Genomic DNA, 57671 nt, shown 5'->3' with positions numbered 1-57671 from the left:
AAATAATTACAAAATGGATATAAAATATACCTTCTCTGACATTAACTCAACAACAGTTCCTACGCCTGAAGGTATAAAATAATAAATGATATTATCTTTCAACAATGGGACTCTCCTTTTAGGAAAGCCCCATTGTTTCTTTTTTTGGTTGTATAATAAATACGGGGCATGAAAAAAAATCCATACCCCATATTGTTTTTTAATATACAAAAAGACAAATATCCAATATAATTAAAGTGCAAAAAAATAAACTATGAAAGGATATCTGTCATGAATAATTTTAACACAAAAACAAAAGAAATAAAAGAGGGAGAATTCATTAAAAACCTACTACAAATAAAAGATAAAAATATAACTATTGAGAAAACACATAACGAAACTATAAAAAATAATCAAAAGTACTTTGTATTCAAAGGTACCTTAACATATAAACCCAAGAAGTGTGAATGCTGTGGTTGTCTTAATAAAGGTTATACTGTAGTTAAAAACGGCTTTAATGAACTTACTAGAATTAATCTATTAAAAATATCAGGTATCCCTGCTTATTTGGAACTAAGAAAGCAACGTTTCAAGTGTAAAACTTGTAATAAAAAATTTGTAGCTACTACTTCTTTTGTAGATAAATACTGTAGTATTTCTAAAAATGTTAAGTTTTCTATAATGAGTGATTTAGCTGATACTTTATCTTTTAAACAAATAGCCAAAATGAATAATGTATCGGTTAATACTGTTATAAGAACTCTTTATAAATGTAAATCCCATGTAGACATTCTTAACTATAATACCTTACCTGAGTATTTATGCTTTGATGAGTTAAAGTTTACTAAAGATAGTAAAAATGGTATGAGTTTTATTTTTTTAGATGCTTTAACTCATGAGATTATTGATATAGTTGATGGTAGAACTGAGTATATTTTAAATAATTATTTTTCCAGATTTTCTAAAGAGGCTAGAAGTAATGTTAAGGCTATTTGTATTGATATTTATACTCCTTATATGAAGTTGATTAGAAATAAGTTTCCTAATGCTGAAATTGTTATAGATAGGTTTCATATTATTCAAAATGTTAATAGAGAACTTTATTCAAAATGTTAATAGAGAACTTAATAGAACTAGAGTTAAGCTAATGAATATTTACAAAAAACAAAAAGGTATTAATTATACTCTTTTAAAAAATAATTGGAAGTTAATATTAGAAGATGAAAGTAATGTTACTCATGGTAGGTTTTTCTTTAATAGGAGTTTTAGGAGTTTAGTTACTAGACGTGATATTTTAGATTATTTATTAGGATTAGATTGTATATTTAAGGCTAGCTATGAGAGAGTTCAGGATATTAGATATGCAATAAGGTATAGAAATGAGTTGGAGTTTAAAGAATTAATTGAAAAATCTACTATCGATTTATCTGATGGTGTTAGTAAGGCTATTAATACTATGAGAAAACATAAAGGGTATATGCTTAATAGTGTTAGGTATTCTATTTCTAATGGTTCTTTGGAGGGTATTAATAATAAGATAAAGGTTTTAAAGAGAGTTTCTTATGGTTATAATAGCTTTTATAACTTTAGATTACGCATTTTAGTTGTTTCTAGGTTATTTGTTTCTGAGTATAAAAATAATATTTCTTTTAAGGGCGTTTTGAAAAATGCCAAGCAACACTGCATTGCTTAGCATTTTATCCTTATTTTTTCTCATGCCCCGTATTTGACACAGAGCCAGTTTTTTTAGTTTATCTTTTTTCTTCTTGTCATAAAGTGGATAAATGCTATTATCCCTCCTGCTATTATTAAATAAATAATATCTTTTGTAAGAAGTGGCGTAAAATAATTTTTCAATATAAAAATATTAACAAACACACCAACTAGGGCAGTTAAACTAAGAAGTGTCAATAAACCAATTTTATACTTATTAAATGGTGTGCTTACCTTTGCTACCATACAAAGCCCATTAATCAGCGCTAGGATAAAACAGATAAATTTCACCTGACTTGAATCAGTTAAAATAAAATTTGTAAGTAGAACGGTTAAAACCAATGTTCCCCCACCAATTACCGCACTGGTTAAAACATCTTTCATAAAATTGTTACTAACTTTTTCCTTATTTGCTTCAAATGTTAAAAAGAATGAAGGCACCCCTATAGTAATAGCGGAAATAATCGTAAATTGTATAGGGATAAAAGTAAATTCTAAAGCAAAAACAACACTCAGCACTGAAAATACGATTGAAAAGAATGTTTTAGTTAAAAATAGTGATGCTACTTTTTGGATATTATTAATAACACGTCTTCCCTCCATTAATATGTCATAAAAAACACCAAAATCATCCGTTAAAAATACTATATTTGAAACACTTTTCGCCGCACTTGTCGCACCGTTCATCGCAAAGCTGATATCTGATTTTTTAAGTGCCAAAACATCATTAACACCGTCACCACTCATAGCAACAGTTTTTTTATTTCTCTGGAGAACTTCAACCATTTTTTTCTTCTGTTCAGGTGTTACTCTGCCAAAAATATCATTAGCTAATACCACACCTTCAAAATCTTCTTCGGTTACTGTTGTCATATCAATAGCTTTTGCCTCTCGTTTAAAACCTGCTTTTAGTGCTACTCCTAAAACAGCTTTGTAATTATCACCACTTATGATTTTTACTTCAACGCCTTGACTTTCAAAATACTTAAATGTTTCTTTAGTATTTTCTTTTATTTCATCGGAAAGCACCACATGCCCGACTAACTTCATATTAATCGGAACTTTCGTTTTATCAGCAGTATAACCTAGTGATAAAATTCTAAATCCTTGTTTTTTAAACTTTTCATAGTAAGGTGTCATTTTATCTTCAAAACCTAAAAATTCATATGCCCCAAAAAAATATGTACCTCCGGTTTTTAGCTGGATGTAAGAGTATTTATTTTTACTGGAAAATGCTCCTATACTTTCTACTTCCCACTCTTTTTTACAGTTCAAATATTTTTTTAAAGCCCTTGATGTTGCATTCTCATCATCAAAATAAGCTAAATAGCTTGATAGTTTCTCCTTTACTTCTTTATCAATTTCTACCACATTCATATTACCGGTAGTTATTGTCCCTGTTTTATCAAAACAAAGGACATCAACACGTGCTAAAGTTTCAACGCAATATAATTCTTGAACAAGGACTTTTTTCTTGGCAAGTTTCATAGCAGCAACGGCAAGCGATACACTAACCAATAATATTAATCCCTCCGGCACCATTCCGACTAAAGCACCGGCACTTTTTAAAACTATATCAACATAAGAACGCCCTAAATAATAACCACGAGTATATAAAAGTATAGCTGTCGGTATTAAAAGTACAGAAATAACCTTTAATATCGCATCCATATAATCACGCAATTTTGACGGATATTTTTTAAATTCTTTTGTTCTTTTAGCGAGTTTATTAATATAGCTATCTTCACCTACTGCCGTTACTTTTACCAAACAACTCCCACTAACAACATTACTTCCGCTCATTAACTCATCATTAATTGTTTTATAAATGTTATCACTTTCTCCGGTTAAAAGTGATTCATCTACTTCTATACTGCCGGTTATTATTTTTCCATCGCATGGAACTTGATCACCTAAATTCAGGTGAAGATATTCCCCTAAAACTATTTCTTCAACAGTGATTTCAATAACCTTATTATCTCTATTTACTCTGTACTTACTTCTACCTAACAAACTCAACTCTTCTAAAGCATTTTTCGACTTCACTTCTTGGTAAATTCCTATTGCTGTATTAATCGCAATAACTCCGACAAAAAGCAAATTTTCAAACCTCAGCGTTGTAGCTACAAAAATAGCAAGCACTAAGATCATTCCATTAAAGAAAGTAAAAATATTAGAAAAAATAATTTCTTTAGTTGTTTTATAAGGCTTTATGTTACTAATATTTTTTTTTGAGTTTTGTACTTGTTCACCGGTTAAATACTTCATACTTCCTCCATATATATTATTATTGGAAACTATACCATACTTTTTATTCTAAGTAATATCATTATAATTCCTGTAACTTATATTTACGTTAAATAATAGTTTTTCTCTTAAAAAAATAATTAGCACGGATTTTCTACCCATACTAATTATTATATACTCAAGGCTACTTCGGTATTTTCTTTTTAAATCGATGTTTTAATTATCTATCTTTGAATATATTTTTCTACGGGATAATCGCTAAGCTCCAGTGTTAACTTGCCATTTAAAATAAGTTGTGCAACATTATAACCTATTATAGGTCCTGTTGTTAAACCTGAAGAGCCTAAACCGCTAATTGCATAAACATTTTTTAGTGCCGGTACTTCCCCGAAAAATGGAGAAAAATCTGAAGTATATGCTCTTATCCCTACACGTTCATTAATAATTTCAGCTTCTTTTAAATCATTTAAAAATTGCTCCGCTTCTTTTCCAAAACTATCAAGTTGAATTTTATCAACGTTAAGATCAAAACCTTTATCATTTTCGTGTGTTGCTCCTACACTAACTATACCGTCTTCAAACGGAATAATATCCAGCTCCCCTTCAGGCATAATTACCGGATACTCTCCCGTGTTTAAATCTTTTATTTTATAATCTCTAAGTTGCCCTTTTTGAGGTCTTATATCAACATTAAAACCTAAAGGTACCAAAATATCATTAAGCCATGCACCCACTGCAAGAACAACAATATCAAATTCACTGTCGTCAATTATATACTTATCTTCTTCTATTTTTAAACTTACCTTTTTGTTAATAATCTCTGCCTTTGAAGCATTAAGTAATATTTTTACGAATCGTTCTCCCTCTACCCTTGCTCCGCCACCTGCATATAATACATCACCATTATTATCAAAGCTAGGTATTCTTTCTTTTACTTTTTCTTTAGAAATTATTTCTAATTCCCCTATCATTGGAGAAAGTTTTTTTCTACTTTCTGCCAATTGTTTTAACTCCGGAAGTTTTTCTTCAGATTTTTTTAATAAATAAACCCCGCACTGTGAGTAAAAATTAGTTTCAAAATTATTTTTTTGCAAATCTTTCACTAATTCAGGGTAAAAATCCGCACCAAGTCTTGCCATAGTATACCATGGTTTATTACGACGCTTTGAAAACCATGGGCTTATTATACCGGCTGATGCTTTTGTCGCCTGCCCCTTTCCATAATCAAATACGGTCAATTCTATATCGTTATTTTTTGATAAATAATAGGCACAAGTCGCACCTACTATCCCACCACCTACTATTGCTACTTTCATAATATACCTCCTTTTACAACAAAAAATACCATCACTGTTTTCGTTACTATTCAAAATCTAATTATTAATCTATGGGTATCAAAAATATAAACTGATGTCCAAATATTACTTTGAGAAAAAATTTTATAGCAAATCAATAACCTGCTGCATCCGGTTATTAATAAATTTAACTAAAATTTTAACTTTTGAGATAGTACACTACCTTTCAAAAATTAATCCTCTACACCCTTACTCTTTATATTTTTCAACTACTTTTTTTATTTTTTTGTTAAATTCTCTACGTGGCATCATTATATTGTTATCACATTTAAGACATTTAATTTTTATGTCCGCCCCCATTCGCGTTATCTTCCAACGATTAGTACCACATGGATGTTTTTTTTTCATCTCAACAATATCATTTAAATCATATTCCATCTCTTACTCCTCCACTTTTCCTCTTGTTGTCAATGCTATTCCAAATTCATTATAAAAATCCCGTCTTAGCATAGTTTCTACTTCTTGCTTCTTCCCAATTTTAGCTTTTCCCGCTATCGAAATTGTAACAATATTATCCGCTATTTTCTCTATACAATCAATATGTAATTTATCATTTTTGTATATTAATTTATGATAACTGCCATTACTGTTCACCTTATTTAAAAGTTTTTCTACTCTATTCTCTGTTTCTTCCATCGTACTCGTTATTTGAATTGAAAACTGAAGTACAACCAAATTATATGTCAATGAATAATTAATAACCTGATTAATAGTGCCGTTCGGTATAAAGTATATTTCTCCATTATTTGAGCGGATTTTGGTTGAACGTAATCCTAATGCCATTACATATCCCCCTGCAATAAATGCACCTTGATTGTAAATTTTTACGTTATCTCCTACATCAAATTGACCTTCAAGTATAATAAAAAAACCCGATATAATATCCTTTACCAAACTTTGTGCCCCGAAACCTATTGCAACACTTGCAATCCCCGCACTTGCCACAATACTTGTCGTATTTATACCAAGTGTCGACAACATTTGAAAAAATGCTATAAAGTAAATTATATAGCGTGCACAACTTTTTACCAGTTTATGTAATGTTTCAGAACGTTTTTCATTAATTTTTATATTAAAACGTTTATTAGCATTTTCCTTTGTCGTCATTATATAATCAATTACTTTATTACAAAGTTTTACGCCAATAGATGCCAACACAATTATTAACATTATGACAATTATCTTTTCAAATATAACAAAAACAAAATCGGTATTACTAAATGTCTGTTGTACTTTATCTATTAACTTAGCCATTATTATTCATCCTTAAAAAGTGCGATAATACGTTCAAATTCATCATTATCTTTAAATTCTATCTCAATTTTCCCTTTTTTATTGCGATTTTGCTTAATTGTAACAACGGTACCCAAACGACGTTTTAAAATATTTTCCTGCTCTTCTATGAAGATATCTTTCGACTTAGTTGAAATTTTTTTAGGATTCGAAAGACGTACTATATACTCCTCTAGTTCTCTTACCGACATCTTGCGTGCAATAACACGTTCGCATATTTCTAACATCCGTTCTTTATTTTTTATTGAAAGAAGTGTTCTAGCATGAGCCGTACTTATAACACCGTTTTCCAGATAATCTTTAATCTTCTGCGGTAATTTCAATAAACGTAAACTATTTGCGATATACGGTCTACTTTTCCCAAGCTGTTTAGCCAGCTCTTCTTGAGTTAGCTTCATTTTATCCATTAAATTACGGTAGCTGTTGGATTCTTCCAATGCGGACAAATCTTCACGTTGTAAATTTTCTAAAACGCTAAAAATCATCATCTCATCATCAGTCATCTCTTTTACTATCGCAGGAATAGTTTCTTTTTCTAATTGTTCAAATGCACGAAAGCGACGTTCTCCGGCAATAATATAATAGCCTTTTACCGCTTTTTTTACAATAATTGGCTGCAATAATCCGTTTTTAGTAATCGATTCTTTTAACTCATCAAGTTTATCCTGATTAAATATTGTACGTGGTTGATACGGATTTTTTTTTATATCTTCTAATTTTAACTCAATGACAGCTGAATTATCTGCTGATATTTCCACTTTTTCTGCTGCAAAGATAGCATCTAAACCTCGTCCTAATCCTTTACCTTGTTTTTTAACCACGTTCAATCACCTCTTTTGCCAATGCGATATATTGTTTTGCACCGTTTGAGTTTTTTGCATATTCAATAATCGGTTCTCCGAAGCTCGGTGCTTCACTTAAACGTACTGTACGTGAAATAACCGTTTCAAATACTTTTCCTTTAAAGTGTTCTCTTACCTGTTCCCCTACTTGATTAGAAATATTTGTTCTACTATCCGTCATTGTAAGTAAGACACCAAAGATATCCAAGTGTGAGTTTAGATGTTTTCGCACAATATTAAAGGTATTCATAAGTTGACTTAACCCTTCCAAAGCATAATATTCCGTTTGAACAGGAATAATCACTCCATCAGCAGCCGTTAGTGAATTTAAGGTAATAAGACCTAATGATGGCGGACAATCTATTATTATATAATCATATTGATCTTTTATATCAGCAATAGCATTTTTCATACGTTGTTCACGACTAATTGCAGATACCAATTCGACTTCTGCACCTGCTAATGCAATACTTGACGGCACAATATCTAAATTTTCATAATCTGTTTTTAATATTACCTCATTAATATCCACCTCATCAACGAGAATATTATAAATAGACGACTTTACATCATTTTTATCAATTCCAATACCGCTTGTTGCGTTGGCTTGCGGGTCTGTATCAATAAGCAATACTTTTTTCTTTAAATATGCTAAAGATGCCGCTGTATTAATTGATGAAGTCGTTTTCCCAACTCCACCTTTTTGATTACAAATTGCTATTATTTTCATTATTTACCTCTTTTCTTATAACGTGGAACTGTTACGGTAATAACCACATTTTCCATAGTTTCGTCTTCTTCTTTGTTTAAATTAATATTGTATTTTTCCTCAAGTTTAGCTATTTCTCTCGATAGCTTAGCTATTATTTTCTGTGCATCATAACCGACACGGGAATTATCAACTGCCTTATTATCATTCTTAATTTTTAGGTAAGTTTCAATTTTTTCTTCTGTTTGTGATACATTTAGATTTTGACTTAGTATTTGCGTTAAAATTTGTTCCTGTGCTTTAGCATCTAACTTAACCATTGCTCTACCATGTCGTTCAGTTATTTTTTTTGAATTAATAGCTTTAATAACTTTATCACTAAGTTTTAACAACCTTATTTTATTTGCTACAGTAGCCTGAGTTTTTCCAAGAGATTTAGCAAGTTCTTCTTGGGTTAGCCTATTTATATTAAGCAATTTCTGATAAGCGTATGCTTCTTCAATAGGTGTAAGTTCCTCACGTTGAATATTTTCAATAAGTGCCAACGTTGCCATTTGATCATCTGTTAGTTCTTTAACAATTGCTTTAGTTGTAGCTAAGTTTAAATATTTAATTGCCCTTAAACGTCTTTCACCTGCGATAAGTTCGTAAAAACCATTTCCCATATCTCTAACGGTAATCGACTGTAGTAAACCGTTTTGTTTTATTGATTCTGCAAGTTCCTTAATTTTTTCTTCCGTAAACTCTCTTCTCGGTTGATATTTATTCGGCACTATATTTTCTACTCTAATCTCTCTTAATACATCATCATCAGAAATTCCAACCTTTTCAGCCCTATGAGTTAAATCATATAACTTACTGAATGGTTTTACACTCTCCATCATATTATACCTCCTAAAAAATCTTTTACACTATAACGATAACATATTTAAGAATTTTTGTCAAAATTATTTCCCAAAAATAATTCATCAAAATCTAGTAAACTAACCTATAAAAGAAAATATTTCCTAACTTCGAGTATATCGTTAAGACAACAAAAAAAGGTGTAACCATTGCTGATTACACCTTCATTATTACAGGGACGGCAGGAATCGAACCCACACCAAAGGTTTTGGAGACCTTTGTTCTACCGTTAAACTACGTCCCTAAATAATGGTGGGAAGAAGTGGATTCGAACCACTGAACCCTAAGGAACGGATTTACAGTCCGTCGCGTTTAGCCTCTTCGCTATCTTCCCTACGTTAAAATGCCGGCCAGAGGACTTGAACCCCCGACCTACTGATTACAAGTCAGTTGCTCTACCAACTGAGCTAGGCCGGCAACATGGTGCCTCGAGACAGAGTCGAACTGCCGACACATGGAGCTTCAATCCATTGCTCTACCAACTGAGCTATCGAGGCAAATATTTATTTTTACATAAAAAAATGGCGGTCCCGACGGGAATCGAACCCGCGATCTCCTGCGTGACAGGCAGGCGTGATAACCGCTACACCACGGGACCTAAATAAAAAATTGCGGGAGATGGATTTGAACCATCGACCTTTGGGTTATGAGCCCAACGAGCTGCCAGACTGCTCCATCCCGCGATAATAAAAATGGAGGAGGAAAGGGGATTCGAACCCCTGCGAGCTTTTACACTCCTGTCGGTTTTCAAGACCGATCCCTTCAGCCGGACTTGGGTATTCCTCCTTAATATGGTGGACTCTGCAGGACTCGAACCTGCGACCGATCGGTTATGAGCCGATAGCTCTAACCAACTGAGCTAAGAGTCCGTGTTCCTTTAGAATTCACTAACATTTTATTGGTGGCGGCAGAGGGGATCGAACCCCCGACCTTACGGGTATGAACCGTACGCTCTAGCCAGCTGAGCTACGCCGCCAATAAAGGCTTTAAATTCAATTCTATAAATGGTGGAGCCTAGCGGGATCGAACCGCTGACCTCCTGCGTGCAAAGCAGGCGCTCTCCCAGCTGAGCTAAGGCCCCTAAATATTTTTTAAATGGTCGGGAAGACAGGATTCGAACCTGCGACCCCTTGGTCCCAAACCAAGTGCTCTACCAAGCTGAGCTACTTCCCGTAGTTATGGCGCGCCCAAGAGGAGTCGAACCCCTAACCTTTTGATCCGTAGTCAAACGCTCTATCCAATTGAGCTATGGGCGCTAATATAATGATGCCGAGGACCGGAATCGAACCGGTACGGTATTTCTACCGCAGGATTTTAAGTCCTGTGCGTCTGCCAGTTCCGCCACCCCGGCATTATATTAACAAATAATTGGAGCGAAAGACGGGATTCGAACCCGCGACCCTCACCTTGGCAAGGTGATGTTCTACCCCTGAACTACTTTCGCGAATTTAAGAATGGTGCGGGTGAAGGGAGTCGAACCCCCACGCCGTGAGGCGCTAGATCCTAAGTCTAGTGCGTCTGCCAGTTCCGCCACACCCGCAAAAGAATGGTGAGCCATGAAGGACTCGAACCTTCGACCCTTTGATTAAAAGTCAAATGCTCTACCAACTGAGCTAATGGCTCTAAATAGTAATTAATGGTGCCGGCCAGAGGACTTGAACCCCCGACCTACTGATTACAAGTCAGTTGCTCTACCAACTGAGCTAGGCCGGCATAAATGGTGGAGGTTAACGGGATCGAACCGCTGACCCCTTGCTTGTAAGGCAAGTGCTCTCCCAGCTGAGCTAAACCTCCGTATTTGCCTGGCAACGATCTAGCCTCGCAGGGCGTAAACCCAACTACTCTCGACGCTAAAGAGCTTAACTTCTGTGTTCGGTATGGGTACAGGTGTGTCCTCTTTGCTATCGCCACCAGACGAAAACTTTATACTCATATTATATCAATTCCTCTCCTTTTGTCAACTTCTTTACTTCTCTGCTTCTACTCTCTGATTAAGTCCTCGACCTATTAGTTTTAGTCAGCTTAATGTGTTACCACACTTACACTCCTAACCTATTCTCCTTGTCGTCTTCAAGGGGTCTTACCTTTGTGGGAAATCTCATCTCGAGGGGGGCTTCATGCTTAGATGCTTTCAGCTCTTATCCCTTCCATATTTAGCTACCCAGCTATGCCACTGGCGTGACAACTGGTACACCATTGTTATGTCCATCCCGGTCCTCTCGTACTAAGGACAGCTCCTCTCAAATTTCCTACGCCCACGACGGATAGGGACCGAACTGTCTCACGACGTTCTGAACCCAGCTCGCGTACCGCTTTAATGGGCGAACAGCCCAACCCTTGGGACCGACTTCAGCCCCAGGATGCGATGAGCCGACATCGAGGTGCCAAACCTCCCCGTCGATGTGGACTCTTGGGGGAGATAAGCCTGTTATCCCCAGGGTAGCTTTTATCCGTTGAGCGATGGCCCTTCCATTCGGTACCACCGGATCACTAAGTCCTGCTTTCGCACCTGCTCGAGTTGTCTCTCTCACAGTCAAGCTCCCTTGTGCCTTTACACTCTCCAAATGATTTCCAACCATTCTGAGGGAACCTTTGAACGCCTCCGTTACTCTTTAGGAGGCGACCGCCCCAGTCAAACTGCCCACCTGACACTGTCTCCCGGTTTTCTATTCCGTGGGTTAGAATTCCAATACACAAAGGGTAGTATCCCAACATCGCCTCCTCATACACTGGCGTGCATGCCTCTTTGGCTCCTACCTATCCTGTACATTCTGCATCAAAATTCAATATCAAGCTACAGTAAAGCTCCATGGGGTCTTTCCGTCCTGTCGCGGGTAACCTGCATCTTCACAGGTACTATGATTTCACCGAGTCCATCGTTGAGACAGTGCCCAAATCGTTACGCCTTTCGTGCGGGTCGGAACTTACCCGACAAGGAATTTCGCTACCTTAGGACCGTTATAGTTACGGCCGCCGTTTACTGGGGCTTCAATTCTTACCTTCGCTTGCGCTAAGCAATCCTCTTAACCTTCCAGCACCGGGCAGGCGTCAGCCCCTATACTTCACCTTTCGGTTTTGCAGAGACCTGTGTTTTTGTTAAACAGTCGCTTGGGCCTATTCACTGCGGCCTACTCTCGTAGGCACCCCTTCTCCCGAGGTTACGGGGTCATTTTGCCGAGTTCCTTAACGATGGTTCTCTCGCTCACCTTAGAATTCTCTTCCCAACTACCTGTGTCGGTTTGCGGTACGGGCACCTCTTATCTCGATAGCGGCTTTTCTTGAGAGTTTGGCTTCATTGACTTCGCTACTTTTTTTCGCTCCCCATCACGCTTCAGTCTTATAAGTAGCGGTTTTGCCTACTACTTAACCTTTGCGCTTAGGCGCCCTATTCCATCAGGGCACTCAATTAGCCTCCTCTGTCCCCACTTCTCTCAATCGATATTCGGTGGTACAGGAATTTCTACCTGTTGTCCATCGGCTTCACCTGTCGGCTTCACCTTAGGTCCCGACTTACCCAGAGCGGACGAGCCTTCCTCTGGAAACCTTAGTCTTTCGGTGGATAGGATTCTCACCTATCTTTCGCTACTTACACCGGCATTCTCACTTCTAACTTCTCCACTTCGCCTCTCGGCTTAACTTCTACGACGTTAGAACGCTCTCCTACCATATAACATCTGTTATATCCGCAGCTTCGGTTGTATGTTTAGCCCCGGTACATTTTCGGCGCGATGTCACTCGACCAGTGAGCTATTACGCACTCTTTAAATGGTGGCTGCTTCTAAGCCAACATCCTGGTTGTCTGTGCATCATCACATCCTTTTCCACTTAACATACAATTTGGGACCTTAGCTGGCGGTCTGGGCTGTTTCCCTTTCGACTACGAACCTTATCACCCGCAGTCTGACTCCCGTTTATATTTATCCGGCATTCGGAGTTTGTCTGAATTCGGTAACCCGGGATGGGCCCCTAGTCCAAACAGTGCTCTACCTCCGGTAAACTCTTTAACGAGGCTAGCCCTAAAGCTATTTCGGAGAGAACCAGCTATTTCCAAGTTCGATTGGAATTTCTCCGCTACCCACACCTCATCCAAACACTTTTCAACGTGTCCTGGTTCGGTCCTCCATTCAGTGTTACCTAAACTTCAACCTGGACATGGGTAGATCACTTGGTTTCGGGTCTACTCCATCATACTATCTCGCCCTATTAAGACTCGCTTTCGCTTCGGCTCCGTGTCTTCCACTTAACCTTGCATGATATAGTAACTCGCCGGTTCATTCTACAAAAGGCACGCCATCACCCCTAAGGGCTCTGACTACTTGTAAGCACACGGTTTCAGGTTCTTTTTCACTCCCCTCCCGGGGTTCTTTTCACCTTTCCCTCACGGTACTGGTTCACTATCGGTCACTAGGTAGTATTTAGCCTTACCAGATGGTCCTGGTCGCTTCCGACGGAATTCCTCGTGTTCCGTCGTACTCAGGTGCTCTCTCTTGCTTACTTAGCATTTCGTATACAGGTCTTTTACCTTCTTCGGCTCACTTTTCCAAGTGCTTCTACTATACTTCGTAATACAATTTCTTGAGAGTCCTTCTACCCCTATATGCATGCATATCGGTTTGGGCTTCTTCCTTTTCGCTCGCCGCTACTTGGGAAATCGATTTTTCTTTCTCTTCCTGCAGGTACTTAGATGTTTCCGTTCCCTGCGTTACCTCGCTTTTGCGTACCGCCTTTTTATTTGCGGTGGGTTCCCCCATTCGGATATCTACGGATCTTTGCTTACTTACTGCTCCCCGTAGCGTTTCGTCGTTTGTCACGTCCTTCTTCGGCTCCTAGTGCCAAGGCATCCTCCGTGCGCTCTTTTCTACTTAATCGTGTGTAGCTTTTTGCTTCGTTTTCTTCCTTGAACTCTTTTTGTGAATAAGTTTTTCTTACTTACCTTATTCTTCTGTTTCTCGGTTTTGTAAATCTGTTTTCTTTTCTAGAAATTTTTTGATCTAATATTTGTATTCAGTTTTCATTGTGCAAAAAATGGTGGAGCCTAGCGGGATCGAACCGCTGACCTCCTGCGTGCAAAGCAGGCGCTCTCCCAGCTGAGCTAAGGCCCCATAGTTTATATAATTAAATTTAAATGGTGGGCCTAAATGGACTTGAACCATCGACCTCACGCTTATCAGGCGTGCGCTCTAACCAGCTGAGCTATAGGCCCCTATTTTTTTGAGAAAAAGTATTCTTTGAACACTCAAAACTAAACGAATTCCCCAACATATCCTTTTTTCCTTAGAAAGGAGGTGATCCAGCCGCACCTTCCGATACGGCTACCTTGTTACGACTTCACCCCAATCATCTGTCCCACCGTGACCGGCTCCTCCCTTTCGGTTAGGTCACCGTCTTCAGGTGTTACAAACTCTCGTGGTGTGACGGGCGGTGTGTACAAGACCCGGGAACGTATTCACCGCGACATTCTGATTCGCGATTACTAGCGATTCCAGCTTCATGTAGTCGAGTTGCAGACTACAATCCGAACTGAGAATAGTTTTATGAGATTGGCTTACTTTTACAAGCTCGCTTCTCTTTGTCCCTATCCATTGTAGCACGTGTGTAGCCCAAGTCATAAGGGGCATGATGATTTGACGTCATCCCCACCTTCCTCCAGTTTGTCACTGGCAGTCTATCTAGAGTCCCCATCTTACTGCTGGCAACTAGATATAAGGGTTGCGCTCGTTGCGGGACTTAACCCAACATCTCACGACACGAGCTGACGACAACCATGCACCACCTGTATCTGTGTTGTCTCAAAGAGACAAACAACGTGATCTCTCACGCCCTCACAGTATGTCAAGACTTGGTAAGGTTCTTCGCGTTGCTTCGAATTAAACCACATGCTCCACCGCTTGTGCGGGTCCCCGTCAATTCCTTTGAGTTTCAACCTTGCGGTCGTACTCCCCAGGCGGAGTGCTTAATGCGTTTGCTGCAGCACTGATCTCTTTTGAGACCAACACTTAGCACTCATCGTTTACGGCGTGGACTACCAGGGTATCTAATCCTGTTTGCTCCCCACGCTTTCGCGCCTCAGTGTCAGTTGCAGGCCAAAAAGCCGCCTTCGCCACTGGTGTTCCTCCTAATCTCTACGCATTTCACCGCTACACTAGGAATTCCACTTTTCTCTCCTGCACTCAAGTTTATCAGTTTCCAATGACCTTCCACGGTTGAGCCGTGAGCTTTCACATCAGACTTTCTAAACCACCTGCGCGCGCTTTACGCCCAATAATTCCGGACAACGCTTGCCACCTACGTATTACCGCGGCTGCTGGCACGTAGTTAGCCGTGGCTTTCTGGTTAGGTACCGTCTGTTTTGTGTATAGTTACTACACAACCTTTCTTCCCTAACAACAGAGCTTTACGAACCGAAATCCTTCTTCACTCACGCGGCGTTGCTCCGTCAGACTTTCGTCCATTGCGGAAGATTCCCTACTGCTGCCTCCCGTAGGAGTTTGGGCCGTGTCTCAGTCCCAATGTGGCCGTTCACCCTCTCAGGTCGGCTATGCATCGTCGCCTTGGTAGGCTTTTATCCCACCAACTAGCTAATGCTCCGCAAAGCCATCTTATAGTGTCAGCATGACCGACTTTTAAATATCTCCCATGCGGAAAATACTGTTATCCGGTATTAGCTACAGTTTCCCATAGTTATCCCGGTCTATAAGGCAGGTTCTTTACGTGTTACTCACCCGTTCGCCGCTAAGAATTATCGGTGCAAGCACCAATAATTCTTCGCTCGACTTGCATGTATTAGGCACGCCGCCAGCGTTCGTCCTGAGCCAGGATCAAACTCTCCAAATATTTTCTTATTTGTTTGCTTGATTTAGCTCTTTTTAAAGTTTTATAGTTCCTTTTTGAACTGTCCTTTTTTGGAATTACGTTGACTTAATTCGTTTAGTTTTCAATGTTCAATTTGTTGCTTTAGCAACTTTTCTATCTTATCATTTTATTTCAGGTTTGTCAAGTTTTTTTCTTTTCCTTAACTTTTCCTACTTTAAAATCTTTTACTGTTCGTCTTCTTTCTTGAAGACCTTATTATTCTATCATTTACTTTTTATTATGTCAAGGTCTTTTTTCTACTTTTCTTAAAAAGTTTATTTGATTTGAATATTTGTTCCGTCTTCGTGCGAAGACGTGTATTAGTTTATCATCTTTGTTTATTATTGTCAATACTTTTTTATAAAAAAATATATTTTTTCACGGTAAATTTGGCAAATAAAATGATTAAATGTCAAAATATAATTAATCAGAATAAAGAAGGGGGATTTTGCCAAGAAAACATTATATATTTTCTTTATCTAACCCCCATCTTTTTTAATGCCTACATATTATAAAAATCAAAAACAGTAACCGGTAAATTTCTCTTATGTTCTGATTTTAAATAATGTTGTTCTATTTTTTCTCTTATTTTATCTTCGAGAATTTTCCCTTCTAAATAATCATCTATATTATCATAAGTAATACCCAATGCAACTTCATCTTCCAATGCAGGACGATTTTCTTCTAAATCCGCTGTAGGTTTTTTTAAATAAAGATGCTCCGGACATCCCAATCTTTTTAACAATGCTTTCCCTTGACGTTTATTTAATCTATATAATGGAACTATATCAACGCCTCCGTCACCATATTTTGTGTAAAATCCCGTTATGGCTTCTGCAGCATGGTCTGTCCCAACCACTAATCCATTATTCATAGTAGCAATAGAATACTGTACTTTCATTCTTTCTCGTGCCTTTTCATTTCCTTTGGCAAAGTCAGTAATTTCTACCCCTGCCAATTTTAACGATTTAACACTTGCATCAACTGCATTTTTTATGTTTACAGTATATACTTTATCCGGCTTTATAAAATCCAAAGCGTCTCTACAATCTTCCTCATCAAATTGTTCTCCATAAGGTAATCTAACAGCAATAAACTGATAATCTTCGTTTGTTTCCTTACGTAATTCCTCCACAGCAAGTTGGCATAATTTTCCGCACAAAGTAGAGTCCTGCCCTCCGGAGATTCCCAACACTAAACTTTTTAAAAAACTATTTTCCTTTAAATAATCTTTCAAAAAATTTATAGTTAACCTTATTTCCTCATCAACATTTATTTCAGATTTACATCTTAATTTTTTTATTACTTCTTCTTGAAAAGTCATAAATTCACCTGTTAATTTTCTTTATTTGTTATTTTTCTCAATATATTGTTTCTATTTTCCCAACATTTTGGACTAAGGTCTACCGGATAAAATTCGGGATTTAACAACCTTTGGTACTCGTTCCATAGCAATTTTTTATTTTCTTTAAAATACTCAGCACTTTCCCAGACTGTCGGTACTTCATATACTTGCAATCCATTTTTAAAAACATCTACGTGCAAATCTCTTGCTTCAAAATTTTTCACTTCTTTTGCTAAATAAGTATGAGTTGGGTGAAATAGTTTTATAGTTTTTTCCGAATTAACATCTTCTTCTTCCAAAGCAATATAATCTCCCGCTGCCATTTCGGTTGCTTTATTAATTATTCTATAAACTCTTTTTATACCGGGTATTGTTAATTTCCCCGGGTTTTCAGAAATTTTCAATCTATCTATCATATTTCCATTTTCATCTTCTAAACATGAGAGTTTATATACTGCCCCAAGTGCCGGATTGTTATAAGCTGTTATCAGTTTTGTGCCGACTCCCCAAGCATCTATTTTGGCCCCTTGTTGTTTAAGGTGGGTTATAGTATCTTCATCTAAATCATTTGAAGCCACTACCTTGGCGTTTGGATAACCGGCATCGTCCAATATTTTTCTAGCTTCTTGTGATAAGTAAGCTATATCCCCTGAATCCAGACGTATCCCTAAAAAGTTTATTTCATCTTTCAGCTCATTTGCCACAGCTATTGCATTAGGTATTCCTGAACGCAATGTATCATAAGTATCTACTAAGAAGTAACAATCCTTATGGGCAGCCGCATATTTTTTAAAAGCAATTTTTTCATCTTGATACGCTTGAACAAATGAATGTGCATGCGTTCCGCTACACGGAATATCAAATAATTTAGCAGCCTTAACATTACTTGTTGAATCAAAACCACCAATTATAGAAGCCCGTGCTCCCCACACCGCAGCTTCAAATTCATGGGCACGTCTTGTACCAAACTCCATACAAACTTCATTAGGGCAAACATGTTTTATCCTAGCGGCTTTTGTAGCGATTAATATTTGATAATTTATTATATTTAATATCGCAGTTTCCATAAGTTGCGCTTGTATAAGTGGAGCTTCTATTCGAATCAACGGTTCATTCCCAAAAATAATCTCTCCTTCTCTTACAGAACGTATACTACCTGTGAATTTAAGATTTTTTAAATAATCTAAAAATTCTTTATCATAATACCCTAACTTATCTAAATACTCAATATCAGCTTCTGTAAATTTAAAAGAATTTACATACTCTATTATTTTGGCTAAGCCTGCAAAAACAGCATATCCTCCACCAAACGGAATTTTTCTAAAATAAGCATCAAAATAAGATTTTCTTTCATGAATTCCGTCTTTAAAATACGCATACCCCATATTAATTTGATATAAGTCTGTATGCAGAGCGTCACCTTCATATTTATTCATAATTTCCTCCAAAATTACCTTATTTCTAAAAATTTAGTTACCTATATATTAACACTTTAACACATATTTAACAAATATTATAATTATTTTCCAACAAGATAATTATTTTTATACATCGCTATAATATTATATTTAAACCCATCGGAAGATACTCCATAGCGTGTATCCGGATATTCTACTCTTTCACACGTCTTAACACATTTTATCTTAAATCCATAACTTAACGCATAATATTACCCCTTTCGCCGGTTTGTCCGATAAAAGGGGTACATATCATTCTTGATCTTCTTTATTTTTAGTATCTTCTGATTGTTTTTTGTCGTTATTTTTGTCTTCTGAGTTAGCTGTATTCTTATTTTTGTCATTAGAATTTTTACTATCAGTTTTCTCGTTATCTTTTTTATTTAATTCAGGAATTTTACTGTCATCTATTCGACCGTTTTTATCTTGTGATTTTTTTAAATCACTCTGCATAATCGAATTAATAGTAGTTTGTAAAAATTTTTCTCTTAATGGTAAATTAAAGATAATTTCTCCGTTATAACTAAGACCATACTCTTGTCTTACCATGTCACTTATAAAATATGGATCTTTTAATTTATCAATAACAATTTCATTAACTTTATTTTGTTTTTCAAGTTTTTCAATAGCTTTATTTTGTTCAGAAAGTTGTGTGTTCAACTCTTTTTTTTCACGAGTATATAAAAATGTTTGTATCAAGGTCACAACGAGCGTAAGGGTCATAATACTTAATATTAAAAACTTACGGCGCTTTCTATATTTTGCTTTTGCTTTCAGTACATCTTTACGAAATTGTTTTTCTGTACTTTGTTCCATCGTTTTATTCTTTTCTCAATGTTTCTGATAAGATTTTAAACATTTTTGTCGCATCTTCTTTTTTTGTGCTGTCTTTTAATTGCAGCACCTCATAAACAATTTCTTTTTTCGCAAAATATATGGTGATTTTATCCCCGATTTTTAAAGGACTGGACGGTTTAGCCTGCTTTCCATTTATAGAAATATGCCCACCTGCTGAAATTTCGTTAGCAACTGTCCTTCTTTTTATTATTCTCGATACTTTTAAAAATTTATCTAAACGCATATTATTACTCCTGAATTTTTTACTTATAATATTATCACATATTTATTTACTTAACGCAAATATTTATCGCTTATTCTTCATAAAAATTCGCGGTGAAATTACATCATAATAACACCGCAAACAATATTTTATTTTTTCTAAGCCCAATTTCCATCTTTAAAGATAGCTACTTCTTTTCCATCCGCAGTAAATCCTATGATATTCGTTGTGCTTTCTCCTATCATAAAATCAACGTGTACTAAGCTGTCATTAGCACCAACTTCTGCCAATTCTTCATCACTCATCTCGCTTCCGCCTTTAACGCAAGTTGGGTACGCCTTACCTAAAGCTATATGACATGCAGCGTTCTCATCAAATAATGTTTCTAAAAATAGTATCCCCGTATTTGAAATCGGTGAATCAAATGGTACTAATGCCATTTCGCCAATTTTTACCGAACCTTCATCGGTTTCTAATATATTTTTAAGAGCTTCATAGCCACGTTTAGCACCATAATCAACTACTTTACCTTTTTCAAATTTTAACCAGAAATCATCTATTAGAACACCACCATGATTTAACGGTTTTGCATTATAAACTATTCCACTGGTTTCTTCTTTATGTGGCATTGTAAATACTTCTTCCGTCGGAATATTTGCAACAAAACGCCCTGCTTTTTTCGCATAACTTCCGGCACTTTGCCAAATATGTCCCTTAGGTAGTCCCACATATAAATCTGTTCCTAAGTCATTAGTTATATGTAACTTAACTAATTCATTCTCATGTAAAAATTTCGCTTTCTCATCTAATACTCTAATGTGTTCTTCCCAATCCGCTACCGGATCTTCACCTTTCGCACGACAAGCACTAAGTATCTCATCCCATAGTTTTAAATATGCTTCTTCATCGCTTAATTCCGGAAACAGACGTTTTGCCCAACCGACTGTTGATGCACTAACAACGCACCAAGGACACTCATCACTCATTATAGCTTTCATATATTCTCTCAATGCTTTTGATCGTCCTACCATAGATGCTTTCATCTTAGCACTATCTACACCTGCTAAACCGTCCGGATCATCTCCTATAACTGATAGAAAAGCCGTCCCTTCATCTAATAATTCTTGGTAATGGTCAACATAGGATTTACTTATATTACTCAAAGTTTCTTCTGTTTGATATTTTAAATTTAACTTCGTCAACTCTTGATCACGCCATTCGACTTCAACTTTTTTTGCACCCTGTTTATAACATGCTTCCACTATTTTAGCTACAAAAGTTCTGCTTTCTGTACTGGCTCTTATCAAAACGGGTTGATCCTTTTGAACGTTAAGTCCGACCTTAACCATTAATTTAGCATAATTTTCCAATCTTTTATTTAAATCCATAGTATCGCTCCTTATTTTTATTTCCAACTTTAACAATTAAAAGTTCTTACACACTATTATACCAATGATTCAAAAGTTCTACAATAAAATTTAGTTAATAAAAAGGTTTCGAGAGAACTCAAAACCTTTTTGCTTTATTAAACTTCTCTTGTAGCTTCTTTTAACCAAGCAAGTTCATCACCCTCAAAATGCGGCGCTAAAACTTCAAACACTTTTTTGTGGTATTTGTTAAGTTCATATTTATCTTCGCTTGTTAACATTGAAACATCAACAGCTTCTAAATCCCAAGGAACGAATGTCATTACTTCAAATTCCATAAATTGACCATATTCATTTTTAACGGTGTTACGAATAATTAACTCATTTTCTAATCGAATACCGTGAGAACCTGAAATATATAATCCCGGTTCATTTGTCATAGTCATACCATGTTTGAACGGTTCACTTGAACGTTGAATTCCCCAATGGATACCTTGAGGTCCTTCATGAATATTACCTAGGTAACCTACACCATGCCCTGTTCCATGATTAAAGTTTTCATAATCATACCACAACGGAGCACGTGCAAATAAATCGACATTGGCACCTGAAATACCTTCCATAAATTTAAGTCTTGACAGGCGAAGATGACATTGTAATACACGAGTATAATCATGTTTTAATCTATCACTTATTTCTCCCATTGCCGTAGTTCTTGTTATATCCGTAGATCCTTCATCATAGTGGGCACCGGTGTCTGTTAAGAAGAATGTTCCCGCACGTAGTGGAATAGATGTTTCTTTCGTAGAAGAATAGTGAACTATAGCACCATTTTCCGCATGTCCACAGATCGGTGCAAAACTTGGGCAAATAAATCCGCCTTGTGCTTTTCTAAATTCGACAAGTTTATCAGAAGCAGAAAGTTCATCTTCTTGTTCACTGGTTCCGTTTTTAACCAGCTGTTTTAACCAATAGATAAATTTAGTATGAGCGATACCGTCTTTAACATGTGCTTGAACGGTATGTTTCAATTCTGTTTCGTTCTTAATAGCTTTCATCAACACTGTAGGATTACGTTTTTCTACTAGTGTTGTTTCTTTAGGGATATTATTAAATACAGCATAGTTTAAACGAGCAGGGTCGACTAAAACAACATCATTTTTTCCAAATTTTTTAACATCTTCATAGACGTTATTGTATGGTTTAATGTTAACATTATCTTCTTTCAGATGCCCTTTAATTTCATCAGAAAGTTTTCTTTCATCAACATATAAATCAACTTTATCTTCACATACCACCGCATAACTTAATAATAGCGGGAAGAAATCAACATCCATTCCTCGAATGTTTAACAACCATCCAATATCATCAAGAGTAGTAATTACATGAATATTCGCCCCCGCTTCTTTCATTTCACGACGAACTCTTTCCAACTTGCTGGCAACTGTTTCTCCGGCACGTTCCAAGTTCAAGTAAAATGCAGGTGCTTCTGATAAAGGTGGTCTAGCAGTCCAAATTTCATCTACTAAATCTATTTCGTATTTAACTGTAGCATTTTTTTGTTTTAATTTAGTCGCTATTTCTTTTCCTTCTCCAAACGTTACAACACGCCCGTCGAATCCTACAACACCATTTTCCGGTGTGTTTTCTATGATAAATTCTACAATTTTAGGTACCCCCGGTTCTCCCATTCTTTGCAACTCAATTACAGTATCTTCTAATTGTTTAGCACCTTGCAAGAAATATCTCCCATCAGTCCATAATCCGGCAAAATCTTTAGTTACGATTAAAGTACCTGCCGAACCTGTAAAACCGCTCACAAATGCACGTGCTTTAAAATGCTCTCCCACGTATTCACTATTGTGAAAGTCCGCCGTAGGAACCATATACACGTCAACCCCATTTTTCTCCATCAACGCTCTAAGTTGAGCTACCTTTTCGTTTACTGTCATTTTTCATACTCCTTTTTTCTATATTTTTCATAATTATAAATTTTAATTATCTTAATTTTAATGTTTCTTTAAAATTATCGGTCGCACGCACCAATGCATCCACAATCGCCGGTTCCGACGATGCATGTCCGGAAATAACAAACTCCAACTCACAATTATTTAGTCGTTTGCTTAACTCATACGCATTAATCGGACGACAATCCACATCGTAACGACCATGCACGATAAATGTTGGAATATCTTTAATCGCTTCTACGTTATTTAATAACCAGTTATCGTCACCGCCCCAAAACATATTATTCATCCAAAAATGGCACTCAATAGTTGCCACCGATATAGCGAAATTAATTTCCCCCGCACTCTCTTCAACGTTTGGTATTGGGTATAATGTCATTACACTGCCTTCCCAGATACTCCATTCACGTGCAGCTTCTTCACGTATTTTTCTATCAGCACTTGTCAAGCGTTTATAGTATGCACCTATTATATCATCACGTTCTTCTTGTGGAATAATTGATGTATAGCGTTCAAAGGCTTCCGGAAAAATCTCGCTTACGCCTCCTTTTTCATAAAGCCACTCAATATCTTCTCGACGTCCTAAGAAAATCCCTCTTAACACTAGTCCAAGCATTTTTTCAGGGTGTTTAACAGCATAACATAATGCTAATGTTGTCCCCCAACTACCACCAAAAACAAGCCATTTATCAATATTCAATACTTTACGGACTTTTTCCATATCGTCGATAATATGCCACGTATCGTTATTCTCTAAACATGCACGTGGTGTCGATTTTCCACTTCCACGTTGGTCTAAGAGAATAATTCTATACGCTGTAGGGTCGAAAAACCGTCTTCCTGTCGGCGTCGTGCCTCCGCCCGGTCCGCCATGCAAAAAGATTACCGGTATTCCCTCGGGATTACCGCTTTCTTCATAATATATCGTATGCGTATCATCCACCTTGAGCATTTTTGAAAAATTCTCTTTAATTTCTGGATATAACGTCCTTAGCTCCCCCATAATTAGAACTTCCCCCAATCTTTATATTTTTTACAATATTATTTTATCACAAAATAAAGCGTTTTTCATTATTGATTTTAATGAAATTTTATTATTTAGTTTTGTTAGTATAAATATATTTGTTTTATACCTTATTTATCACTATAATAAATTAATAATTCAGCACTTGTTTTCACACTTTCTTGGCGTTTTATACAACAAAAGTCGATAAAAAATATTTTTAATTTAATTTTTTATAGCAATAATAATGTTTAGATTTAAGGGGAAATTATAATAAGGATATTACATATATTATTTACATTTCCTTAATAACTACTATTTTAAAACTTCTCTGAATTTATCAGTAGCTCTTATCAGCGAATCAACAATAGCCGGTTCTCCTGATGAATGTCCTGATATTACTATATCTAAATTACAATTATTTAATTTTTTACTTAACTCATAAGCACCAACAACACGACAATCCATATCATAACGGCCATGAGCAATCCATGTTGGAATATCTTTAATTACATCAACATTATTTAAAATCCAATTATCATCTTCCCAGAACATATTGTTCATCCAAAAATGACATTCAATAGTTGCCATTGAAATAGAATAATTTATCTCACCAAAACTTTGTTCCAAATTAGGATCCGGATACAACGTTACCAAATTACCTTCCCACATACTCCATTCTTTTGCAGCTACTTCACGTGTTTTTTTATCATCACTTGTTAAACGTTTGTAATATGCACGGATCATGTCATGACGTTCTTCTTGCGGAATAATGCTTTCATAACGTTCAAACACTTCTGGATGAACGTTGCTGGCTCCTCCTTTTTCGTAAATCCACACTATATCTTCACGACGTCCCAAGAAAATACCACGAAGCACTAAACCTGTCACACACTCCGGATGTTTAATAGCATAACATAATGCCAGTGTAGAGCCCCAACTTCCGCCAAAAACCAACCACTTATCTATATTCAATTCTTTTCTGATTTTTTCAATATCTTCGATTATATGCCACGTATCGTTATCTTTTAAACAAGCATGCGGTGTTGATTTCCCACTTCCACGTTGGTCAAATAATATAATTCGATAAAACTCCGGATCAAAATATCGTCTACATGTAGGCGATGTCCCACAGCCGGGTCCTCCATGGAAAAATACTACCGGTACTCCGTTCGGATTCCCACTTTCTTCATAATAAATTGTATGCGTATCGTCTACTTTTAAAAATTTTGAGAAATTCTCTTTTATTTCAGGATAAAATACTCTAAGTTCAGCCATGATATAACCTCCTATGTTAATAATTTATATACACTATAATTTTAACATAAAACATAGTATTTTTCATTACTAATTTGAAATAAATTTTTTCATTTTAGTTTTTATAAAAAATATATTTATTTTTTACACATAATATACACTATAACAAAATTTATTATGAGCAGCAGTGAATTATTAGAAATAAATTATTTTAAAATTTTACTTTACTAAAACATTAATCATATTTTTAGAAACAAATATATTTGTTAATTATTTTTCACAACAAAAAAGAGCGACTCAAAAATCGTGATTTCGTTAAAAATCGATTCTACAGAGCCGCTCACACGGTTTACTAGATTTGAGAGAGTTTTTTAAAGTAAACTCCCAAATTAATAAACCGGTACGTCCAACCGCTAATATGCAAATTCTATTAGAATTTTTAGCTTTTAGTCAGTTTCTATTAAATTATTATTAATTAATCTTCTACTAAAGTTTCGCCTTCTCTTAATTCTACAAGGCTAGCAAGTTTTTTCTCAAAAACAAATATTAATACTGCAACTATTAAACAGAACGCACCAATACTTAATGATAATTTTACAGTTGGGATATCCGCGATATATTCATATAATATACCATACCCTTTAGCTGCTCCAAATGTTGCTACAATCCAAACTGCCATCATTATTGATAAGATACTCTTAGGCGAATATTTAGAAACAAATGATGCTCCTAGTGGAGAGAAGAACATTTCAGCAATACTTAGTACTACGAAGAATAAGATAACCCATAGTATGCTTGCTTTTTGGCTTTCAGGAGCCCCTACTCCACGAGTAAATTCTGTTAATGCTAAAATACCAAAAGTCGCACCTAGCAATAATAAAGCAATTGATGCTTTTTTATATAAGCTCCAGTCTCCTTGCGGACGTTTAGAAAGTTTGTACCATAACGCACCCAAAATAGGCCCCAGAATAATACAACATAGTCCATTAACAGAATCCAGCCATGAAGTAGGAACTGTGAAACTTCCTAATTTAGTATCAACAAATTTAGGCATATAATCATAAAGAATTACATAAGTTAGGTACCAGAAAGTCCAAAAGATAACTGATAGCAATGAAATAATAATAATTGAATATACGCGACGAACTTCGTATTTTTGTAACGGTCTTTTCTCTTTAGGTTTTTCCTCGTGTTTAACTTCACCTTCAGCAAAAGGACGTTTCCCTACTTCACCAAGAGATTTATATCCTAAAATAAACCAAATCGCACCTATCAGGCAAAGTAACCCTGCTATTTTAAAACATTGTAAGTATCCGTTAGCTCCCGCTGTAGCTAATTTAACATACAATATTCCTACAAACGTAGTTCCTACAAACGATCCGATATTAATAAATGAATACATCGTTGAAAACGCATCGTCTTTACGAGATTGATCACCATCAAAAATACGACCTACTAACGCTTGAATATTCCCTTTAAAGAAACCTGTACCGATTGATACCAAGACAATCATAACCCACATTGCTGAGTATGTTCCGACGTAACCTGCATATCCATAGCCAAGAGCCATTAATAATAATCCTACCGGAATCAAATATCTCGCTCCCAAAAACCTATCGGCGATAAAACCGAACAACACAGGTGCTAAATAAGTAAAGGCAACAATATTGGATTGCATTGCCGCACCTTCAACTTTACCTAACCCTAAACCGCTTTCTCCCATTCCTCCAGATATTACGGCTACGGTTACATATGTAAATAATAGCCAACGCGATGAATAGTAAGCGGCACGTTCAAATGAGAACGTAATAGAGCTCATATAAAAACTCCACGGTTTTCCTTTTTTAACCGCAACTTCAGACATAAAAAAACCCCTTCTTTCTTAAATAATTATATTACATATTATAACACAGCAGTATAAAAACTACAACTGTCTGTGTAAATGTTATCATTATTTATTGTAGTGTTACAATAGATGTGAGACATATAATAAAAAAAAGAAGAGTAAATCCTGTATAATGAAGTTACCTACAAATCAAAAAAAGGAATTTACTCTTATGAAAACTATTATAACAGAAAATATAGAAAAAACACAACGATATATACCTCATACTTTACAAACAAGAATAGCTGCAGTTAAAACTTATAGAAATGGTAACTCTATCCGCTTTATTTGTAGGCGCTATAAAATATCAAAAGCCTCTCTTTTGCGTTGGAATAAAAAATATGACGGTACTAAAGAGTCTCTTATAGATAAGTCTCATAGACCTCATTCTATTCACCCTAACGCCCATACAGTTGAAGAATTGTCTTGGATTAAAAATCTTATTAAACGTAACCCTAATATTTCTATGATTGAATTATATGCTAAACTTAAATTCAACAAAGGTTATAAAAGACATCCTTGTTCTTTATTTAGAGTACTTAGAAAATTAGGTTTTTATAAAGATACTAAGAAAAAAGTAATTCCTTATAAACCTAAACCTTATGATACACCTACTGAAATTGGTAAAAAATGGCAACTTGATGTGAAATATGTTCCTAAACGTTGTTATGTAGGAGAAATTCCAGATAAATTTTATCAATATACTATCATTGATGAAGCTACTAGGGAAAGATTTATTTTCCCTTTTAAAGAACAATCATCATACTCTACTGTTCAATTTGTTAAAATGGCTATTGATTATTTTGGGTATAAACCCAAGATAATTCAAACTGATAATGGTTTTGAATTTACACATTTTAAAGATACTAAACGAATACACCCTTTTGATGTATTGTGTAATAATCTTGGCATTAAACATCAACTTATTAGACCTAGAACTCCTAGACATAACGGTAAGGTTGAACGTAGTCATAGAAATGATAATGAACGTTTTTACAGGCGTTTATCTTTCTTTTCGTATGATGATCTTATATCTCAGATGAAAAAGTATCTATATCGCTCTAACCGTCTTCCTATGCAGACTTTAAATTGGCTTTCTCCTGTTGAAAAAAGAAAAGAGTTACGGAAAGAGTCTATAAAAATATGCCGGCTTTAATTCCTTGTTAGATAATAGATTTCACAACTTATTTGTCAAGGACAAGGGCTACGCCTTTTTCAAATCCTTGACAAATAAGTTTTAGAAATCTGAAATGTTCTCTAAGGAATTAAAGCTGGCAAATCTAATCAAATAATGTAATTTACGTCGGGGGCTTCATACGGTTTACATAGAAGCTAGCTTCTATGTAATTCTATTATATCCGGTATTTATTTTTTACTTTTTTTGTCTCACATCATTTACAAATGTACACTGTGTAAATGTTATCATTATTTATTTTATGGGTATTGTATTTGTATTTTAGTAGTGCTATAATAAAAATAAAGTTCAGAATATTTTAAAGGAGTTGTATAATATGAAACTTTCAAGAACTAATAAGATTCTATCTAAAATGAAAGAACAAGGCATTTCACAAGCACTTGTTAGCGATCCTTATTCTATTTTTTATCTAACAGGATTTTTAGAAAATCCGGGGGAAAGATTTTTTGCTGTTTTATTAGATGAAAATGGGGATCACAAATTGTTTTTAAATATCCTGTTCCCGCTGGATAAAGATTTAGGCTTGGATATAGTAAGCATTTCAGATACCGATGATATTATCAGTATCGTTGCCGATCATATAAAAGCCGGTACTAAATTAGGAATAGATAAAATTTTCCCTGCTCGTTTCTTATTACCGCTAATGGATAAACTTCCGGATAATAAATTTGTTGATGTATCTCTTCTTGTTGATACTACTCGTATGCTTAAAGACGAAGAAGAAAAAGAATTAATGCGAATTTCTTCTGAATTAAATGATAGAGCTTGTCAGTTTGTTATCGACAACATTACTGAAACTACTTCTGAAAAAGACATGGTTAAAAAACTGCTTGCTTATTACGAAGAAATCGGTGTTGAAGGAACATCATTCCCACCTATTATAGCTTATGGTGATAATGGAGCTAATCCGCACGGTTTGCCTGGTGACAGACTTCCAAAACCGGGGGAATCTATTATTGTCGATATTGGCGGAATTAAAGATAAATACTGCTCAGATATGACTCGTACTGTGTTCTTTAAACAACCGACACCGGAAGATAAAGAAGTATTTGAAATTGTTCTTGAAGCAGTAAAACGTGGTACAGAATTGGTTAAACCCGGAGTTAGATTATGTGACATCGACGCCGCTTGTCGTGACTATATTACTGAAAAAGGTTACGGAGAATACTTCACTCACCGTACCGGTCACCAAATCGGTCTTGAAGATCACGAATACGGCGATGTATCAAGTACAAACGAAATGGTTTGTGAACCGGGTATGATTTTCTCTATCGAACCCGGCATCTACCTACCCGGACGTATGGGGGTTCGTATCGAAGACTTAGTTCTTGTTACTGAGGACGGTGTTGAAGTCTTAAATAAATTAAACAAAGAATTTGTAGTTATTGGAGAAGATTAATTTTCAACTTGATCATCTTTCGAAAATACTTTTTATAACTACAATACTTTTGGGGCGATGTTTTTATCGCCCTTTCTTTATAAAAAGGGGCGGCTCAAAAAATTGATTTCTACCGAAATCATTATTTTTGAACCACCCCTCATAGTTTATTAAGTTTGGGAATAATTCTTCAAAACATATTCCCAAACCAATATATATATATCTAACTGTTAACTAAATAAATTATATAATAAACTTACCTTTTAAGTCAGTTTCTTTTATAATTATTAAGCGATTATTTAAAATATTTATTTAAAAATTTTTCTATTATACTCCAATACTCTTTACGATATTTGCGTTCTGCTTGGACGTGTTTTGCTCCGGCAAAACTATGAAATTCTTTTTCAGAACTGATCAAATTATACGCTTCTTTTCCATGCTCGATCGGTACAAAGCCGTCTTTTTCACCGTGCAAAATCAACGCCGGTAATTTTGTATTCTTTAAAGCCGTTGTTGCGTCGACATCTCCAAAAAAATATCCCGCTCTAATTTTTGTCACCGTATTAGCTGCCGGTATAATGGGAAAACTCGGAAGATTAAATAATTTTTTCAACTGATATGTAAATTCCTGTTTTAAATTTACATACCCGCTATCTTCGATGAACGCTTTAACATTCGTCGGCAAATTTTTGCCGATAGCATTCATTACCGTTGCAGCCCCCATGCTAATCCCAAATAATACGGTATCGGCATTATTATTTTCTGCTGAGATTTTTTTCACCCAGTTTACTAAATCATCTGAATCGTAGCCACCCATGGAGATAAAATCTCCGGCACTTTTCCCATGTGCTATTAAATCAGGAGCAAAAACATTGTATCCTTTATCGTAAAACTGTTTGATATAGGTTACCATTTTTTTAGCTTCACTAGTATAACCGTGAACGACAAAAATCCATTTAGTTGCTTTCGGATTAATAAACTTATAACCCACCAATTTGTTTTTTGTAACAGAACTCATCGTTACTTCTTGCTTATTACTTTCAAACCACTGATTCAATACAGCTTTATCTTCTTTATTGCCATCATTATCCTGACTTACTATCGCACTTTTATCTACCTTTGGGTTTAATGCAAAATTATAAAAATAATTACCTGTAAAACCAAAACCTGCAACCATAACAATAAGCACCCCAATCAATATTTTTTTAAACCGTTTTTTCATTGTTACGTTCCTTTCTTCATAATAAAACATATTGTTGATTATACTATGTTATCAAAGGAAAGTAAATAAAAAAAATCACTAATATAGACTTTAAGTATCTCTAATTAACTCAATAGTTCAACTTTTACTCGTTCTATAACTCCGAACCTACACTTCAAAACACTGAACTCTTTTTATTATTTTGTTATCAAATCTTATTAAATATTCAACACTCATTCCATCAAAGTTTATTTTTGTATCTCTAAATTTAATTATAACTTATTTAGAGTATTTTTCAATATTACGATAAATAAAAAATTTATTAAATATTTTCTTTTATATCCATATCTATGCTTATAAATGTACCAATTATATTTTTTAACCCTTATTTTTCGTCTTTTAGCCATCTATAATTTTTTATTTGATAATTAATTTCCATATTTTAACACTTTAGAATTATTATTAATAACTTAGCATTCATTTATTATTGTTCTCTTAATTTCTGATAAATTTTTATTACAACAATCAAAAAGTTACCGGTAAGGTTCTATATTTTTTCTAAGAAAATAACATTTTTAAAATGTAAATGATAACCATTATCATTGTAAGGTAATAAATGTGTAATATTTATACATTTATTTATAAAAATATAATTGAATGCCCTATTATTTTATAACTGTTATATAGTATCTATAATTAGTATAGATCCTTTTTTACTGTTACATTGTTCTTATCGCTTATAGTTATATCAACTGTACTTTTACATAAACATACATATATTTTTCAAAACATATCGTGATTATTTATATATATAATTTAGTTTATTTTACAAGCATTTTCTAAACCTTTGTAAGTGTTTGCTTCTGGGTTGTGTATGTGCTACACTTAAATTGCAAGGATAAATATGTCGACATTCCATGCAATTGTTTCAAACGATTCCTAAGTAACTTGAGCACCTTAGATGTAAACGATGTAATTTTTGTTATATCTACTCAATTATTACACCATATTGAAACTCTGTACTGAAATATACAATTATTCAGAATCATCTAAGATTATGAAGTTACGTGATTGCACAGTTAGTATTATTGGTATTATTGATAATATACAGGAGGTAATTATTATGGTAAAAGAAAAAGAAACTGTTGTAAATCCAGAAGAAGAAGTTGATGTTCTTGTCAAGAAAGCACTAGTTGCACTTGACGAATTCATAAAAATAGAAGATCAGGAAAAAATTGACTCAATTGTTCAAGCCGCCGCTGTTGCCGCTTTAGAAGAGCACGGTCCTCTTGCTATTGCAGCAGTTGAAGAAACAGGTCGCGGTAATGTAGAAGATAAAGCTATTAAAAATTTATATGCTTCTGAATATATTACGAATAATCTTCGTGGACTAAAAACTGTCGGTGTTATTGATAGAGACGAATCGGACGGTCTTGTTGCGATTGCTGAACCGGTCGGTGTTATTTGCGGTATAGTACCTACCACCAACCCCACCTCTACCACTGTTTTCAAATCTCTTATTTGTTTGAAAACTCGTAACCCTATAATCTTTAGTTTCCACCCTGCAGCGAACGAATGTTCTAAAAAAGCTGCAAGAATCGTTTATGAAGCTGCCGTTAAAGCCGGAGCTCCTAAAGATTGTATCCAATTTATCGAAAAACCTACACTAGACGGTACAAACGCTTTAATGAAACATCCCGGCGTTTCTACTATTCTTGCTACCGGTGGTGGCGGAATGGTTAAAGCCGCTTACTCTTGTGGAAAACCTGCTCTTGGTGTTGGTCCGGGTAACGTACCTGCTTATGTTCATAAAGATGCTAAACTAAAACAAGCTGTTAACGACATAGTTTTAGGAAAAGCTTTTGATAACGGTATGATTTGTGCCAGTGAACAAGCTGCTATTGTAGACAAAGAAGTTTATGATGAGTTTATTAAACTTATAAAATCACATCGTGTTTACTTTGTTAATAAAGAAGAAAAAGCTAAATTAGAAAAATTATTATTCGGAGTTGAGGCATATTCTGAAAATGTTAATACCGCTAAATTAAATTCTGTAATCGTTGGTAAATATGCTGAAGATATTGCTAAAATGGCAGGCTTTGAAGTTCCGAAAGGAACCGTTATACTGGCTGCTGAATGTGAGGAAGTTGGGGTAAATGAACCTCTTACACGTGAAAAACTTTCACCGGTACTTGCTATTCTTAAATCAACCAGCACAGAAGACGGTATTGAAAAATCTCGTCAAATGGTTGAATTTAACGGTTTAGGACACAGTGCCGCTGTCCACACTCAAGATGCAGATGTTGCTGAAAAATTCGGTAAGGTAGTTAGAGCTTGTCGTATTATTTGGAATTCTCCAGCTTCATTCGGTGGTATCGGAGATGTGTACAACGCATTTATTCCATCACTTACATTAGGTTGTGGTAGCTTTGGCGGTAACTCTGTTTCTGGAAATATCGGCGCAGTAAATCTTCTTAACATCAAGTTAGTTGGACGTAGAAATAACAATCTTCAGTGGTATAAAATTCCACCAAAAGTTTATTTTGAACCCAATGCCATCAGATATCTAAGTGAAATGGAGGGTTTAGAAAAGGTGATGATCGTAACTGACGAATCTATGGTTAAACTTGGATTTGCAGCTCGTATCATCGATCAACTTAACAGACGTAAAAACAAAGTTCAGTATGAAATATTCGCAGGCGTTGAGCCTAACCCTGATATTACAACCGTACGTCGCGGTTTGGAAATTATGAACTCATTTAAACCTAATGCTATAATTTCTCTTGGTGGTGGTTCTGCTATTGACGCCGGTAAAATTATGTGGTTGTTCTATGAAAGACCTGATGCAGACTTTAAAGAACTTGTTCAAAAATTCATGGATATCAGAAAACGTACTGTAAAATTCCCGCATTTAGGAAATAAAGCGAAATTTATCGCTGTTGCTACTACATCAGGTACAGGTAGTGAGGTTACTCCTTTTGCTGTTATTTCAGATAAAGAACATGGTAAAAAATATCCATTAGCTGATTATGCACTTACACCGCATGTAGCAATCGTAGATCCTAATTTGGTTATGACAGTACCTGCCAGACCTACAGCATCTACAGGTATGGATGTTCTTACTCACGCAACAGAAGCCTATACTTCTATACTTGCTAATGATTATACCGACGGTATCGCTCTACAAGCAATTAAAATTGTTTTTGAAAACTTGGAAAAATCTGTTAGAGAATTTGATAAAGATGCACGTGAAAAAATGCACAACGCTTCTTGCTTAGCCGGTATGGCATTCGCTAATGCGTTCTTAGGTATCTGTCACTCTATGGCACACAAAATCGGTGGTAAATTCGGTACTATTCACGGTGAAACAAACGCTACTTTACTTCCATACGTTATTCGCTATAACGGTACTCGTCCCGGTAAAGTGTCTATTTGGCCAAAATATGAACACTATAAAGCTGCAGAAAGATTCCAAGACATTGCTCGTATGTTAGGACTTAAAGCCGATACTCCTGAAGAAGCTGTTGAATCTTATGCACAAGCAGTATTCGAATTAGGTAAACGTGTAGGTACTCCTATGAGCTTTAAAGATCACGGTGTGGATTACGAAGCATTTAAAGCTGAACTTCGTACCTTGGCACTTGATGCTTATGAAGACCAATGTACTCCAGCCAACCCAAGACTTGCTTTACTTAAAGACTTAGAGGGAATTATGGAAGCTGCATGGTTCGGATATGATAAGAAAAAATATGAAGAAAATAAATAGTTAACTATTATTTTATAGGAAAATAAATAAGTTTATAACTATAAGTTAATTCTCTTAAAATCCCGACTTACTAAATACGGTAAATCGGGATTTTATATATAACTCTACGCTAAATATAAGGCAAATTAAGAAAGAAAGAGAGTAAGATTAAATGATAAGGTAAATACTTGTCCCTATCAAAAACTCTTCCCTCAATTCCTCTAATTTTAGTCTATATAACACTTCACAGCTAGAAAATCAATCTAGCATTATTCTGATAATTTAAAATCGCAACTAAATACCTACAAAAATTTCCACAATTTTTCTTATTTTTTCTAATACTGATTCTTTCTTTTTTTCTCTTCCCCCACCTCTGCGTGAAGTTGGAGGAATTATACGGTCTAATTCATCTCCAGCATATTCCACATACCCGTTATCAATAGATTTTGTTATAAAACGCATTGCTCCCTCTTTCAGCTTTTCTTCTTCAACTAAAGATTTAATTTTATTTTCTTTTTCTTTTCTTGCAAACATATAAAACTTTTCAAGAATATCATCAGTATTCTTTAATTCTGACAATTTTGTTTTGCTGATAAACTCCATAATTAAGTTTTCTTTTGCTCTTGTATCAAGACTTGATCTGATTGCTCGACGTACTTCTGCTTTCAAATTTTCTACATCTTCGTTTTCTTTTGATTTTTCCAGTATTAAAGCCAAAATATAGTCTAAATTTATTTCATCAGTTTTCAACAAATCAATTTGAAACTCGACATTTGAAAAATCAACCTGTTCGCCTTCAGCCTTTTCACTTCGTCTTTCATTCAAAATACTTTCTCTGATATCTACATATACACTTTTCATGTCTTGCATTTGTCTATCAGAAATAATTTTTTCAAAACTTTCAAATTCATCGAAATTTCTAAGAATATTTTCAGCTTTTAACAATTCTCCAAAAAGTTGTACAAATTCTTTTTTATCTGCTTCAAAAACAATTTCAGTTGTATCCGGAAATTTGGCAATTATTTCTTCACATATATCAACATATCCCTTAAACGTCTTTCCTGTTTCCTCGTCTGTAAAACCATGTATATATTCATCATAACTCTTTTCTAAAATAACATTGACACTATTTTCATCTCCAAAAGTTTTAATTGCATCTTCTGTAGCTTTTTCCAAGTTTCTAAAACATACAATGTTTCCAAAAGTCTTTACTTTATTTAAAATACGGTTAGTTCTTGAAAATGCTTGAATTAAACCGTGATATCTTAAGTTTTTATCTACAAACAGAGTATTCAATGTTGGCGCATCAAAACCTGTTAAAAACATTCCTACTACAATTAGCAAATCAACTTCCTTATCCTTTACTTTTTGAGACAAGTTTTTATAGTAATTTTGAAATTCCTTTCCATCAGTTGAATAATTTGTTTTAAACTGTTTATTGTAATCATCAATAACCTTATTCAAAAACTCTTTTGAAGTTGAATCCATAGCAGACGGCTCAAAATTTTCTTCTGTTATTTCACCAATAGCGGAGGGTTCTTCGTTTGCAGAAAAACTATAGATTGTAGCAACTTTTAATCTCTTTTCTTCAGGTAGAAACTCTTGTTGTTTGAAACTCTTCATAATACAATTTTGCAGCCTCTACACTTTGAACAGCAAACATCGCATTAAATCCATTTAATCTTCTATGTTTTAAATCATAAAATTCATTTCGATGTGTCTTTGTATCGAACACCTTAAGAATATGTTTTGTAATTTCCGTGATTCGCTCCGGATGAAGCAACATTTTATTTTCTAATTTTGCTAATTTTTTTTCATCTTCTTCTTTTTCTGCCATCTTAAATCTAGGTATGATATTATTATAATCAACCTTGAATTTTAAAACCTTTCCATCACGAATAGCGTCTGTAATTACATAACTATGAAGCTGAGCTCCGAATATATCCGATGTTGTATTTCCACCAAGAGAATTTTGTGGAAATATCGGTGTTCCCGTAAAACCGAACTGGTAGTATTTTTTAAATGCTTTTCTTATATTTTTCTGTGCATCTCCAAACTGAGAACGATGACATTCATCAAATATAAAAACACAATGCTTATCATAAATTGGATGATTAGGATTTTTCTTTACAAATTCATTTAACTTTTGAATTGTAGTAACAACAATTCTATTGTCATCTCTTTCGATACACCTTTTCAGTTCTCTTGTATCTTTACTTCCGTTTACACTATCCGGCTGGAATCTTTGATACTCCTTCATCGTTTGGTAATCTAAATCTTTTCTATCTACCACAAAAAATACTTTATCTATATAACCTAATGTTGTAGCTAGTCGTGCCGTTTTAAAAGAAGTTAATGTTTTACCTGAACCTGTTGTATGCCAAATAAAACCTCCGGCTTCAGGTCTACCGGCTTTTTTCGACTCATAACTTGATTTTATCTTCCACAAAATGCTTTCTGTAGCTGCAATCTGATAGGGGCGCATTATTAACAAAGTATTATTAACATCAAAAACACAATATTTTGTGAGAACTTCAAGAATGACACGCTTCTCAAAAAAAGTTTTAGTAAAATCCTCTAAATCACAAATTACCTTATTTTTAGCATCTGCCCATTCACAAGTAAATTCATAATTATTTTTATTTTTTGCAGTTGTATTTGCAAAATATCTGGTATAGGTTCCGTTAGAAATTACAAAAATTTGTACAAATTTATAAAGAGAATTATCCAAATTAAAACTCTCTTTGCTATATCTGTGAATTTGGTTAAATGCCTCGTGTAAATTTACTCCACGTTTTTTTAACTCAATATGAACTAGAGGCAATCCGTTTACTAGAATAGTTACATCATAACGATTTTGATTTTTTTCTCCGCCAGTAACTTGATTTACAACCTGCAAAAAATTATTGTGAATATTTTTCTTATCAATAGTTTTTATATTTTGTAAATGTCCATCATCAAAAATAAAATCATGGATATAATCTTCTTGTACCTTTCGAGTTTTTCAATCATTCCATCATTTGGAGCATCCAGATATTCAATTAAAAATCTATTCCACTCTTCACCCGAAAAAGATACTTCATTTAGTTTTTCAATTTGAATTTTTAAATTTTTATACAACTCATCATTTGACTTTACCATTAGTCTCTCGTAACCTTGAGAAACTAAATTTTCAATCATTTGCTTTTCAAGTTCTGCCTCACTTTGATATGAAGTCTCTCTAACTTTTAAATATTTTTCGAAATTAGCCAAAATGATTCCATTTGTCATCTCGGCAATTGTAGATGTGTTATAGTTTAGTCGTTCTTCTGACATCTGAATTACTCCTTCCGTAAGTTTTAAAAACATATTCTAAAAATTCTTCCAATTTCTTTACTACTTCTTTATCCATTTTTTCAATCCATCTTTTAGGTATATTTTCGTATCTAAGTTTTGCACCAGCAATGCTTCCTTCAATCCCTGCAATTGTATCCGCATCTCCACCGTGATTTACAGCACCGATGATACAATCTTCAAAAGTTTTCTTTTCACTCCAATAAATAGCATCTTTAAAAGTATTGATAATATATCACTTAGCTCTAAAAGAACTCTCTTTTTTAGACTTATTCTCTTTCCTAAAATATGAGTTTTTATAATTTCAGTATATTCCTTTAAAATATTTCTACAAATATTATTATTTATGAGTAATATTGCCCTAAATAAAATTAAGTTCAGGCGATTTTTCTGAATTTAACGAAGTACAAGGCAGAGCTCTCATAAGACTTCCATAACACAAATCGGCATCTGTGTATCATCTGTAACTCCTCCAGTTTTTAAGTTGAGCCAACCTCCACCTATTATATCAGTCAGCTTGCCATAGTCTCTTTTTATTTCAGCCTCACTCATAAACTCGGTAGTAGCTCCCATTACATCTACGATTGAAAAACCATAGAGAACACCCTTTAATCTGTCTTTAATATTATTCATTGCACTCTCACTTTAAAACTATCTTTTAAAACTTAATAATTTTTCTCTATAATATCCATATTGTTTTTGTCTTTGTTCAATTTCTTGTGGCAACAAACCTTTTGTATCAGCCAATAAAGATTGAAATCTATCAAGAATTTCAACTATTTTGTTTTGAATTTCAATATCTGGTATAGGAATTGTCTGTGTTAACAATATACTAACGTCTACAGACGGAAAATTACCAATTTTTATATTATTACTACACCATTTATCAATTATATAAAAGTAATAATATGCATACTTTATATTTACTTCTTTTTTGTAATTATCTTTCAATGAAAAACAAGTAAATCTTTGATTCGCTAAAAATGGAACTGTTATTAAAGCATGTTCTCCTATAGTCGCAGATGTTGATAAAATAATAGAGTTTTGCTCAAATAGTTCTCCTTTTATTGCAGAATTTGAAACATAATTTTTTGCATAACTTAATATATTTCCATTTTCTCTAATATCTTCCATCTTAAACCACGGGATATCTTTACTATTCCAATACTCCTGAACAGATTTAGAAGGTGTATAACCGTTTTTCGTATTAAATACTTGAGATAATGTATAAAATGATATCTCCCCATTATTTCTAATTCCTTCTATTTTTGCAGAAATTTTATTCAAATATTCTTCGCTTAAAAGCATATCTCTATAATATTCATACTGTTTAGTTCTAGCCTGTAATTCAGTAACATAATTTGTAAATTTGTCAAGTGTTTTTACAATTTTTTCTTGTGTTTCTATTGATGGAATAGGAATTTTTATTCTTTCAACTACATTACTCATTAATTTTGGGTTCCCTGAACCCCCTTTTACATGCTTTTTTGCTTCAATTTGTAACCAATATACTATAAACTTAACCAATAATTTTTTATTATCTTTTGGCTCAATCAGTCCACAAATATTTGTTACTGAGAACTTTCCATTTCTATAGAAAACTGTCCCAGCATATGCTCCATCTGTAGTCCATGTTGCAAATTCTCCATCAAAATCATATGTGCTTATTCTTCCTATTTCTCCATTATTTCTTGTTTGAGATGAATATACAGGAAATTCCCCTTTACGTTCCTCTAAATAGATTTTGGATATAACACGACCTCTCTTAATATTACAAACTTCTCCAAGTTTTTTCCATTCTACTTTTTCGTCTTTTAGTAATTCATCTATTTTACTCATTGTCATCCCCACCTTTTGAGGCAATATTTTTTATATTATTAATTTCAAGAAGATAGTCTTTTTCTACTTGTGTTAATGTTTTTTCATTATATTTTTTATATTCTTTTTCAACTTTTTCTATCATTTGTTGTCTTGATATTTTGCCATTATCTTTTAGCAAATCTTCTCCGGTTGCTATTAATATTCTATCCACATGATTTATCCAATCTTTCATAGTCATCATAACTTTTTTTTCTGCTTGTCTTTCTGCAAAATCTAAGTATCCTGAAACTAAAGAATTTAGACTCTTTAGTTCTTTTTCATTCAAATAATTTTTTGCCACCTTTGCCTCTGTTAATGTGGGTAACTCTCCTTTGAAAATTGTAAGTCCCATAAATTCTTTTTTGCTATCAACACGGCTATGAATAATCTCACTTGCTGTGTGATTATGAATAGCATAATGAAGTTTATTTTGAACTGTCGCAAAAAAATGTTTAGCTTCTTCGCTATTAGAATTATAGTCTATACTTGTAGAGAATAAATCTAATACTTGACGATAAAATACTTTTTCGCTTGAGCGAATATCACGAATTCTTTCTAAAAGCTCTTTCCAGTATGCTCCACCACCCAAGTTTTTGAGCCTTTCATCATCCATTGTAAAGCCTTTGATAATATACTCTTTTAAACGTTCTGTCGCCCACTTTCTAAAATCAGTGGCTATTTTTGATTTTACTCTATATCCAAGTGATATTATCATATCTAAATTATAAAATGTGATTTTTCTTGAAACGTTACGATTTCCTTCTTTTCGAACTTGTCGGAAATCCCGACAGGTTGATTCTTTATTCAATTCACCCTCATCATAGATATTTCCTATGTGTTCTACAATATTTGTTCTAGAAGTTTTGAATAGCTCTGCCATTTGCTGTTGTGATAACCATACTGTCTCATCAATAAAACGAACATCTATTCTGGTACTTCCATCATCTGCGTTATATATTAATATCTCTCCGTTATCTTGTTTTATTTCTTTACTCATAACAACGCTCCTTTCCCCTTATATGAACTAACTCTATATCAGACAGAAATTATTGCATCTAAATTATAAAAATTAAATGTTTTTTTGACATCTCCATTTCCTTCTTTTTTCATTTTGGAAACAGTTGTATTTTAGCTAATTAAAAAAATTTGTTGCTTGATTACTCATCTTCAAGCGCCTTTACAATTTCATTTATTGAGCTTCTTAGTTCGTCTATTTTCTTTACTGTTTCTTCAATTTCTTTGTTTAGAACTTTTATGTCAATTACTTCTCTGGTATCTTCTTTTTCAACATAAGTAGAAACAGATAGATTGTAATCATTTTCTTCTATTTCAGTTCTATCTACATATCTTGAAAAATATTCTTTGTCTGTTCTGTTTCTAAATTCATCCACTATTGCACATATATTTTTTTCTTCCAAGATATTATTATTCGTTTCTTTTTTAAATTCTTTACTTGCATCAATAAAAAGCACCTTGTTTTCAATCTTATTTTTTGCCATAACTAAGATACAGGTTGCTATTGATGTACCGAAGAATAAATTTTCAGGTAACTGTATTACACAATCTATGAAGTTATTATCTATTAAATATTTACGTATAATTTTTTCCGCACCTTTTCTATAGAAAATCCCCGGAAAACATACTATAGCAGCTCTACCACTACTTGAAAGATAACTTAATGAGTGCATAATAAAAGCATAGTCCGCATAAGATTTCGGCGCCAATTTTCCCGCAGGAGCAAAACGTTCATCATTAATTAATGTTGGGTCAGCATCTCCTACCCATTTAATTGAATAGGGTGGATTTGAAACAATTGCATCAAAAGGCTTTTCATCTTTGTGCGTTGGATTGAGTAAAGTATCTCCTCTTTTGATTGAAAAGTTATTGTAATTAATATTATGAAGAAACATGTTCATACGAGCCAAGTTAAAGTTAGTCATATTTATTTCCTGACCGAAAAAACCTTCGTCTATGATATGGTCGTCGAATTGTTTTTTCATCTGTAAAAGTAAACTTCCGCTTCCACAAGTTGGGTCATACACTTTGTTTATCTTTTCTTTTCCGTCCATTACAATTCTTGCTAAAAGTTTTGATACGGTTTGCGGAGTGAAAAACTCTCCACCTGATTTTCCTGCATTACTTGCATAATTCGAAATTAAATACTCATAAGCATCGCCAAAAGCGTCTATGTCATTATTTTGAAAGTTTTCAAAATTTATTTCCGCTATACCTATTAAAATATCAGCTAACCTTTTATTTTTTTCTGCTACTGTTCCACCTAAACGGTTGCTGGTTGTGTCAACATCTTCAAACAAACCTTTAATATCATCTTCTGATGCAAAACCTATCGCACTGCCTTCAATCGCTTTAAATATATTGGCTAAATCAGTATTAAGGTTTTCATTATCTTTAGCGAATTTAACAACATTTTTAAAAAGTTGACTCGGTAATATGAAAAATCCCTTATCTTCTACAGTATTAGGTCTGAAGTATTGTTCTGCTTCTTCATCAGAAATATCTGCATAATCGAATTCCAAGTCTCCAGCTTCTTGTTCTGCAGAATTAAAAAATTCTGTAATATTTTCAGAAATAAATCTATAAAATAAAATTCCTAAAATATACTGTTTAAAATCCCAACCATCTACCGCCCCACGAACATCATCAGCGATAGCCCAAATTTTTCTATGCAATTCTGTTCTCTGTATTGCTTCATTATTACCATTTACAAAATTTGACATTTCTTAATTACCTCACATTATTAATTAAACATTGCTTTATAACCTATTTAAGACTAACAAATATTTTTTGTTAGAAAGTGAAAAAATTACATATTTCTTGAAAATTTCAATTATTTTTATAACAACTTTTATATCGATACCGCTTTTCAAAATATATGAAAATATTATAGTTTCTCACTATACAGATTTACCTATAAATAGAAAAACACTAGCAAAATCAACACTTTATACATATCTATACAGTATAAAATTTCCATATTGTCGGACTCTTCTCTACTAATTTTGAATACGTTTGTAGATGTAAGCCACAAACTTTCATCAAGTGTTTTATTAATATTCTTAGTTCATCAAAATTTTCTCAGTACATTACATATATCTACCCCTTGTAGATAAGTTTATAAAATCATTTTACAAATATTATAACATTTTTATTATTATTTTAAAATAAGAAACTTTAAAAGAAAGTTTAAAATATCGTAACATTTCTATAGTTACAAAAAAATATAAAAAAAGAGTAAATCCCATGTAGTAAAATAGGCTTTGTCGAGCAACCATAAATCTTTAAAAGTAATTTACTCCTATAAAAACAAAGTTATAGACATATCATGTACTTTTGAACCAAGGATAATTAATACACCCACTATAGAAACATTATCTCAACAAATCTTATATATTTTTTATTAAATATTGTAATGTATTATTTACTAAACTTTTCCTTTATAGAATCCGCTACCGTCATACCTGTTAACCATGCCACCATAAGATTATAACCACCTATTTCACCATGCAAATCCAAAATTTCTCCGGCAAAATATAAATTATCTATCTTCTTATGACTACAATTTTTCGGATTAACTTCTTTTAAATCAACACCTCCTGCTGTTGTAAAAGCATATTCTAAAGCCATAGTTTTTACGCCGATTAATTCATAACGTTTAATTTTAGATATAAACTTTCTCAATTCTTTTTTGCTAATATTTTCCGGAAAATACCGAAGCATAAAATTATAAAAACTTTTTGGAAATTTTTTACTTAAAAACTTATTGTCACTCCATAATTTATTAAATAACTGTTCTTCATTTAACTCCGGATAAAAATCTAAATAAAACTTATCTTCCGGAAATCTCGCCACGAACTCTCCCATTGAAATCGCTAAAGGCCCGCTTAATCCCTTATGAGTAAAGAGCAAATCTCCTATTCTTTCATTTTTCTTATGAAACATTCTGACATTTTGCAAGGTTACACCTGACAATTCTATAAAATCATCAAATATCAATGCCACCTCACTAGGATAAATTTTTGTTTGTTTTATACCATATTTTTTTAGTATTTTATGAAGCATACCGTCGCTACCACTTTTCGGATAGCTTTTTCCACCCGTACAAACAACAATATTTTCCCCATAATAAGAATTCGTCTGAGTTTTTACCCCAATGAGTTTTTCATTATTAAAAATTAAATCTTCTACTTTTTCTTTATAATTCACCTTAATGTGGTCTATCTTAAAACAATTAACGACATCTATCGCTTTCTCACTGGCAGGATACAGTCTTCTATTCTCTAATTTTAGTGGTAAATTATGTTTGTCGAAAAATTTTTTAATATTGTATTTATGGTAAGAACTTCTTAAAAATCTACCGTTATGAACTGCATTTATAAAATCTTCAGCATTATCGTTCGACATAACATTACATCTGCCATTTCCTGTTAAAAGAAGTTTTATTCCCGCTCGCTTATTTCTCTCAAGAACTAAAACATTAAGTCCGCTATTATTTAACCTATCAGCTATCATAAGCCCTGCACTTCCAAGACCGATAATTATTACATCATATTGTTTCATTCAGTATCCTTTCTTAAATAAGTTATTTTAATATTAACTTTAATTCATTAGGTATTATATCACATTCAATTAGTGTTTTCCTGAAATTTAATATCTAAATTATAGTTTATTTTTCCACATCACTGTATCATAACATTAAAAATCACGAAACACGATCATATCAGGAATTAACAAGAATTTTAAAAAACATCTACTTATGAAATTGATATGAGTTATCAATTATAACTTTCTTTTTCAGTTAGTTTTATCAGAATTTTTATTAATATAGTTATACTTATTTAATTTTTATAATCTGTTATATAATATAATAGTTATATTTTTTAAAACAACAATAAAAACTTTTATTTATAGTGTAGATTTTTTATATAACAAAAATAAATTCTAAATATATACGACTATAAATTACCTTGTTGTCTTTTTTATGTTTTTAAACTTGGAAATGAAAAAATAATTATTTAAACTCTATATTTTAGTTATATAACAGAACTTTACTTTTTATTTTTAATATGGTAAACTGAAGTTGCAGTAAAGAAAAAAGTGTTCTAAATCAAAAAATTAGTTCGCTTGCAAATAAACTAAATAACTTATAAAGGGGTTAATTATTATGGTAAAAGAAACTATTGCGGCTGTTAACCCAGTCGAAGAAGTTAATACATTAGTTGAAAAAGCACTCGTTGCTTTAGATGAGTTTAAGAAGATAGAAGATCAAGAAAAAATTGATACTATCGTTCAAGCGGCTGCTGTCGCTGCGTTGGAAGCTCATGGACCATTAGCGGTTGCCGCTGTTAAGGAAACAGGTCGCGGTATCGTTGAAGATAAAGCTACTAAAAACCTTTATGCTTGCGAGTACATCGTTAACTATATGCGTGGCTTAAAAACAGTGGGTATAGTCAGCAAAGACGATGTGGACGGTTTAACAGCAATCGCAGAACCTGTTGGAGTTGTGTGCGGTGTAGTTCCGACTACAAACCCTACATCAACTACAGTTTTCAAATCACTTATTTGTTTGAAAACACGTAATCCGATTATCTTCAGTTTCCACCCATCTGCTAATGAATGTTCTAAACAAGCTGCAAGAATCGTAAGAGATGCCGCTGTTAAAGCAGGAGCGCCTGAAAACTGCATTCAGTTTATCGAAAAACCTTCAATGGAAGGAACTCACGCTCTTATGAATCACGACGGAGTCGCTACTATTTTAGCAACCGGTGGTAATGCAATGGTTAGAGCCGCTTATTCTTGCGGTAAACCTGCTTTAGGAGTTGGTGCCGGTAACGTACCCGCTTATGTTCATAAAGATGCTAAACTAAAACAAGCTGTAAATGATATTGTTCTTAGTAAAGCATTTGATAACGGTATGATTTGTGCAAGTGAACAGGCAGCTATCGTTGATAAAGAATTGTATACTGATTTTATTAAAATTATGAAATCACACCATGTTCATTTCGTTAACAAAGAAGAAAAAGCTAAATTGGAAAACTTACTATTCGGTGTTGAAGCTAATTCTGAAAATTGTGGCGGTGCTAAACTAAACTCTGTTATAGTTGGTAAGCCTGCTACAGAAATTGCTAAAATGGCAGGTTTTGAAGTTCCTAAGGGAACAGTTATCCTAGCTGCTGAATGTAGTGAAGTTGGCGTTAATGAACCTTTAACTCGTGAAAAATTATCTCCTGTTCTTGCAGTATTAAAATCTACAAGCACCGAAGATGGTATCGAAAAATCTCGTCAAATGGTTGAATTTAACGGATTAGGACACACCGCAGCCGTTCACACACAAGATGAAGCGGTTGCCGAAGAGTTCGGTAAAGTAGTAAGAGCATGTCGTGTTGTTTGGAATTCTCCTTCAACATTCGGTGGTATCGGCGATGTTTATAATGCCTTTATCCCTTCTCTAACATTAGGTTGCGGTAGTTATGGTAGAAACTCTGTATCCGGAAATGTTAACGCAATTAACCTGTTAAATATTAAATTAATCGGTCGAAGAAATAATAATATGCAATGGTTTAAAGTACCACCTAAAATTTACTTTGAACCAAATGCGATTAAATACTTGAGTGAAATGGAGGGTTTAGAAAGAGTGATGATCGTAACTGACGAATCTATGGTTAAATTAGGATTTGTCGGACGTATCATCGATCAACTAAATCGTCGCAAAAATAAAATTCAATATGAAGTATTTGCCGGTGTTGAACCTAACCCTGATATTACAACTGTACGCCGTGGGTTAGAAGCTATGAACACATTTAAACCTAATGCAATCGTTGCACTTGGTGGTGGTTCTCCAATGGATGCCTCTAAAATTATGTGGCTGTTTTATGAAAGACCCGATGCAGACTTTACAGAACTGGTGCAAAAATTTGCCGATATTAGAAAACGTACTGTAAAATTCCCTCATCTTGGTCAAAAAGCTAAATTTATCGCAGTACCGACAACATCAGGTACCGGTAGTGAAGTAACACCGTTTGCCGTTATTTCCGATAAAGAAAATGACAAAAAATATCCATTAGCTGACTATGCTATTACCCCTCATGTTGCTATCGTTGATCCGGTAATGGTACAAACCGTACCGTCACGCCCAACAGCAGCAACAGGTATGGACGTTCTTACTCATGCGACAGAAGCATATACTTCTATTCTGGCAAATGACTATACAGACGGTTTAGCACTTCGTGCAATTAAGTTGGTATTTGAAAACCTAGAAAAATCTGTTAAAGAGTTTGACAAAGATGCACGTGAAAAAATGCACAACGCTTCTTGCCTAGCCGGTATGGCATTCGCCAATGCATTCTTAGGAATATCGCACTCTATGGCACATAAAATCGGTGGTAAGTTCCATACTGTACACGGCGAAACTAATGCAACACTTTTACCTTATGTAATAAAATACAATGGTACTCGCCCCGGTAAAGTATCACTATGGCCTAAATATGAACATTATCAAGCAGATGAAAGATTCCAAGATATAGCCAAATTATTAGGGTTAAAAGCCGACACCCCTGAACAAGCTGTCGATTCTTATGCACAAGCAGTATTTGAACTTGGAAAACGTGTCGGAACTCCTATGTGCTTTAAAGACCATGGAGTTGACTACGAAGCATTTAAAGCTGCTCTTCCTACTCTTGCGATGGATGCGTATGAAGACCAATGTACTCCTGCAAATCCTAGATTAGCTATGATTGATGATATGGCAGGCATTATGGAAGCTGCATGGTTCGGATACGATAAAAAGAAATTTGTAGAAAATAAATAATAGTTAACTCTAACATAAAGAAGAAGGGGCGAACAATAGCTCCGCCCTTTCCTCTTATCTTACTTACTAGACGTTTACATTCATAATCATAAATTCCTTTAAAATAGAGCCAACTCATTATTCTGATTAATTTTAAACTAAAGTGTCAGTGAATTCCCAATCTTTACAATATTATTATATTAAATACTTTAGTAATTAGTTTAAAATACATCGGATAAAATACTCGGGTTGGCTCCGCTTATTATTTCTTAAAAACTTTTTCCATTTCTAACAATTTTTGCTTCAATTCCAATCCCCCGCGATACCCACAAAGATTACAGTTTTTCCCTAATACTCTATGGCAGGGTATAAATATCAACAGCGGATTTTTCCCTATTGCAGCAGCCACAGCACGGACTGCTTTCGGCTTATCCAACTGTCTTGCTATATCCGAGTATGTTCTGATTTCTCCATAAGGAATACTCCTTACCGCCGTCCAAACCAACTTTTGAAATTCGGTTCCTTCAGGAATTTTTATATTGTTTATTTCTTTTTGATTAATAAAATATTCATAAAGCTTCTGACTATATTTTTTCACTTTGTTGTAATTTTCTATTAAATTTACTTCGCCCAAAAAATTATAAATTTCATCTATATTTTTATTAGGACTGCCAACGAATACTAAATCATCGCTATTTGTTACCAAGTAGTAATAATCACCTCGTATTAAGCACCTATAATAAAACATTGTTTTTTCTCCTTATTATATTTGCAATTTTTTGCAGGATAAAGATTAATTTATAGTAATTAAATAATTTTTATATCATTAGAAAATTTTTATACCCTCATGTTTCGTTAATTACTCTTTGTTAAAATATATTTTATTTATAAGAAATAAGCACCCCGCAAGGTGCTTTTCCTATTCGTAATCAATTACTCCTAATGCTATTTTTGCATATCTTGACATTTTATCTTTCGTCCATGCAGGTTCCCAAACAATATTAACATCAACCTTTTCTATTTCATCTACCCCCATCATCGCAGTCTCTACCTGTTCAACGATGAGTGGTCCCATAGGACAGCCCATTGATGTTAAAGTCATATCTACAACGGCATGTTTATTATCCTCACTCATCTTAACATCATAAATAAGACCCAAATTCATTATATCAATCCCTAATTCCGGATCTATTACTGTTTCCAGTGCTTCTATTACTCTATCTTTTAAATCTTCCATATATTTCCTCCTATGCTATTTAAAGGTATATATCACCTTTATTTTATGATTTTGTTTTATCAATTTTCCTAAATTAACAATCTGCATCTCAGTATTTTCCTTATATTTTCCTATACTGATGTTCTTAGTTATTTTACCCGTTCTATCTTCAATTTTAAAAAAATATTTCTTTTCTTTACTTCTACTACCTATTTCTCTATCAAATATTATAGTCTTTATATTGTTCAACAATTCAAAATTAAAAATTCGATTATATATTATAAGAGCATCTTTATAGATTAATACTTTTAATTTTTCATCTACAAATCCGGCATCTCTTACTAAAATATCTATATCTCTTTCAGTTTCAGGATATTCTATAAATAATTTTTCATAATTTTCTTTAGCTCTCTTAACCTTTTTTACAAAAGAAACAGTTAACCATAGCGTTGATAAACAAATAGCAGTTACTATAATAATCATTACCGTGTAATATGCAGTTCCTACCGGTACTATATAAACATCATTATAAAAGGGTCGTTCTTCTATTTTCTTTTTATATGCAGCTTTATCAACATTTGCCCCAACTTCTTTTATAACCTCAGAAGTTCTTTTCTTAATTAGATAACTCTGTTGAGCGGAATTTTCAAATTTCTTCCGGAGTTCTGCTGATATATATACGGTCGTCTTCCAATCATTTTTATTCCTAGCTGTAGCCGGAATACTGTCTATACGTGCGTAGATATTTTCTTTACCGAGGTCAAGAATTTTGCCGTCTTGTAATTTCCTGCCACCGAGCATTTTATCTAATTTTTCCGCAGTTGTTCTTAACATAATATAGCCATGTTCGTGTTCAATAAGATAAAATTTTTCATTTTTTTCTAAAATTTTATCTTGTATCTTTTGTTCTTCTACTGCCAAAATTTTTATTATTGCATAGCCTGAATGTCCATCAAAAACATCGCCATTCTTATATTGTTTTTCTATACTTTGAAATCCTAAAGCGGTTATCATAGAAATACTTATAAACCACATAATAAGTGTAACCAATATAGTTCGTTTTAAACCCCTTGTATAACTTTTCCTCACAAAATACTCCTTAAAAAATTATTTTTTATTTGGATTTTCTATAACAATAGCTCCATTATCAGTACCTTTTATACATAATTTACACATATTAAGGAATAATCCATGCTCTACTACCCCAACAATATTGCTTAATTTTTCTTTTACATCATTTATATCAAAACCATACCCTAAATGTAAGTCAACAATGTAATTATGATTATCCGTTACGAGTATTTTTTCATCTTTAAGACGTAATATCGGATTTAAGCCTATTTGTTCCAATTTGCGAATTGTGTGACTATAACCAAAGGGCAAAATTTCCACCGGTAAATTAAAATTACCTAATTTTTTCACGTCTTTACTTTCATCGTAAATCCAGATAACCTTATCGGCAATATCGGCAACAATTTTTTCTCTAAACAAAGCAGCGCCGCCACCTTTAATGGCATTGAAATTTTTATCTATTTCATCTACTCCATCAACAGCAAGGTCAATATGATCTACATCTTCCAAAGCCCTGATATTTAAACCAAGACTTTTAGCTAATTCTACAGTTTGAATTGATGTTGAAACCATTTCAATGTTCAATCCGGCTTTCACCTTATCTGCTAGAGCATGAACAAAATAGAAAACTGTCGAACCGGTTCCCAGTCCTACTATCATCCCATCTTTTACATATTCGGCAGCTTTTTTACCAACAATTTCTTTTAAATTCATTTTCGTTTCTCCGTTATTTTTTAACAAGTATTCCTTCCTTTAATTAGTGTAAACAAAAAACTTATACTTTTATCACTATAAATATTTACGCTACTTATATTCAACTAATAAATAATTTTTCTTGCCTCGGCGTATAATTGTATAGTTACCTTCTAAGTGGTCTTTTTTGCTTACTGTATAATCTAAATCTGTAATTTTATCTCCGTTTATGTAGATTGCTCCGTTGTTTACATCTTCACGTGCTTGACGTTTTGATGACACTATACTGCTGTCTACTAAGAAATCTATAATATTACGTTCTTGTTTATCTAATTCACTTTTTGGCAATCCTTTTACAGCTTGTGCCAGTTCTTTTGAAGTTAGTGTTTTAATATCCCCTGAAAACAGTGCTTTTGTAATATTTAAGGCACTTTCCAATGCTTGTTCTCCATGAACAATTTTTACCATTTCTTCCGCCAATGTTTTTTGTGCAAGACGTAAGTTTGGTTCTTTTTCTACGCTCTCACTTAATTTATCTATTACTTCTTTTTCTAAAAATGTGAATTTTTTAAGTGCAGGAATAACTTCTGTATCTGCCGTATTAAACCAAAATTGATAAAATTCATATGGTGTTGTTTGTTCCGGATCTAACCATACCGCTCCACCTGTTGATTTCCCGAATTTTGTTCCATCAGCTTTTAACATTAACGGAATTGTAAACCCGTACGCCTCTACATCACCACGAAGTTTTCTCATAATTTCCAATCCTGTTGTAATGTTTCCCCATTGATCAGAACCACCAATTTGCATTTTTACATTATGATGTTCATTCAAATGGGCATAATCAATACCTTGTAGGACTGTATAACTAAATTCCGTGAATGATAGACCGTTTTCCAATCGACTTGAAATTGAATCCTTTGCAAGCAGGTAGTTAATATTGACTAATTTTCCATAATCACGTAGAAATTCTATCATTGAAATATCACTAAGCCAATCGTAATTATTAACAAATAATATATTATCATCTCCACGAAAAATATTACGTAATTGTGCTTCTAATTTTTTAGCATTTTCTTTGATAACGTCTAAACTTTGCAATTGACGTTCTTCGCTTCGTCCCGACGGATCTCCGATAATACCCGTACCGCCGCCAATTAGAACAACCGGTCTATGTCCATGTTGCTGAAATCTTTTTAATGTTAAAAACGGTAATAAGTGACCTATATGTAGTGAATTACCGGTCGGATCTGTTCCGCAGTAAATTGATACTTGTTCTCTTTCTAATAATTTTTTAATACCTTCTTCATCAGTTTGTTGGTATACCAAATCTCTATACTTTAAATCTTCTAGCAACTTACTCATACATTAACCTCCTAAATACGTTTATATTATTAATACTTATGTTACATTATACCATAATTTAAAACTTTTTTTATTACTTTATTTGATTAATAATAATAATTTTTCACATGTTTTTATTTTTTTGTTAACTTATGGTATAATAAATATGATAAATTCATCAAGGAGATTTTAATGAAACAAAAAAAATACAAAGGAAAAATATTACTTGGGTTAGCACTTCTTTTTAGCCTCGGTGTCGGTGTAGTATTCGGCTTTATCGGTGGATTGGTCAAATCACAACCACTATTATCTTTTGAAGAAATGCACGAACAAATTAATGATATTAGCGAAAATAGTGATGTTTATTTCGGTAGCGGTGAAAAACTCGGAACAATTAACTCCGAATTAATTCGAAAGTCTATCAGTTTTGATGAGATGGGTGACAATGTTAAAAATGCGATTATTGCCAGTGAAGATGCCAACTTTTATTCAAATAGCGGCATTGAAGTATTATCAATAGCTAGAGCATTATATAGCGAAATGTCCGGCAAATCAAATACCGGCGGCAGTACCATTACTCAACAACTTGTCAAAAATCAGTTGCTTGATAACACGCATTCTTATGAAAGAAAAGCTAAAGAGATACTACTTTCACTTAGAGTTACTAATAGTTTTACAAAACGTGAAATACTTGAAACTTACTTAAATGTTGCCTCATTTGGAAAAAATAGTCTCGGGCAAAATATTAGCGGTATTGAATCAGCTTCACAAGGGGTATTCGGTAAACATGCTAAAGAATTAAATATTGCTCAAGCCGCTTATCTTATCGGCTTTGTTCAATCTCCATTCAAATACACACCGTTTGATGAAAAAGGAAATATAAAATCTGATTCAGAACTACAATTAGGCTTTGCTCGTCAACAATATGTACTAAAACGCATGGTAAAATTAGGTTATATTTCAAAAGATGATTACAACGAAGCGTTACGTTTTGATATTAAAGGGGCGTTCATTAAACAAAAAAGCACAGAATATACAAACTACCCATATATACGCGACGAAATAACCACATCTGCCGCAGAAATTTTGGCAGAACAGACAGCGAAGAAAAATAATGAATTTGAAAAATTTAAAAACGACAGCACATATCGTGAAGAGCTTATAGAAAAAAGTCGTATTAAGTTTATTACCGGCGGGTACAAAGTAAAAACCACCATTGATAAAAATCTGTATGATACACTAAATAATGCTAAAAATACTTTTAAATCGTATCCAAGTGCGAGAAACGGAGGTGTTACTTATCCAATGGAAATAGGGGCTTCTGTTATCGAGAACAATACAGGAAAAATCTTAGCATTTATCGGCGGGGTAGATTATAATAAGCAACAGCTTAATCACGCTACAAGAACATTTCGTTCTCCCGGTTCTTCTATTAAGCCTTTACTTGTTTATGGCCCTGCCATTGATAAAGGATATATCACTCCTAACTCAACAGTACTGGACAAAAGATTTAATTATAATGGCTGGAAACCTGAAAACTTCAGCAGAACAGAGTACGGTTATATCCCTGCTAAAGAAGCATTAGCACGTTCTCTCAACTTATCAACTGTACGACTATACTCTGCTTTTGTTAATGAGAATCCTGTTGAACAATATTTAGAAAGAATGAATTTTAAAAAAATGGATGAGGGTGATAAAAAGAATCTCGCCGCTGCAATAGGCGGTTTATCACATGGGGTTTCAGTTACAGAAAATACAAATGCTTTCGCCACTTTCGCCAATAACGGAAAATATAAGAAAGCCTATATTATTGATGAAATTCGCAACAATAAAGATGAGTTAGTTTATTCTTCAAATTTTGCACCGGTAAAAATATATGAAGAATCAACAAGTTATTTAATAGTGAAAATGTTAAACAACGTTATTAATGCCAGCTATGGTACATCAGTCGATATTGGTAAAAATCTGAAATTTAATAATAAAAACCTTTTTGTTAAAACGGGTACTTCAGAATATTATAATGACCTTTGGGTAGTAGGCGGCACTAAAAACATCACAGTCGGATTATGGGCAGGTTATGACAAACCGACAACAGTTCCGTCGTATGACTATGCACATAAAGCGTGGACACATGTCATGAATGCTATATACGACTATAGTAATAAATTAGTTTCTCCTGATACGGAATTTGAAAAACCTTCTTCTGTCATAGACTCGGATATTAATCCATATAACAATTCTAAAGGTACTATTTCGGATATGATACCAAAAGACTTTAAAGAATTAGATAAGGAAAAAACTTTATTAAAATTCGGTTTTAATATTGATAAAACTTTAACTTTTCGAACTCCATCTAAACCTAAAGAAAAGGACAAAGATGATGACAAAGATAAAGAAGATAAGGACAATCAAACATCTGATGCAGTAGAACCGCAAAACCCGTCTTCAAGAGACGATGACGATCACGAATAACTTAATTAAAGAAAATGGGAGTGACTTAAAATTATGATTTTAAAAAATCAAATTTTGTTAAGCCACTCCCTAAAAATTTTCCGGATGAAAAAACTCATATTTTATTATTCATCAAAAACATCATAGAACGGAGGCAAATCATGGGCTTTAGCGATTTCTACCCAACCGCTAAAATCTTCAAATTCCTTAGCATGAACAACTAGATAAATCGCTTTCGTCAAAGTATAAAATTCCTGAAGCGGTTTAAGGAGATTTTTCAAACTTTTTGCAGTTTCATTGTTCAGCACCTTCTCATACAAACTCGTTGCATTTTTACTTTCATTATTTTTAATTATATCATCCGAAATAATACCCGAATGTGCCAAATAAAGCATATAATTATAAAGAGCTTTAAAAGTTTTGTATGAATTTGCAATATTATTATTTTTATCTGTAGTATCTTTATTTTTTCGCCGTGTTATTGAATTTAGTTGATTTTGAATAGGATTTTTAATTTCTTCTACTACCAAACTTACAAACTCATCAGCAATCTCTTTCGGCATATCTTTCACCATATCTGACGTAATACCTTTAGTTTTCAATCTGTTGTAAAATTTTTCAAATAATCTATCAAGCTCATAAGTATCCTCTTGGGTCAAATACTCTTCAGGTGCTATAAATACTTTCAATAATGGAGGATACTCTATATCCTTACCTACTCTAAAAGTTCCTACAGTCATATTAAGTGATTCTACAAAATCGTTTCTTCTCACAAAATTATAAATATGATGTGCTTTCTTTTTATAATAATTGGCTGTAAATTCTTGAAGTTTATTAGTTTCCGCAAGATTTTTTTCTAAAAAATATTCACGAAGTTTTTTATCATATTTCTTATCATATTTTCTGAGTTGTTTCAGTTGAGGTAGTGCGGTATTATAGGTATAAACACGTTGAAAAATGCCTTTTAACAACTCCAATGAAATCGCCAAATGTCCCCCTAACGAATGCCCGGCTGCCACTTTATAGCATAAATCAAAATTTGGAATGCTATGTTTAAGAAATTTAATAAAAGCAAATGCGGAATCAAGTTGACTGGTATTTGCACCGGATACAATACCCGTATAATTATAAAACCAATCACTTATATCATCACGTTCACTTCCTCTAAAAATAATAAGTATTTCTTCATATTCAGGCACATATATCGCTGTTGCTTGAAATCCGTTTTTACTTAATTTAGGCGTTGATAATCCACTATTAAACACCTTAATATCATCAATTTCTTCTTCGGTGACCTCTTTTATTATCCGTTTAATTTTATATTCAATTGTTGATTGACGTTTATTATTTTTTATTAAATACTCGTAATATGTCAGTTTTGCTATTAAGAGCGGTCTATGAAAAAAACGCAACATAACATTTCACCTCTTTGTACATAATTATAACATACCTCTATAAAATATAAGAAATCCTACGGTTTTCTTCGTAGGATAATTACATTATTTAATTATTGATTTACTTTTTAAATTTTGTACTCTATACGTTGAATCTAAACAGCATAATATCGCCATCTTTTACTTCATATTCTTTTCCTTCAAGACGTACTCGTCCCGCTTCTTTTGCCTTTTGCATACTTCCATACTCAACTAAATCATCATAACTTACCGTTTCAGCACGAATAAAACCACGTTCAAAATCAGAGTGAATAATTCCTGCACATTCCGGTGCTAGCATTCCTTTTTTAAACGTCCACGCTCTTACTTCCTGAACACCTGCTGTAAAGTATGTCGCCAGTCCTAATAAACTATAACTTTCTTTAATCAGTTTATCCAATCCGCTCTCATCAATACCTAATTCTTCTAAGAACATAGCCTTTTCCTCATCTTCCAATGATGCCATTTCTTCTTCAATTTTCGCACAGACAACAATTACTTGACTGCCTTCTTCTCCTGCAAATTCACGAACTTTTTTTACATGATCGTTCCCATCAATATTAGGTAAATCTTCTTCACTTACATTTGCAACATAAAGCATTGGTTTCATCGTTAGTAAATGTAAATTTTTAGCAATTTTTTGTTCTTCTTTATCTAATTCCAGTAATCGTGCAGGTTTTTCTTCTTTTAAAATATCTCTCACCTTAGATAATACACTAAATTCTGCTACTGCATCTTTATCTTTTTGTTTAGCTTGTTTTTCAACACGCCCGATTCGTTTTTCAACGCTTTCAAGATCAGCTAAAATAAGTTCTAAGTTAATTACTTCGATGTCATACAGTGGATCTACACCTCCGGCAACATGTGTAATATTCTCATCTTCAAAACAACGAACCACTTGACAAATCGCATCTACTTCACGAATATGACTAAGAAATTTATTCCCCAGTCCCTCTCCTTTTGATGCTCCTTTTACAATACCGGCTATATCTGTAAATTCAAATGATGTTGGTACTGTTTTTTTAGGTTCTACTAATTCTGTTAGTTTAATTAATCTTTTATCAGGTACTTCAACAATTCCCACATTTGGATCAATTGTCGCAAATGGGTAGTTTGCCGCTAATGCTCCTGCCTTAGTTATTGCGTTAAAAAGGGTACTTTTCCCCACATTCGGTAATCCAACTATCCCGGCTGTCAATGCCATATTGGTACTCACTCCTTTTGATTATTTTCGTTTCGGTTCCTTACCGTATTCAACTTTATTATTATATCATAAAAAACACTACTTGACATTCAATATAATAATAATTTAGAATAAATACTTAAAATTTTTAATCTTATATCTATGATTGAATTAATTTTTTAATAATTATATTTACTTAAACAATATAAATCCATTCAAAAAGATACTATGGAACAAAAAAGTACCTACTTGCTAAAAAATATTGTACCTTGTAAAATATACTATATATTATTTTACAAATATTTCAGCAATGGTTAGCGGTGGTATGGACGCCTACAACTAATTCACTGCGTGAATGGATTTTTCGACTAGAATTTTAACCAAGGTCTAAAATTCTCAAAGTAAAATGCTAAAAGTATTTTACTATTACCACTACAAACATTGTTATTAGTCTCGTTGCTGTTCAAAAGTTAATCCTTAAGGTTGCCACACTACTATAAAATCAGCAACAAAAAATATTTTGTATATAA

The 57671-nt window shown here is 33.7% G+C and carries 40 protein-coding genes, 20 tRNA genes and 3 rRNA genes (1 of these 63 running past the window's edge); 8 read left to right on the top strand and 55 right to left on the bottom strand.

The window, feature by feature from the left end:
* The 3 genes from AXE85_RS01555 to AXE85_RS08545 all read left to right on the top strand — a co-directional run.
* Window positions 1-82 carry the 3' end of a DUF6612 family protein gene (locus tag AXE85_RS01555; protein WP_062172725.1) on the top strand. Its footprint begins 695 nt before the window's first position, so the window shows 82 of its 777 coding nt (coding positions 696-777); its start codon lies off the left edge, out of view; it ends in the stop codon at window positions 80-82.
* Between the two features lie 188 nt (window positions 83-270).
* Window positions 271-1095 carry an ISL3 family transposase gene (locus tag AXE85_RS08550; RefSeq protein WP_062172723.1) on the top strand — a complete coding sequence of 275 codons (825 nt, stop codon included), beginning with the start codon at window positions 271-273 and terminating at the stop codon, window positions 1093-1095.
* On the top strand, window positions 1064-1672 hold the full coding sequence (locus tag AXE85_RS08545; RefSeq protein WP_231723783.1) for a transposase: 609 nt from the start codon (window positions 1064-1066) through the stop codon (window positions 1670-1672). The genes AXE85_RS08550 and AXE85_RS08545 overlap by 32 nt, the downstream gene beginning before the upstream one ends.
* Window positions 1673-1725: 53 nt before the next feature.
* On the opposite strand, the gene AXE85_RS01540 is transcribed toward AXE85_RS08545, so the two are convergent.
* The 39 genes from AXE85_RS01540 to AXE85_RS01350 all read right to left on the bottom strand — a co-directional run bounded on the left by AXE85_RS01540 (window position 1726) and on the right by AXE85_RS01350 (window position 27213).
* Window positions 1726-3960: an HAD-IC family P-type ATPase gene (locus tag AXE85_RS01540; protein WP_062172721.1), complete on the bottom strand. Its 2235-nt coding sequence runs from the start codon at window positions 3958-3960 to the stop codon at window positions 1726-1728.
* Between the two features lie 203 nt (window positions 3961-4163).
* Window positions 4164-5255 (bottom strand): NAD(P)/FAD-dependent oxidoreductase, encoded by a 1092-nt coding sequence (locus tag AXE85_RS01535; RefSeq protein ID WP_197415954.1) that lies wholly within the window; start codon window positions 5253-5255, stop codon window positions 4164-4166.
* Window positions 5256-5483: 228 nt separating this feature from the next.
* Window positions 5484-5672 carry a DUF951 domain-containing protein gene (locus AXE85_RS01530; RefSeq protein ID WP_062172719.1) on the bottom strand — a complete coding sequence of 63 codons (189 nt, stop codon included), beginning with the start codon at window positions 5670-5672 and terminating at the stop codon, window positions 5484-5486.
* A 3-nt stretch (window positions 5673-5675) separates the two neighbouring features.
* Window positions 5676-6548 (bottom strand): mechanosensitive ion channel family protein, encoded by an 873-nt coding sequence (locus AXE85_RS01525; protein WP_062172717.1) that lies wholly within the window; start codon window positions 6546-6548, stop codon window positions 5676-5678.
* Window positions 6549-6550: 2 nt separating this feature from the next.
* On the bottom strand, window positions 6551-7408 hold the full coding sequence (locus AXE85_RS01520) for a ParB/RepB/Spo0J family partition protein (protein ID WP_062172716.1): 858 nt from the start codon (window positions 7406-7408) through the stop codon (window positions 6551-6553).
* On the bottom strand, window positions 7401-8162 hold the full coding sequence (locus AXE85_RS01515) for a ParA family protein (RefSeq protein ID WP_174222381.1): 762 nt from the start codon (window positions 8160-8162) through the stop codon (window positions 7401-7403). The genes AXE85_RS01520 and AXE85_RS01515 overlap by 8 nt, the downstream gene beginning before the upstream one ends.
* The gene (locus AXE85_RS01510; protein ID WP_231723792.1) at window positions 8159-9019 is read right to left on the bottom strand and encodes a ParB/RepB/Spo0J family partition protein; all 861 of its coding nucleotides are present in this window, start codon (window positions 9017-9019) and stop codon (window positions 8159-8161) included. Before AXE85_RS01510 ends, AXE85_RS01515 begins: the two co-directional genes overlap by 4 nt.
* Window positions 9020-9214: 195 nt before the next feature.
* A tRNA-Trp gene (locus tag AXE85_RS01505) sits at window positions 9215-9285 on the bottom strand.
* Window positions 9286-9291: 6 nt separating this feature from the next.
* Window positions 9292-9375 (bottom strand) — tRNA-Tyr (locus AXE85_RS01500).
* Between the two features lie 10 nt (window positions 9376-9385).
* Window positions 9386-9458 (bottom strand) — tRNA-Thr (locus AXE85_RS01495).
* A gap of 4 nt (window positions 9459-9462) precedes the next feature.
* A tRNA-Phe gene (locus AXE85_RS01490) sits at window positions 9463-9538 on the bottom strand.
* 25 nt (window positions 9539-9563) lie between these two features.
* Window positions 9564-9639 (bottom strand) — tRNA-Asp (locus AXE85_RS01485).
* Window positions 9640-9650: 11 nt separating this feature from the next.
* Window positions 9651-9724, bottom strand: a tRNA-Met gene (locus AXE85_RS01480).
* 10 nt (window positions 9725-9734) lie between these two features.
* Window positions 9735-9827 (bottom strand) — tRNA-Ser (locus AXE85_RS01475).
* Between the two features lie 6 nt (window positions 9828-9833).
* Window positions 9834-9910: transfer RNA gene (locus tag AXE85_RS01470), tRNA-Ile, on the bottom strand.
* A 30-nt stretch (window positions 9911-9940) separates the two neighbouring features.
* Window positions 9941-10017: transfer RNA gene (locus tag AXE85_RS01465), tRNA-Met, on the bottom strand.
* A 29-nt stretch (window positions 10018-10046) separates the two neighbouring features.
* Window positions 10047-10122: transfer RNA gene (locus tag AXE85_RS01460), tRNA-Ala, on the bottom strand.
* Between the two features lie 15 nt (window positions 10123-10137).
* Window positions 10138-10214, bottom strand: a tRNA-Pro gene (locus AXE85_RS01455).
* A 6-nt stretch (window positions 10215-10220) separates the two neighbouring features.
* Window positions 10221-10297: transfer RNA gene (locus tag AXE85_RS01450), tRNA-Arg, on the bottom strand.
* Window positions 10298-10308: 11 nt separating this feature from the next.
* Window positions 10309-10392, bottom strand: a tRNA-Leu gene (locus AXE85_RS01445).
* An 18-nt stretch (window positions 10393-10410) separates the two neighbouring features.
* Window positions 10411-10485 (bottom strand) — tRNA-Gly (locus tag AXE85_RS01440).
* Between the two features lie 11 nt (window positions 10486-10496).
* Window positions 10497-10581 (bottom strand) — tRNA-Leu (locus AXE85_RS01435).
* 7 nt (window positions 10582-10588) lie between these two features.
* Window positions 10589-10664: transfer RNA gene (locus AXE85_RS01430), tRNA-Lys, on the bottom strand.
* A 14-nt stretch (window positions 10665-10678) separates the two neighbouring features.
* A tRNA-Thr gene (locus AXE85_RS01425) sits at window positions 10679-10754 on the bottom strand.
* Window positions 10755-10759: 5 nt separating this feature from the next.
* A tRNA-Val gene (locus tag AXE85_RS01420) sits at window positions 10760-10835 on the bottom strand.
* 6 nt (window positions 10836-10841) lie between these two features.
* A 5S ribosomal RNA gene (gene rrf / locus AXE85_RS01415) occupies window positions 10842-10956 on the bottom strand.
* Window positions 10957-11028: 72 nt separating this feature from the next.
* A 23S ribosomal RNA gene (locus tag AXE85_RS01410) occupies window positions 11029-13909 on the bottom strand.
* A 158-nt stretch (window positions 13910-14067) separates the two neighbouring features.
* Window positions 14068-14143, bottom strand: a tRNA-Ala gene (locus AXE85_RS01405).
* 24 nt (window positions 14144-14167) lie between these two features.
* Window positions 14168-14244, bottom strand: a tRNA-Ile gene (locus tag AXE85_RS01400).
* A 75-nt stretch (window positions 14245-14319) separates the two neighbouring features.
* Window positions 14320-15875, bottom strand: a 16S ribosomal RNA gene (locus AXE85_RS01395).
* Together the 16S, 23S and 5S rRNA genes with 20 tRNA genes alongside form the textbook arrangement of a ribosomal RNA operon.
* Before the next feature lie 520 nt (window positions 15876-16395).
* Window positions 16396-17217, bottom strand: a complete 822-nt coding sequence (nadE, locus tag AXE85_RS01390) for an ammonia-dependent NAD(+) synthetase (RefSeq protein WP_062172714.1) — start codon at window positions 17215-17217, stop codon at window positions 16396-16398.
* Window positions 17218-17228: 11 nt separating this feature from the next.
* A complete protein-coding gene (locus AXE85_RS01385) occupies window positions 17229-18674 on the bottom strand; it encodes a nicotinate phosphoribosyltransferase (RefSeq protein WP_062172712.1) in 1446 nt (481 codons plus the stop codon).
* A gap of 273 nt (window positions 18675-18947) precedes the next feature.
* Window positions 18948-19511 (bottom strand): FtsB family cell division protein, encoded by a 564-nt coding sequence (locus AXE85_RS01380; protein ID WP_062172710.1) that lies wholly within the window; start codon window positions 19509-19511, stop codon window positions 18948-18950.
* Between the two features lie 4 nt (window positions 19512-19515).
* Complete coding sequence (locus AXE85_RS01375; RefSeq protein WP_062172708.1) at window positions 19516-19776, bottom strand: RNA-binding S4 domain-containing protein; 261 nt, start codon at window positions 19774-19776, stop codon at window positions 19516-19518.
* A gap of 137 nt (window positions 19777-19913) precedes the next feature.
* On the bottom strand, window positions 19914-21143 hold the full coding sequence (locus tag AXE85_RS01370) for an aminopeptidase (protein WP_062172706.1): 1230 nt from the start codon (window positions 21141-21143) through the stop codon (window positions 19914-19916).
* Between the two features lie 137 nt (window positions 21144-21280).
* Window positions 21281-23074, bottom strand: a complete 1794-nt coding sequence (locus AXE85_RS01365; RefSeq protein WP_062172704.1) for an aminopeptidase P family N-terminal domain-containing protein — start codon at window positions 23072-23074, stop codon at window positions 21281-21283.
* Between the two features lie 46 nt (window positions 23075-23120).
* Window positions 23121-24092 (bottom strand): prolyl aminopeptidase, encoded by a 972-nt coding sequence (gene pip, locus AXE85_RS01360; RefSeq protein ID WP_062172702.1) that lies wholly within the window; start codon window positions 24090-24092, stop codon window positions 23121-23123.
* 315 nt (window positions 24093-24407) lie between these two features.
* Entirely contained in the window at window positions 24408-25370 is a 963-nt protein-coding gene (pip, locus tag AXE85_RS01355; RefSeq protein WP_062172700.1) for a prolyl aminopeptidase, read from the bottom strand.
* Between the two features lie 454 nt (window positions 25371-25824).
* Window positions 25825-27213: a peptide MFS transporter gene (locus AXE85_RS01350; RefSeq protein ID WP_062172698.1), complete on the bottom strand. Its 1389-nt coding sequence runs from the start codon at window positions 27211-27213 to the stop codon at window positions 25825-25827.
* Between the two features lie 193 nt (window positions 27214-27406).
* On the opposite strand from AXE85_RS01350, the gene AXE85_RS01345 reads away from it, so the two are divergent.
* Window positions 27407-28390: a DDE-type integrase/transposase/recombinase gene (locus AXE85_RS01345; protein WP_062174648.1), complete on the top strand. Its 984-nt coding sequence runs from the start codon at window positions 27407-27409 to the stop codon at window positions 28388-28390.
* Window positions 28391-28745: 355 nt separating this feature from the next.
* Window positions 28746-29828, top strand: a complete 1083-nt coding sequence (locus AXE85_RS01340; protein WP_021752304.1) for a M24 family metallopeptidase — start codon at window positions 28746-28748, stop codon at window positions 29826-29828.
* Between the two features lie 274 nt (window positions 29829-30102).
* Here AXE85_RS01340 and AXE85_RS01335 read toward each other — a convergent pair whose 3' ends face one another.
* Complete coding sequence (locus AXE85_RS01335; RefSeq protein WP_062172697.1) at window positions 30103-31029, bottom strand: alpha/beta hydrolase; 927 nt, start codon at window positions 31027-31029, stop codon at window positions 30103-30105.
* A gap of 1102 nt (window positions 31030-32131) precedes the next feature.
* On the opposite strand from AXE85_RS01335, the gene adhE (AXE85_RS01330) reads away from it, so the two are divergent.
* Window positions 32132-34774, top strand: coding sequence for a bifunctional acetaldehyde-CoA/alcohol dehydrogenase (adhE, locus tag AXE85_RS01330; RefSeq protein ID WP_062172695.1), 2643 nt, complete (start codon window positions 32132-32134; stop codon window positions 34772-34774).
* A 273-nt stretch (window positions 34775-35047) separates the two neighbouring features.
* Here the strand turns inward: adhE (AXE85_RS01330) and AXE85_RS08540 are convergent, their stop codons facing one another.
* From AXE85_RS08540 to AXE85_RS01300, 8 genes are all read right to left on the bottom strand, one after another.
* Window positions 35048-36376 (bottom strand): type I restriction endonuclease subunit R, EcoR124 family, encoded by a 1329-nt coding sequence (locus AXE85_RS08540; RefSeq protein WP_231723791.1) that lies wholly within the window; start codon window positions 36374-36376, stop codon window positions 35048-35050.
* Window positions 36342-37691, bottom strand: coding sequence for a type I restriction endonuclease subunit R (locus AXE85_RS08535; RefSeq protein WP_231723813.1), 1350 nt, complete (start codon window positions 37689-37691; stop codon window positions 36342-36344). Before AXE85_RS08535 ends, AXE85_RS08540 begins: the two co-directional genes overlap by 35 nt.
* Window positions 37688-38068: a hypothetical protein gene (locus AXE85_RS08530; protein ID WP_231723790.1), complete on the bottom strand. Its 381-nt coding sequence runs from the start codon at window positions 38066-38068 to the stop codon at window positions 37688-37690. The genes AXE85_RS08535 and AXE85_RS08530 overlap by 4 nt, the downstream gene beginning before the upstream one ends.
* A 438-nt stretch (window positions 38069-38506) precedes the next feature.
* Entirely contained in the window at window positions 38507-38719 is a 213-nt protein-coding gene (locus tag AXE85_RS08435; protein ID WP_197415953.1) for an ADP-ribosylglycohydrolase family protein, read from the bottom strand.
* 18 nt (window positions 38720-38737) lie between these two features.
* Window positions 38738-39925 carry a restriction endonuclease subunit S gene (locus tag AXE85_RS01315; RefSeq protein WP_062172694.1) on the bottom strand — a complete coding sequence of 396 codons (1188 nt, stop codon included), beginning with the start codon at window positions 39923-39925 and terminating at the stop codon, window positions 38738-38740.
* Window positions 39918-40943, bottom strand: a complete 1026-nt coding sequence (locus tag AXE85_RS01310) for a virulence RhuM family protein (protein WP_062172693.1) — start codon at window positions 40941-40943, stop codon at window positions 39918-39920. Before AXE85_RS01310 ends, AXE85_RS01315 begins: the two co-directional genes overlap by 8 nt.
* A gap of 160 nt (window positions 40944-41103) precedes the next feature.
* The gene (locus tag AXE85_RS01305) at window positions 41104-42684 is read right to left on the bottom strand and encodes a type I restriction-modification system subunit M (RefSeq protein ID WP_062172692.1); all 1581 of its coding nucleotides are present in this window, start codon (window positions 42682-42684) and stop codon (window positions 41104-41106) included.
* Window positions 42685-43381: 697 nt separating this feature from the next.
* Entirely contained in the window at window positions 43382-44524 is a 1143-nt protein-coding gene (locus AXE85_RS01300; RefSeq protein WP_062172691.1) for a BaiN/RdsA family NAD(P)/FAD-dependent oxidoreductase, read from the bottom strand.
* 604 nt (window positions 44525-45128) lie between these two features.
* On the opposite strand from AXE85_RS01300, the gene adhE (AXE85_RS01295) reads away from it, so the two are divergent.
* A complete protein-coding gene (gene adhE, locus AXE85_RS01295; protein ID WP_062172689.1) occupies window positions 45129-47771 on the top strand; it encodes a bifunctional acetaldehyde-CoA/alcohol dehydrogenase in 2643 nt (880 codons plus the stop codon).
* A 241-nt stretch (window positions 47772-48012) separates the two neighbouring features.
* Here adhE (AXE85_RS01295) and AXE85_RS01290 read toward each other — a convergent pair whose 3' ends face one another.
* From AXE85_RS01290 to tyrS, 5 genes are all read right to left on the bottom strand, one after another.
* Window positions 48013-48498 (bottom strand): methylated-DNA--[protein]-cysteine S-methyltransferase, encoded by a 486-nt coding sequence (locus AXE85_RS01290; RefSeq protein WP_062172687.1) that lies wholly within the window; start codon window positions 48496-48498, stop codon window positions 48013-48015.
* 171 nt (window positions 48499-48669) lie between these two features.
* Window positions 48670-48987 carry a metal-sulfur cluster assembly factor gene (locus AXE85_RS01285; protein WP_021752550.1) on the bottom strand — a complete coding sequence of 106 codons (318 nt, stop codon included), beginning with the start codon at window positions 48985-48987 and terminating at the stop codon, window positions 48670-48672.
* Window positions 48988-49002: 15 nt separating this feature from the next.
* The gene (locus AXE85_RS01280; protein WP_062172685.1) at window positions 49003-50055 is read right to left on the bottom strand and encodes a hypothetical protein; all 1053 of its coding nucleotides are present in this window, start codon (window positions 50053-50055) and stop codon (window positions 49003-49005) included.
* Between the two features lie 18 nt (window positions 50056-50073).
* Entirely contained in the window at window positions 50074-50751 is a 678-nt protein-coding gene (rpiA, locus tag AXE85_RS01275) for a ribose-5-phosphate isomerase RpiA (RefSeq protein ID WP_062174652.1), read from the bottom strand.
* 90 nt (window positions 50752-50841) lie between these two features.
* Entirely contained in the window at window positions 50842-52095 is a 1254-nt protein-coding gene (gene tyrS, locus AXE85_RS01270) for a tyrosine--tRNA ligase (RefSeq protein WP_062172682.1), read from the bottom strand.
* 171 nt (window positions 52096-52266) lie between these two features.
* On the opposite strand from tyrS, the gene AXE85_RS01265 reads away from it, so the two are divergent.
* Complete coding sequence (locus tag AXE85_RS01265; protein WP_062172680.1) at window positions 52267-54546, top strand: transglycosylase domain-containing protein; 2280 nt, start codon at window positions 52267-52269, stop codon at window positions 54544-54546.
* Window positions 54547-54650: 104 nt separating this feature from the next.
* On the opposite strand, the gene AXE85_RS01260 is transcribed toward AXE85_RS01265, so the two are convergent.
* Both AXE85_RS01260 and ychF read right to left on the bottom strand, forming a co-directional pair.
* Window positions 54651-55940 carry a DUF6792 domain-containing protein gene (locus AXE85_RS01260; protein WP_062172678.1) on the bottom strand — a complete coding sequence of 430 codons (1290 nt, stop codon included), beginning with the start codon at window positions 55938-55940 and terminating at the stop codon, window positions 54651-54653.
* A 121-nt stretch (window positions 55941-56061) separates the two neighbouring features.
* Complete coding sequence (gene ychF / locus AXE85_RS01255) at window positions 56062-57162, bottom strand: redox-regulated ATPase YchF (RefSeq protein WP_062172675.1); 1101 nt, start codon at window positions 57160-57162, stop codon at window positions 56062-56064.
* Window positions 57163-57671: the final 509 nt, after the last annotated feature.

It is taken from the genome of Gemella sp. oral taxon 928 (assembly GCF_001553915.1).
In the GTDB taxonomy this organism is placed as follows: domain Bacteria; phylum Bacillota; class Bacilli; order Staphylococcales; family Gemellaceae; genus Gemella; species Gemella massiliensis.
The sequence above is the reverse complement of the archived record's forward strand: the minus strand, read 5'-3'. Positions and strand labels throughout refer to the sequence as shown.

Coding starts and splice junctions, on each gene's coding strand:
- AXE85_RS08550 (WP_062172723.1), top strand. CDS start 271: ATGAATAATTTTAACACAAAAACAAAAGAAATAAAAGAGGGAGAATTC.
- AXE85_RS08545 (WP_231723783.1), top strand. CDS start 1,064: ATGTTAATAGAGAACTTTATTCAAAATGTTAATAGAGAACTTAATAGA.
- AXE85_RS01540 (WP_062172721.1), bottom strand. CDS start 3,960: ATGAAGTATTTAACCGGTGAACAAGTACAAAACTCAAAAAAAAATATT.
- AXE85_RS01535 (WP_197415954.1), bottom strand. CDS start 5,255: ATGAAAGTAGCAATAGTAGGTGGTGGGATAGTAGGTGCGACTTGTGCC.
- AXE85_RS01530 (WP_062172719.1), bottom strand. CDS start 5,672: ATGGAATATGATTTAAATGATATTGTTGAGATGAAAAAAAAACATCCA.
- AXE85_RS01525 (WP_062172717.1), bottom strand. CDS start 6,548: ATGGCTAAGTTAATAGATAAAGTACAACAGACATTTAGTAATACCGAT.
- AXE85_RS01510 (WP_231723792.1), bottom strand. CDS start 9,019: ATGGAGAGTGTAAAACCATTCAGTAAGTTATATGATTTAACTCATAGG.
- nadE (WP_062172714.1), bottom strand. CDS start 17,217: ATGACTTTTCAAGAAGAAGTAATAAAAAAATTAAGATGTAAATCTGAA.
- AXE85_RS01385 (WP_062172712.1), bottom strand. CDS start 18,674: ATGAATAAATATGAAGGTGACGCTCTGCATACAGACTTATATCAAATT.
- AXE85_RS01380 (WP_062172710.1), bottom strand. CDS start 19,511: ATGGAACAAAGTACAGAAAAACAATTTCGTAAAGATGTACTGAAAGCA.
- AXE85_RS01375 (WP_062172708.1), bottom strand. CDS start 19,776: ATGCGTTTAGATAAATTTTTAAAAGTATCGAGAATAATAAAAAGAAGG.
- AXE85_RS01370 (WP_062172706.1), bottom strand. CDS start 21,143: ATGGATTTAAATAAAAGATTGGAAAATTATGCTAAATTAATGGTTAAG.
- AXE85_RS01365 (WP_062172704.1), bottom strand. CDS start 23,074: ATGACAGTAAACGAAAAGGTAGCTCAACTTAGAGCGTTGATGGAGAAA.
- pip (WP_062172702.1), bottom strand. CDS start 24,092: ATGGGGGAGCTAAGGACGTTATATCCAGAAATTAAAGAGAATTTTTCA.
- pip (WP_062172700.1), bottom strand. CDS start 25,370: ATGGCTGAACTTAGAGTATTTTATCCTGAAATAAAAGAGAATTTCTCA.
- AXE85_RS01350 (WP_062172698.1), bottom strand. CDS start 27,213: ATGTCTGAAGTTGCGGTTAAAAAAGGAAAACCGTGGAGTTTTTATATG.
- AXE85_RS01345 (WP_062174648.1), top strand. CDS start 27,407: ATGAAAACTATTATAACAGAAAATATAGAAAAAACACAACGATATATA.
- AXE85_RS01340 (WP_021752304.1), top strand. CDS start 28,746: ATGAAACTTTCAAGAACTAATAAGATTCTATCTAAAATGAAAGAACAA.
- AXE85_RS01335 (WP_062172697.1), bottom strand. CDS start 31,029: ATGAAAAAACGGTTTAAAAAAATATTGATTGGGGTGCTTATTGTTATG.
- adhE (WP_062172695.1), top strand. CDS start 32,132: ATGGTAAAAGAAAAAGAAACTGTTGTAAATCCAGAAGAAGAAGTTGAT.
- AXE85_RS08540 (WP_231723791.1), bottom strand. CDS start 36,376: ATGAAGAGTTTCAAACAACAAGAGTTTCTACCTGAAGAAAAGAGATTA.
- AXE85_RS08530 (WP_231723790.1), bottom strand. CDS start 38,068: ATGTCAGAAGAACGACTAAACTATAACACATCTACAATTGCCGAGATG.
- AXE85_RS08435 (WP_197415953.1), bottom strand. CDS start 38,719: ATGAATAATATTAAAGACAGATTAAAGGGTGTTCTCTATGGTTTTTCA.
- AXE85_RS01315 (WP_062172694.1), bottom strand. CDS start 39,925: ATGAGTAAAATAGATGAATTACTAAAAGACGAAAAAGTAGAATGGAAA.
- AXE85_RS01310 (WP_062172693.1), bottom strand. CDS start 40,943: ATGAGTAAAGAAATAAAACAAGATAACGGAGAGATATTAATATATAAC.
- AXE85_RS01305 (WP_062172692.1), bottom strand. CDS start 42,684: ATGTCAAATTTTGTAAATGGTAATAATGAAGCAATACAGAGAACAGAA.
- AXE85_RS01300 (WP_062172691.1), bottom strand. CDS start 44,524: ATGAAACAATATGATGTAATAATTATCGGTCTTGGAAGTGCAGGGCTT.
- adhE (WP_062172689.1), top strand. CDS start 45,129: ATGGTAAAAGAAACTATTGCGGCTGTTAACCCAGTCGAAGAAGTTAAT.
- AXE85_RS01290 (WP_062172687.1), bottom strand. CDS start 48,498: ATGTTTTATTATAGGTGCTTAATACGAGGTGATTATTACTACTTGGTA.
- AXE85_RS01285 (WP_021752550.1), bottom strand. CDS start 48,987: ATGGAAGATTTAAAAGATAGAGTAATAGAAGCACTGGAAACAGTAATA.
- rpiA (WP_062174652.1), bottom strand. CDS start 50,751: ATGAATTTAAAAGAAATTGTTGGTAAAAAAGCTGCCGAATATGTAAAA.
- tyrS (WP_062172682.1), bottom strand. CDS start 52,095: ATGAGTAAGTTGCTAGAAGATTTAAAGTATAGAGATTTGGTATACCAA.
- AXE85_RS01265 (WP_062172680.1), top strand. CDS start 52,267: ATGAAACAAAAAAAATACAAAGGAAAAATATTACTTGGGTTAGCACTT.
- AXE85_RS01260 (WP_062172678.1), bottom strand. CDS start 55,940: ATGTTGCGTTTTTTTCATAGACCGCTCTTAATAGCAAAACTGACATAT.
- ychF (WP_062172675.1), bottom strand. CDS start 57,162: ATGGCATTGACAGCCGGGATAGTTGGATTACCGAATGTGGGGAAAAGT.